Genomic DNA, 52,792 nt, shown 5'->3' with positions numbered 1-52,792 from the left:
GCCGGTCAGGGCAAGAAGCTCATCGTTATCGGGCTGTTTCTGGTGCTCGTGCTCATCCTTGTGGGCGGTGAAGACGATCCGGGTGTAATCGGCGGTCTGGCCGACGCAGACACCCCTGTCGTCGCCGAAGACGAACTAGCAGTCGCACAGACCAACAGCCCGCCACCCCCAGCGCGGCGCGAGGATCCGGCTTTGTCGTCCTGGTATTCGCAATCGGCCGATAGTGGTGCGGCCGTCCCGCAGCCTTTGGTCCCAACGCCTGTAGACGATAGCCATCTGATCAATGATGCCAAACCCATGGTGTCGGTTGGCCCTCCAACTGCTCCTTCGGGGCCGACAATGAACAGCCCTGACACCGCGGTGATCGAATAGGCACGGAACCGTGCAGACGCCCGCCCATTAATTCCGCATGGCGCAGGACGACCCACCCGAGGACCCCGACAAATCGACTGAGTGGGCGGAATTGCGCACCGACCTTGCCGAAGATCGCAACATCATGGCTATGGAGCGGACGTTTGCAGGATGGATGCGGACCGCCTTCGCAGCAATCGGGATCGGGCTGGGATTCAAGGCCGTGTTCGGCGCCTTCGACCCACCGTGGCTCGCCAAGGCAATAGCGACCGTATTCATTCTGGCGGGAGGCTGGCTTGCCATTACCGCACAAAAGCGCGCCTGCCGTACGCTCGAGCGGCTCGACACGCACAAGTTCGAGGCGATCTCCACCCCGAACTTCCGCGTGCTTGCCTATTCGGTTGCTGCCGGATCCATCCTGCTGACCGCAGGGCTATGGATCCTGAACAACGGCACTATAACGGACTAGCTGCCGTCTGAAGGAAGGTCGGGATCGACCTTAGCCGACTTGCCGTATTTATCCTCGTTATCATCATGATTGTCCTCGCCGCGAAAGGCACCCATGTCGATCCGGCCCGAACTTTCCATGTCGCGCATGTGATCGACGGTATCCTGAGTCGAATCGTTCATCAGGCCGCTTTTGTTGTCGCTCTTGCGGCTTTCGGTCGGGGAACCGGTTTCCCGGGTCGTCCCTTGCGCTTCTTCGGCGACTTCCTGCGCCTGGTTGCGGTGATCGTCCTGCTCGTCGTTATGGGTTTCCGGCGCAAGGCCAGCCTGGCGGGCTTCCTGGCTTTCGCCCACGGGCGTGTTTGTCTTGGTAGTATCGGTCATGATCGGAAAGTCTCCTTTGTCCGATCAACCGGTGGGCGGGCCCGCAGGTTCCATAAACACAGAATGCACCGCGCCGCCCTGCCCTTCCGGCCTCGGCCCTAGCGCGTCGGCACGGGCTCCTCGCCCGAATAATCGTAGAAACCGCGCCCGGTCTTGCGGCCGAGCCACCCGGCTTCGACATATTTTACCAGCAGCGGGGCGGGCCGATACTTGGCATCGCGGGTGGTCTTGTAAAGCACCATGATAATGTCGAGGCAGGTATCCAGCCCGACGAAATCGGCCAGCTGCAGCGGCCCCATCGGATGGTTGAGACCGAGGCGACAGCCCTTGTCGATATCCTCGATGTCGGCGGTCGACTGGCCGAGCACGAAAATCGCCTCGTTGATCATCGGCAGCAGGATCCGGTTCACGACGAAGCCGGGTTCGTCCTGCGACAGGACCACTTCCTTGCCCAGGCTTTGCGCAAAGGCAGTCGTGCGGTCGGTCGTCGTCTGGTCGGTGGCGAGGCCCGGAATGACCTCGATCAGCTTCATCACCGGAACCGGGTTGAAGAAATGCAGCCCGATGAAACGCGCCGGATCGGGCGCGTAATTGGCCATGCGGGTGATCGGTATCGAACTGGTGTTCGAGGCCATGATCGCGTCGGGCGAAAGGAATTCCCCGGCCTTCTCGAAGATCGCCTGCTTGATCTCTTCCTTCTCGGTCGCCGCTTCGATGATGAGATCGGCATCCTTCATGCGCGAATAATCGGCGATCGGCGTGATGCGTTTCATCGCCGCTTCGGCATCGGCGATTTCGATCTTGCCCTTGCCGACCAGCTTGCCGAACGCCTTGTCGATCCCGGCATGCGCCTTTTCGGCAACGTCGAGGCTGACATCCGCCAGCAGGACGTCCATGCCGTGCGCAGCCACGGTCTGCGCGATGCCGGAGCCCATCTGGCCCGCACCGATAATAGCGACCGTCTTGTCCATCGAAACTTCCCTTCGCATGTGCAGCAAAACGCGTGCACTAGCGAAGGGGCGCGGCGCTGGCTAGCGCCGGCTTAGCGGTTGCCGCCGGGAATCCACTTCACGTCGCCGCGCCCGTCGTCGTTCGCCACGCGGGCAAGGACGAAAAGATAGTCCGACAGCCGGTTGATATAGGCCAGTGCCTGCGGATTGGTGGGTACGTGCGACGCCATCGCGGTCATCGCGCGTTCTGCATGACGAACCGCGGCGCGGGCCACATGGAGGCGCGCGGCAGCCTCTGTTCCGCCCGGAAGCACGAAGCTGGTCAGCGGTTCGAGCCGGGTGTTCGCGGCGTCGATCGCCTGTTCCAGCCACAAGACCTGTGCCTCCACGACCCGCAGGACCATTTCCGACGGGGAAAAATCGTCTTCGTCTTCGGCAGGCGTGGCGAGATCGGCACCGAGATCGAACAGATCGTTCTGGATCCGGTAGAGCGGCTCGGCATACTCACCGTTCGCCAGCACGACCGCAGCCAGGCCCAGCGCGCTGTTGGCTTCGTCCACCGCGCCAATCGCGGCCATGCGTGCGTCGTGCTTGGGCAAGCGCGATCCGTCGACGAGACCGGTGGTCCCGTCATCGCCGGTGCGGGTGTAGATCTTGTTGAGCTTGACCACGCTTCTGGGTCAGCTGGCGATCGCTAGGATGACCGCCACGACCACGATCGCCAATGCCTGATACTTGATGCGCGCGAACATCATCTTGTTCTGCAGCAACTGCATTTCGGTAGCATCGGTCTGCTCGCCGCTTTCGAGATCGATCTTCGTGCTTTTCAGAAAAGCCACGACGCCGCGCACAAGGCTTGCGACCACGAGAACCATGAGAATGACGAGCAGGATGGTGAGGAAGGTTGTCATAACTGCCTCTATCTAGGAGTTCGCCAGCGTAATGCCAGCGGGGAATTCGCCGGAACGCAGCGCGTCAGCCAGCGCCTGCCCGTTCTCCCCACTTCCACGCCGGTCCGCCAAGGACGGCGATCCGCGCCGCTTGGCGAGCTTCTGTCCGCTTTCATCGATCAGCAGACCGTGGTGATAACAAAGGGGAACCGGCAGGCCGAGCAGCGCTTGCAGAAGGCGATGAATATGCGTTGCGTCGAACAGATCCGCACCCCGCGTCACCAGTGTGACCCCGTCTGCCGCATCGTCCAAGGTCGCGGCCAAGTGATAGCTGGCGGGTGCATCCTTTCGCACGATGACGACGTCCCCACCCTCGCGGGGGTCTGCGATCTGCTGCCCGGCCAGCGCGTCCTCCCAGAAAAGCTGCCCGCTTTCCGCCATCGCCCGGTCGATGTCGAGCCGCAGCGCAGCAGGCTTGAACGGGTCGACCACGCTGCCCTTGCAGGTTCCGGGGTAAACGGCGCCCTGCGATCCCAGACGCGGTTTCAACGCCGCTATGTCGGCTCGCGTACAGGTGCAGGGATAAAGCAAACCACGGTCGAGCAGGTTGCGTGCCGCCGCGTCGTATGTCGTCAGCCGGGTCGACTGCGCGGGCACTTCGTCCCATTCCAGTCCCAGCCACTCGAGATCGCGACGAAATTCGTCAGCCAGTTCAGGGCGCGAACGCGGCCCGTCGATATCTTCGATCCGCAGCAGGAAGCGCCCGCGGGCCTCACGCGCCAGATCATGGGCCACGATAGCCGAGAACGCATGGCCGAGATGGAGCGGCCCGTTAGGGCTGGGGGCAAAGCGAGTGACGGTCATAGTGGCGAAAAAGATGCTATTTCACTGGGCAAGCTTGTGGATAGCATGTGTGTAACAGACTTGACGCTTTTCCTTGCAAGTGCATTTTCACTGTTATCGGGGAGGAACGCACTGGTGTTCAAGGCCGAACTGCTGGAACGGGCCGCAAGGTTCCGAAGTACCGCCGAGGATCCGACTCGCAATCTGCAGTCATGTCCCAGCCTGGTTCTCAATGCCGACTACACGCCGCTGTCTTATTATCCGCTGAGCCTGTGGCCATGGCAGACCGCGATCAAGGCCATCTTCCTCGACCGGGTCGACGTGATCGCTACCTACGAGCGCGAGGTGCATTCCCCCTCGCTCGACATGAAGATCCCCAGCGTGATCGCGCTTAAGCAATATGTGAAGCCGAGCGAGTTTCCCGCCTTCACCCGGTTCAACCTGTTCCTGCGCGACCGGTTCAGCTGCCAGTTCTGCGGAGACATGCACAATCTCACCTTCGATCACGTCGTTCCCCGCCGGCTGGGCGGCAAGACCACGTGGGAAAACATCGCCACCGCCTGCGCGCCCTGCAACATGAAGAAGGGCGGTCGTACGCCCAAGCAGGCCGGCATGCAGCTCTACAGCCAGCCGATCCGGCCGACCCACTGGCAGCTGCAGCAGCACGGCAAGATGTTTCCGCCCAACTACCTTCACGAAACCTGGCGCGATTGGCTCTATTGGGACATCGAACTGGAGGCCTGACCCCGCCAACGAAAAAGGCGGCGCCAATCCGACGACGGCGCCGCCCTTCCTTCAACTGCCGTTTGGCTGAGTGTGAACCTTACTGTACTTCGTCTTCGGCCTTGCCGCCCATTTCGCCCATGTCATCTACCACATTGCGGCCACATTTTACGCCTGGATTAAATTTCGTATTTTTTCCAATAATCTATGTGAGACATTCGTATGATGCCATTGCCCCCGCGACGCTTTCCCGCCGCGGCAAACTCGGCACGGTAGGACGGGCTACTGGCTGCAAGACCCGTCCAGCAGGAAAGCCCGATAAGCGAGAACGATGACAACTCTTATTTGGATAGTCCCCGCAATGATCCTCGTGTTCCTGCTCGCTCTGGTATTCCGCCGGGCGTTGCTCACCGTTCTGCGCGTTCCTCATGGATTTGTGCTGATCGTAGCGGTTGTCGCTGCGACAGGGGTCACCATGGCGATGAACGCTGCGTTGTTGCCGGTCGCGCTGGCCGCCGAGCCAAGCGCTGCGATCATGATCGCCGGCCTGATGGTCGGCTTTCTTCTTACCGCGCGGGAAATTCGGAAGCCGAAGGGAGATTGATCATTGTACGCCGGGCAAACCGGATGCTACGACCAGGCCCGAACGATGAGGTAGATCCACCAGAGAAAGAACACCAAGTCCTCCATCGGCAATTTTGCTTTGGAAGTAGCGGGTACACCCGGCGGCAATCCACCACCGCTTTTCCGGACCATTCTTTCCAGTGTATCTTTCCGATCGCTATATCTGCGCCCCATAGGTTGTTCTGGCCGTAGAGCATCGGCACTTCGTGCAGCCTGAGGGCGGTTCTGTATCGACACCGCGTGCCGATGATGACCCTGTTCGCGCTAGTATTCCGCTTTGCCCATTTGCCGACGCAGAGCAGGATCGGTCTGCCGTATCCCGCAATCGATGTAAGGTTCAAACGGCTGGTAGATCGGCGCACCGCAATTGAGGCATTTCTGGCCCATGCAACGCGACTAAGGCGCGCCCATTAAAAAGGATTTACCGGGTCCGAAAGTCGCCGATCAGGTGACCGCCGCCGCCAATAGTCTTGCCCTAGTGGGACGGTTCCGGGAAAGGCGCGAGCTTGGCGATGTCGGCAGGTTCGTGCTGGATCACCAGGGTCGCTCCGATCTGTGCGGCGATTTCGCGCAATCGGTCCATCGATGCGAGCGTTTCAGCCCGGCTCGTGTTGAAGCTCGGAACGCCTTTGCGGCTCCAGTTTTCGCGGAAGTGGACGGCATCGCCCGACAGCAAGATCGGTCCGCGGCCCTTCAGCCGAACCAGAAGCGACCGGTGCCCCGGCGTGTGACCCGGTGCCTTGAGCATGATCACCGAGCCGTCTCCGAACACATCGTGATCGTAGGTCAGTGTCTTGAGGGTGCCGTTACCCCCGATCCATGGCCCGAGACTTGCGGACAGGTCCTCGCGCTTGTTGATCACGTCCCAATCGGCCCGGTCCACCAGCAAGGTCGCGCCCGAAAAATCGGCGGCCTGCCCGGTGTGATCGTAGTGGTAGTGGCTGATCCCAATGAAAGTGACCTGATCGGGCTCGATGCCCAGTTGCGCAAGTTGCCGGACAATGCTGGCCTTAAGGCTCATCCGGTCGGTGCCGCTTTCCTCCTCCTTGCCCTCCAGCGTTTTCGGCAGGCCGGTATCCCATAGCAGATAACGATCGCCGTTCCTGACGAGGTAACAGCTGTCGGTGAAGGTCATGCTGCGGCCCGGATATGCGAAAGTGTCGGAGTAGTCGTCCAGATTACCGATCTCGATCGTGCCGCAATCCATCCTCCACATTTCCAGCGCCGGTCGATCCGCGGCTTCTGCGCGGTCCGGCACCAGCAGACCGGGCAGCAATGCTGCAAGAGCGATGAGTGCACTTGCGATGAGACCTTTACCGTTCCGCTTCGCCATTTCGATCCTCCCCGTTTGCCAAAGACCCCGCGCCATTCGGGCGCAGCATCCTCCATTTCCGGCATTCGTAATTTTCTAACCTGTTTCTGCGAGAATATGTGCGCAGTGGGGAGGGTACCAGGATGCTGGGACTGTTCAAAAAGAAGATGGCACCGGATGGGCCCGTCGATTTCACGACGGAAATGCAGATCGAAGCGTCGCCGTTTAAGGTTTACAGTCATCTGGATTGGTCGAGCGAGGATCATACCTATCGGGCCCTGGGCGAACATGTCGAGACGATCGACAGCGCCCGTGGCTTCTACAGGATGCATGTCGCCGCGATGCCCGGACACCAGTTCGACTTCGCCGTAACCGAGGCCGAACCCGGCGAGCGTTATGGCTATGTTTCCGAAACCCGTCCGATCATAGGTCGTCTGGTCGACATGCAGTCACGCTACGAACTGGTGGCGCTGAACGATGGGACTTCCTGTCTCGTGAAATCGCATGGAACTGCACGATTTGTCGACGGGCTTACGCAGCACCAGCTCGACGAAGAGATGTCGCGCATGTCTCTTGCCTGCCACAACAGCCTGGCCAAGCTGAAAATACATGCCGAATACGGCATCGAGGCTGTCCGGAACGCGACCATGGCGAGCATCCAACGCGTGCGGATCGAATCGTAATCAGGTGACCGCCGCCCGTTCCTGGAATTCGCCGCGCTGCCATTCGCCGGTTTCCAGCACCTCTGCCAGATGGCGCGCGGCTTCGGCCATGTCCTCGAACCGCAGATAGGCGGGCGCAAAGCCGAAGCGCAGGATGTCGGGGTCGCGGAAGTCGCCGATGACACCGCGGCCAATCAGCGCCTGGCAAATGGCGTAGGCGTCCTGATGGCGGAAGGACAGCTGGCTGCCGCGACGCGCCGGATCGGTCGGGCTGACAAGATCGATCGCCACGTTCCTTTCGGACAGGCACTGGCGGAAGAACTCGGACAGCGCCTGCGACTTGGCATAGAGGCGATCGATGCCGATTTCGGCGATGAGATCGACCCCCACCTCCAGCGCGGCAAGGCCGAGGATCGGGGGCGTGCCGCACAGCAGTTTCTCGATGCCGGGCGCCGCCTCGTAATCGTCGCTGAAGGCGAAGGGCGCGGCGTGCCCCATCCAGCCGGTCAGAGGCTGGCGTGCCGCCTCCAGGTGCTTTTCCGCTACGAAGGCGTAGGCCGGGGCGCCCGGGCCGCCGTTGAAGTATTTGTAGCCGCAGCCGACCGCGAAATCCGCCGCGCACCCGTCGAGATCGACCGGCAGCGCGCCGCCCGAATGCGACAGGTCCCACAGCACCAGCGCGCCGGCATCATGCGCGGCGCGGGTCAGTTCGGCCATGTCGAACGTCTCGCCCGTCTTGTAATGCGTATGGGTGAGCATCAGCAGGGCAATGCTGTCGTCCAGCGCCTCGAACAACTGGCCGCGCTCCGCCAGACGGCGCTCGGCCAGGCCCTGCCGTTCCAGCCCGTCGATCATGTAGAGATCGGTGGGAAAATTGCCGGGTTCGCTCAGCACCACCTTGCGCCCCGGCTGCATGGCCAGCGCGGCGGAGATCAGCTTGAACAGGTTCACGCTGGTGGAGTCGCAGGCAATCACCTCGTGCGGGCGGGCGCCGATCAGCGGTGCGATCTTCGCCCCAACCCGCGCGGGCAGATCGATCCAGCCGGCGGTGTTCCAGCTGCGGATGAGATCGCGGCCCCATTCTTCGCGCACGACCTCTTCCAGCCGTGCGGGCGTCGCTTTCGGCAGGCAGCCGAGCGAGTTGCCGTCAAGATAAATAACCCCATCCGGCAGCATGAACCGGTCGCGAAATTCGCGCAGCGGATCGCCGGCGTCGAGGAACCGGGCGCGTTCCAGCATCATGCCAGTTCTCTCAGGATCGCGCGGCACAGGCCTGCATCGCCGCCCCCCACCTTGAGCGGCAGGGCGACAAGTTCGTAGCGCCCCTCGTCCACGTCATCGAGCACCAGCCCTTCGAGGATGCGCATGTCGTGTTTCAGCACCGCGTGATGCGCGTCCATCGTCTTGCTCTCCTGTGGATCGACGCTGGGCGCATCGGTACCGATCAGCTTGACCCCCTGAAGCGCCAGCCATTCGACTGTCTCGGCTGCGATCGGCAGCCAGTCGCTGCGCCATTCGTCGTGCGGGAAACTGTCCCAGGTGCGGAACAGCACGCGGTCGGCGCTGTCGATATGCGGCAGGTCGGCGATGTCGATCGCGCCGTTCACGCCGCGCGCGTCGACCACCAGGCAGGTACCGATATAGGGATCGATTTCCATGCTGGCGGCATCCAGCGCGCCTTGCGCATAATGCAGCGGTGCATCGGCATGGGTGCCCGAATGCGTGCTCATCGTCATCCGGCCGACATTGACGGGCGAGCCTTCGTCCATCCGCCATGTCCGCTCGAACCCGAACCTTGTATCGCCCGGCCAGACGGGCAGGTCCGGGCGCAGGGTCTGCGAAATGTCCCAGATGCGGCGGGTGCTTTTCCAGCTGCTCATATCGCGGTCCGCACGCTCAGGAGTTCGGGGAAGAAGGCCGCTTTCAGCACGTTGGCGAGATAGGGCACGCCGGGCGTACCGCCGGTGCCCTTCTTGAAGCCGATGATCCGTTCGACCGTCTTGAGATGGCCGAAGCGCCAGCGCTGGAAGTGGTATTCCAGATCGACCAGCTTTTCAGCGAGTTCGTAGAGGTCCCAGTATTCCTTCGGGTCGCGGTAGATCTGCGCCCAGGCGGCCTCGACCGCGGGCGAGTGTTCCCACGGGCTGCCGTGATCGCGCGCGAGGATTTCGTCGGGAATGTCGAACCCGCGCCGCGCCAGCAGCGCGATGACTTCGGCGTAGATCGACTTGCGGTCGAGTTCCTCGCGCAGTTCGCGCGCCACCTCGGGCGTCGCCTCGTGCATGGTGACCATGTCGGGATTGCGGCCGCCGAGCAGGAATTCCATCATCCGGTACTGCGCGCTCTGGAACCCGCTCGACCCGCCGAGATGCGGGCGGATGGTGGAATAATCGTGCGGGGTCATGGTGCTGAGCACGTCCCAGCTCTGGATCAGTTGCCCCTGGGCGCGCGCCACCCGGGCGAGCATCTTGAACGACGGGCGCAGCCGGTCTTCCTGGATGCACATCCGCGCTTCGAAGAGTTCGTGCAGGCACAGCTTGAGCCACAGCTCGCTCGCCTGGTGGACGATGATGAACAGCATCTCGTCATGCGCATCGGACGCAGGGTGCTGCGCCGACAGGATGCGGTCGAGATCGAGATAGCCGGAATAGGTGACGTCGGATGCCATGCGCGCAGCCCTAGCGCGCAATCGCCGCCAGCGAAACTACTGGTCGATCACCATGGTGTGCGGGTGATGCTTGTCGAGATGCTTGCGCACGATGCGCAGGTTCTTCGTGTTCGATCGATAGACCACGTCGAAGGCATCGCCGACGAGCGGAACCGCACCGATAGCGCCGTCGATCGCTATGTTGCCCGCCATGCGCCACAGTTTCCATTTCGGCAGACCGAGGTTTTTGGCTTCCCACACGATATAGGCGCCCATGGCAGCCGCCACGAGATCGCCAATGATCGGCACGAGACCGATGATCGCATCGAGCCCGATGGGAAACTTCGTCCCGGGAATGACGAGGCTGCGTTCGAGGAGATGCTCCATCGCCTCGATCCGTTTGCGGATCGACACGGGGTCGCTGCCGATCGGCAATTCAAACCCCATGGGGCGCGGCGGATCCTGATTGTCCATCAAACCCTAGATGGGAGCGCGGGACAGCGGGAACAAGGGATGCACGTTCCACGGGTTTTCGCTGAACCCCTCCAACCCGGCGCGAACCATCGACCAGCGGATCGGCGCGCCAATCGGAATGTAAAGATTCGCCGCGAGAAGCGTATTTTCCGCCTCCAGCAGATAGGATGCTTCTTCCGCAGGATCGCGCGCATCGAGCGCGAGAGACACGAGGTAATCCGCGTCTTCGCTACATTGCGTTTTGTCGATCGTGCAATTGAACTGGTTGAGGAACCAGCGCGGAGAGGGATAGCGCGCCACCCGGTCGCGCAATGCGAGATCGGCATTGCCCACCGTCTCGCTGCGCGTGGTCGACACGCCGATAGCGGCGAAATCCTCTGCCAGACCATCGAACAGGAGGTCCGAGCCGGGCCCCGGTGGCAGATAGATGCGCACCCTCGGTTCCTGCCCGCTGGCAGCCCGCCATTGAGCCACCCGCTGACGGGCTTCGCTCCGGCGTTCTTCGATCGACTGGATGACCCAGCGTTCCACCGGCAGGCCGCCCGAGCTGGACAGTTCGACCGGAACGATCCGGGTCGAAGGGAACCAGCCGCCGATATTGAACGGCTGCATCAGTCCCTGCCGGTCCAGCGCCATCGCAAGCGCTTCGCGGTTGGCCGTGACACCGAGGAAACCGGCGGGCTTCAGAACATCGAGACCGAACAGGCCGATCGCCGCGTCGAGACGCACATTGCCGCGCGACAGCGGCCCCGTGCTGGCCAGCGGGAGATTAGCCAGCCGCCCACCGAGCACGGCATCGAAATCGCCCTGAGAGAATCCTTCGGTCGCCTGTTCGGCATTGACTGCACGAATGCGCACTTCACCCACCGTATCTTCCCATCCCGGCTGTTCAGGCAAGCCGCGCAACTGCGGCGGCAGCGGTGCCAGCATCACTCCATCATCCCCCACGCCGCGCGCCATCAAGGCGGCGCTCTGATCGCCGATGTCGATCCCAAGTTCAGGCTGAGCCAGCAGACGCAGAAAGTCGGGCATCGGACTGGTTAGGCGGATTTCGACGACCCGCCCGGTCATGGCGCGAATATCCCGCACCTTCGCCAGATCGAGGCCAAGGGAAGTGCCGCGCAATTGGCGCAACCGTTGCTGAAGCGCGTTGCGCACTGCCTGCGCGGTCAGCGGTGTCCCATCGCGCAAGTCGAATTCATTGATCCGGAAAATATAGCTGGCACCGTCATCGGTGACGATCCAGCGTTCGGCCACGCCGGGAACCACCTCGCCGCGGGGATCGATCCGGACCAGGCCCATCGAAATCGCGGCGCGAACATGTTGTCCGGCAGGGTCGAGCCTGACCCCGTCGGCATCCAGTTCGCCAGGGTCTGCAATAAAGGCGACTTCGACCACGCCATCGTCAGTTCCCGAGCCACACGCAGTCAACAGGACGAAGAAAAAAGCGAGAAAGGAAAGGCGCATGGCTGACGGTTAGCAGCGCATGTGCGCGGCGTCAGCAAGCCATTTGTCAGATACTTCGAACCGGGTGGTCGCTGCTGTAAAGGGGAGCCGAAGTCACCGAGCGGGCATAGCGCCGGGGGGCCGCGTCTGCGGCGGTCGGTCCGCGAACTTCCTTCGGATCGATTGTGCAGTCGAAAGCGATCCCTATCCGCGCGCCCTGCACCCAGGCAACGCTGCCCTTCACGCTCCCTACCGCGCGTAGCTCCACTGAAACGCGATCGCCGCGGGACATCTCCAGCCCGCCTGCATCCGCCATCATCCCGCCGGCGGAAAGGTTGCGCACCTTCACCCGCACGGCGTCCGGCTGGCCTTCCAGCGTCAATTCCGCAAATAGAAACAGGCTGTCTCGCGCAACATCGCGTGTATCGAGCGAGGACATGGCGTGCTTGGTACCCTTTGTGTTCGTCTTCGCGAGAGCGGACAGAAACCGGTCCGCCAGGCGAATGACGCTAAGGCCCAGACGTTAAGAATTTGGAAAGCGGGCGGTCAGTCGTCGCGCGAAATCTTCTCTTTTCGCTCGTGCGCTTCCTGCGCTTCCACTGTCATTGTGGCGACCGGGCGGGCTATGAGGCGTTTCAGCCCGATCGGGTCCCCGGAAACTTCGCACCAGCCATATTCCCCCTGATCGATACGGCGCAGAGCGGCGTCGATCTTGGAGATCAGTTTACGCTGGCGATCACGCGTGCGCAGTTCGATTCCCCAATCGGTTTCGGACGACGCGCGGTCGTTGAGATCGGGTTCGCGCATGGGCCCGTCCTGAAGAGACTGAAGCGTCTGGCCGGCAGCGTCGTGGATCGATTTCTTCCAGTCGAGCAGAAGCATGCGGAAGTATTCCTGCTGCCGCTCGTTCATATATTCTTCGCTGTCGTCGGGGACGTAGTCAGCACCGACCGCAGCGCGTGCTCTGGCCAGTTTCTCATTGTCGCTTGCCATAGAGGCCATTGAGGACCCTCTCATCCTGCAAATTCGATCGTGCCGGTCACCACCGTCCCGCGGACCCGAATTTTTTCCGGCACCCCGATGACCCGATGGGCGCGCCTATAGGCAAGCCTCCCGAGGCGCACAAGCGGCAATCCGACGAGCCGTTGATTTGCCCGCCATGGTCCCGGAAGGCGCTGAAATCGTTTGGTCGGCGATAAATCGCGCTACGCGTTAACCCTTTCTTGACCATAATCTTGGCATTCCCGACTCGTCCGGCAGGGGGTGCCGGTCCTTTATGGGGGAATGACCATGCAGCTTTCAGGTATCGAAGGTGGCTACGGCAAGATCATCCAGAGCGAGCAGGCCGATGCACTCATCGCTTCCTGCCTCGGCAGGTACGAACAGGGCAGCCTCGACGCGTTATACGATCTGGGCGTAGCTTTTTCGACCGGTAGCCATGGAACGGTCTGCGACATGATCGAAGCGCATAAATGGTTCAATATCGCTGCCTCGAAGGGGCATGAAGAAGCAAGCTGGTGTCGCGCCGATGTGGCAGACGAAATGACTGCGCGGGAAATCGCCGAAGCGCAGCGACGGGCCCGTGAGTGGCTGGCCGAAGGACAGCGCCACGCCGCCTGACGATCACGCCTGCCTGAAGGGCGTCCGCGTAGCCAGGTAATTGCGATCTGACGCGACGCCGGCGCGCTCGCGTTCGAGAAAATCCTCGATAGCCTCGCGAAATCCGGGATCGGCGATCCAATGTGCGGAGACGGTTTCAACCGGTTCATATCCGCGGGCCAGCTTGTGCCCGCCCTGCGCACCGGCTTCGACCCGAGACAGGCCGAGTTCGATCGCCGCATCGATCGCCTGATAGTAACACAGCTCGAAATGCAGGAAGCGAATGTCGCGCGTGCAGCCCCAATAGCGGCCGTAGAGCGCGTCCCCGCCGATGAAATTCAATGCGCCCGCGACAGGCTCTTCATCCTGAAATGCCAGAACCAAGACTATCTTTTCGCCCATTCGCTGGCCAAACAGGTCGAACGCATCGCGCGTGAGATAGGGTGTTCCCCATTTGCGTGCGCCGGTATCCTGATAAAATTGCCAGAAAGCGTCCCAGTGTTCGGATCGGATATCGTCGCCGCTTAGCCGACGGATTTCGACTTCTGCCTGCGCCGCAGCGCGTTCCTTGCGCAAATCCTTGCGTTTGCGCGAGGCAAGGGTTTCGAGAAACTCGTCGAAACTGGCAAATCCGTGATTGTGCCAGTGAAACTGGATATCGGCCCGCAGCATCCATCCCGCAGCTTCGAACAAGGGCTGCTGCGCAGGTTCGATGAAAGTCGCATGCGCGCCGGAAAAACGGTTCTGGAGGCATAACTGCTCGGCAGCCGCCAGCAGTGGAGCCGCAAAGGTATCGTCCGACAGCAACAGCCGCGGCCCGGTTGCGGGAGTGAACGGCGCAGCGATCTGAAGCTTCGGGTAGTAATTGCCGCCAGCCCGCTCGTACGCATCGGCCCAGTTATGGTCGAAAACATATTCGCCCTGGCTATGGCCCTTGAGATAGGCAGGCATGGCCGCGAGCAGCGGGCCGTCATCTTCGCTGATCACGAGCGGCGCGGGCTGCCAGCCGGTCCCCGCTCCGACACTTCCCGAATCTTCGAGCGCGGTCAGGAATTCGTAGGATACGAAGGGGTTGTCCGTTCCCGCCAGCGCATTCCACTGGTCACAATCGAAGGCGCCGACCGACCCGCCGACCCGTGCGGCGAGGCCGCCATCGCTCATCGTACACCGGGCCCTTCGGCGATTGGAGCATCGGCGTGTATCTGCGCGCGTGCCAGCAGTTCCGCAGAGTCCACCGTCCAGGTGAGAATGGGCATTCCGGCTTTGCGAAGGCCGGAAATCATCGGATTTGGCAGGGCCATGACGTGATAAGCGACGAAATCGGGCCTCGCGAGCCACAGCGCGAAATGGCGCTGCCAGGCCTTTTGGGTCATCCCTTTCTCGTCCTCTCTGATGACAAGGCCGTGAACGGTTTGCGGCGAATTCCTGCGAAACCACCGCGATACCCGCGGATCGAAGCTCATCACCGCATGAGCGCCGCGATAGTTCTTCAGCGCATCGCGAACGGCAATGCAGCTCTCTTCGACATCGTAGCGGCGGCGCGACTTGATTTCGATCAGGAGCGGAACCTTGCCGTCTACGAGGGCAAGAAGGTCGGCCAGCTGCGCCAGCTTGTGTTCGCTATCGAGAAAGGCGATCTGCGCCAGCTCGTCCGCCGAATAGGAAGCCGTTGGCCCGGTTACCCCGGTAAGCCTGTCCAGCTCCCAGTCGTGTACCAGCATGGCGGCATTGTCGCGGCTGCGCTGGATATCGCATTCGATACCCATGCCGCGCTCTACCGCGCCTGCGTATGCAGCGAGCGAGTTTTCCGGAACCCCATTCCCATGCAATCCGCGATGGGCATAGGTCCACTCGCTCAGCCAGCCGACCCGCCCGGGGGCAGGTGGCGGGGCGAAGAAGCGATCAAGCCTTGAGAGCAACGATCGCATCGACCTCGACCGCTGCATCCAGCGGCAGGACAGGAACGCCGACCGCGCTGCGGGCATGCTTGCCAGCATCGCCAAAGACTTCGGCCATCAGGTCGCTGCAACCGTTCACCACCTTTGGCTGGTCCGAGAAGGATGGCACACTGGCGACGAAACCGCCAAGCTTGACCACGCGTTCGACGCGTTCGAGCAGACCTGCCGCCTTAAGCTGGGCAAGAATCATCATACCGCAGGCTCGTGCCGCTTCCTGCCCCTTCTCGAGGCTGACACCGTCGCCGAGCTTGCCGGTTACGAGAGTGCCGTCGACGAACGGAAGCTGCCCCGACACATACGCAGTATTCCCGCTGACGACGAGCGGCTGATAACTGGCCACGGGCGCCGCCGCCTCAGGCAGTTCTATGCCGAGTTCGGCGAGTTTTACTTCGATCGTCATGCATTTTCCCTTTCGATTTCGTTCATCAGCCACGGTAGCGCGTCATCCCAGCTGTCGATCCGCGCATCGGCATGACCGGAGGTATGCGCGCAGTCGATATGGGGGGCGAGCAGCGGTTCGCCGCACAGATGCAGCGTGGCAATGGGTGTGCCCGACGCGGCCAGAGTTTCGCGGGCCGAGCGATGATGTTGCGCCAGATCGTCGATGAAGATGGCCTTCGACGGCTGATATTCCTTCAGGATCGCTTCCAACGCCGGGCCCTTGGGTCCCTGATTGGTGAACACGCGGGCGTCGAGGCCATGTCCGAGCAATTGCTCGGTGCGCATAGCCTGACGCTTGTCCACCAGATTGGTAAGGATCACCACATCGGCGTGATCGCGCAAAGACGCGATCCCCTCGAGAGCACCGGGGATGGGCGTCTGGCGGTGCATTTCGGTATCGAAAAAACCACCCAGCTTCTTCCAGATTTCTTCCGGGGCGAGGATTTCGCCACTGTCCTGCCAGCGCAGGGCTTGGGAAAAATCATTCCCTTCCATGCGGAATTCGACGCCCTGCGTTTCGGCCAGCCAGTCGCGGAACGGCGAGACCATGTAGAGCAGGACTTCATCGCAATCGGAGATGATGAGCGGGCGATTCATGCAGACAGCTTTCCGGCAGCCGCCACGAGCGCTTCGGGCGTGGTGTTGAGCGCATCGGCGGCGAGAACGAGATCGGGTTCGTGATTGGCGAGGAATTCGAGCACTGCTGCCTGAACGCCGCGATCGCCCAGCCCGTTCCGCAACCGATCCGGAGTAAGCCCGGTCAGCGACAGCAGCCGCTCGGCGCGCCGGTCATCTGCCAGCGCCCAGCCGAGCGCTTCGAGCGCGAGCACTTCGGGGGCCCGTTCCTCGCCTCTATCTGTCGATCCGTCGCGAATAATTGTCAGCGCTCCCGCTTTTGCATAAGGCCCTCGCGCATTCGCGAAGGAGCCGCCAAGTGGCAAAGAGAATCCTCGTTGTCGAGGACAACGATCTCAATCGTAAGCTGTTCTGTGACGTGCTGAAGGCAAACGGATACGAAGTCGTGCCCGTGGCCGACGGACAGAACGTGCTGGGCACGGCCAAGCGCTTCCAGCCGCATCTCGTGATCATGGACATCCAGTTACCCAATGTCAGCGGCATCGACCTGATCGCCGAACTCAAGGGGGAAGGAGACCTGGCGAAGGTGCCGGTGCTGGCCGTTACCGCCTATGCCGGCAAGGGCGACGAAGAACGGATTCGCGATGCCGGCGCGGCCGATTATCTCGCCAAACCGGTGTCGATCGGCCCCTTCATGGCCGCGGTACGCGCCCTGCTTCCCGAATAGCTGCGCTTGACAAGCGGCCCAACAAACCGCTTTGCCGGGCGTTTGACACAGGCCCGCATCATGCGAGCCACACCACGATACAGGACTGGACCCCGAAATGGACCGTAGCGCCGTCGACACCAAGATCCGCGAACTGGCCGAGCCCTTCAACAAGAAGGGTGTGACGATCACCGAAGACACCACCTTCGCCAACGACCTCGAATTCGATAGCCTTACGGTCATGGACTTCGTCGCCGAGATCGAAGACGAATTCGACATCATCATTTCGATGAACCAGCAGGCCGAAATCGAGAATTACGGTCAGTTGGTCGATGCCGTCACCAAGCTGCAGGCCGACTGATGAGCGAAGGCATCATCCAGTCGGACCAGCCGCAGGACATCGAAGGAGAAGGCAAGGACCTGTTCTCCAAATTCGATGACATCATCGCTCTGCGCGAAGGATTGCTGTCGAGCGGCCAGGAAGATCCGTTCAACCTGGTGATGGAGAAGGTCCTGTCGCCGACCCGTGCGATCTGCAACGGGCGCGACACGATCCTGCTCGGCACCTACAATTACATGGGCATGACCTTCGATCCCGACGTGGTCGAGGCAGGCCGGCAGGCATTGTCCGATTTCGGAGCTGGGACCACCGGTAGCCGCGTGCTGAACGGCACATATCAGGGCCACAAGGAAGTCGAGCAGGCGCTCATGGACTTCTATGCCATGGACCATGCCATGGTCTTTTCGACCGGATACCAGGCCAATCTCGGGATTATTTCGACGATTGCCGGCAAAGGCGATTACATCGTCCTCGACATCGACAGCCATGCCAGCATCTGGGACGGCTGCGCTCTGGGCAATGCCGAAGTCGTGCCGTTCAAGCACAATGATATCGAAGCGATGGAAAAGCGCCTGAAGCGCATTCCCGAAGGCGCCGGCAAGCTGGTGGTGCTGGAAGGCGTCTATTCGATGCTGGGCGATATCGCTCCGCTGAAGGAAATGGTCTCCGTCGCCAAGAAATACGGCGCCATGGTGCTGGTCGACGAAGCGCATTCGATGGGCTTTATCGGCGAGAACGGTCGCGGCGTGGTGGAACAGGCGGGCGTGATCGACGATGTCGATTTCATTATCGGCACCTTTTCCAAAAGCGTGGGTACGGTCGGCGGCTTCTGCGTCTCCAACCATCCCAAATTCGAAATCATGCGGCTGGTCTGCCGCCCCTATGTGTTCACTGCCAGCCTGCCGCCCAGCGTAGTGGCAACAGCCTGCACGTCCATTCGCAAGCTGATGCAGGGATCGAACAAGCGCGCGCATTTGTGGGAAAATTCCAAGATGCTGCACAAGGGGCTGAAGGACCTCGGCTTTCAGCTCGGCACCGAGGAACCGCAGAGCGCCATCATCGCCGTGATCATGCCCGATCTGGAAAAGGGCGCGGCCATGTGGGAAGCGCTGATCAAGGGCGGTCTCTATGTCAATCTGGCACGGCCCCCGGCAACGCCTGCCAATATGACCCTGCTGCGCTGTTCGCTTTGCGCGGAGCATAGCGAGGAAGAGGTCGGCGAAATCCTGTCGATATTCGAAACCGCGGGCAAGGACGTCGGGATCATCTGATCGTGCGATAGCGTGTCGCACGGCTGTCTTGATGGCGTAACATGGGATCGCGAACGAACGGCGATCCCGTGACCGCCGCCAAGAGAGACTTCATGCGTTCTGCCCTCGCCGCCCTGACCTCCGCTCTGCTACTGTCTGCCTTAGCGCTCGTGCCTCAGGCCGCAGCCGCGCAAGGCGGTGGTCCGGCGAAGACTCACGAGATTTCCTTCGTGGCGCTTGGCGATACCGGGTACATTCCCGCTTACGATACGCCAGACGACGATGATCCGCGTTTCCGCACGCTGGGGGAGTATCTGGGCAATGAAGCGGCCGACTGGCTGGAGCACAATCGCGACCTGTCCGGTTTTCGCGCCACTCCCTGGCAATTCGAACCCGCCATCGGCGGCTTCGTGCCAGCCAGCGGGATGTACCCGGTCGCCATGGCTGCAGCGGAGGTGTGCAAGCGCGAAGATTGCGATTTCGGCGCGCTGATGGGCGATAATATCTATCCCGACGGGGCGACGCTGGGCGCGGACGGGATCTCGGACGAGCGCCGCTTCCGCGAGATGCTGGATCAGCCCTTCGGCACCTTCGGTGAGGGCAAGGCGGGCTTTACGCTTTACGCCATGATGGGCAATCACGACTGGCACATCTCGCGCGAGGCGACCGAGGCGCAGCTCGAATATCTGAAAGCCCATCCAGCCTTCACCATGCCCGACCTGTTTTACCGTGCGGTGCCGCAGGGTATGGAAGGCAAGCTCGAAATCTTCGTCGTCGATACCGAAATGCTGCTTGCCGGTACGCAGGTCCACGAGGACGATCTGGATGCCGAAGGTAACGAGATCCGGAACACGCCGCTGGAGGAATGGCCCGATTACGTCCGTGCGTCGAACGCGCGTGAGCGCGGCATGATCGAATGGCTGAATGCAGCGCTGCAATCCTCCACTGCCAAGTGGAAGATCGTGATGGGCCACCATGCGCTGTGGTCGAGCGGAGGCAGCAAGTATGAAAAGGCCCGCGCTCTGCGCAAGCTGATGCTCGATCCGATCTGCCGTTACGCCGACGCCTATATCGCCGGAGACGACCATCTGATCGAAGCCTATACCGACGATTGTTCGACCGTATCGGGCGCGCCCGCCGAGCCTGTGCCGATGTTCGTTTCCGGCGCGGGATCGAAATACCGGCAGCAGCATGTTCCGTTTGCGGAAAAGCAGATCGCGGCCAATCCGCAGATGACCAACCTGTTCTCACGGGGCTCGACCTGGGGGTTCCTGCATGTCGGGATTGGCGCAGATACTCTCGACGCGACGCTCTATTCGACGCCGGCCGACCAGTCGGGTCGCCCGGTCGAAGAAGCGCGCTTCACCTTTCCCCACCGCAGCAAATAGCACGTTTTGACGGCTCGTTCGGCAGATGAACGGTGGCTGACCGATAATTCAGAGCGAGTTCAATGGCCTATCCCTAGACCTGCTTCCAACGAACAGGAGAACCCGGGATGGGACTTACGAAACGAACAGCATTTGCCCTTGCCGCCACAACCACTCTGCTGGGTGCGTGTAGCACCGGCTATGGCGGCGGATATGGCATGGCGAGCGCCGGATATTACGGCGACTCCTATTACGACGACGGATATTACGGCTGGTACGACAACTTCTATTATCCCGGCACCGGATATTACGTTTACGACCGCCAGCGCCGTGCGCACCGCTGGAACGACCGACAGCGTCAATACTGGCAGGCTCGCCGCGCTGCGATCCGCGACCAGCGCAATATCCGCGCCAACTGGAACAGGTGGGAACGCCGGGCGGAACGTCGCCGCGATGCTCGTCAGCATCAGCGCGCTGAACGACGCCGCGATTATCGCCAGCGCCAGCGCGCCGAAAGACGCCGCGAGGTGCGGCAGGAACGCCGTGCGGCTCAGCGCCGCGAAGTACGCCGCGACCGACGTGAAGACGCCCGCCGCGAAGTCCGCAGGGATCGTCGTCAGGACGCGCGCCGCGATGCCCGCAGGGACCGGCGCCAGGATGCCCGGCGCGACGCTCGCCGCGACCGGCGGCAGGAAGCGCGACGTGAAATTCGCCGCGACCGCCGACAGGATGCGCGCCGCGACCAGCGACGGGACAGGCGGGGCGAACGGCGCCGCACTCGGCCCAATTGATCGACGCCTTCGCTGATCACAGGAACATTTGCTCCTTTCGGGACGTCTCAATCCCGAAAGGAGTTTTTTTAATGGCAATCGTAAAATCAGGCAGCGCGCGTTACGAGGGACTGGGCAAGGACGGTAAAGGCCACGTCAGCACTCAGTCGGGCGCGCTCGACAATCAACCTTATGGCTTTCAGACCCGGTTCGAGGACAAGGCCGGGACCAATCCCGAAGAACTGATCGCAGCGGCACATGCGAGCTGCTTCACCATGGCCCTGAGCTTCAAGCTGGCCGAAGCGGGACATACGGACGGGTCCATTGAAACCGACGCCAAGGTATCGCTCGAGAAAGACGATGGCGGCTTCACCGTGACCAAGTCCGCCCTGTCGACCAAGGCCAAGGTGCCGGGCCTCGACAAGGCCAAGTTCGAGGAACTGGCCGCCGATGCCAAGGCGACCTGCCCGATCTCGAAACTGCTCGACACGGAAATCACGCTGGAAACCAGCTTCGAAGGCTGATCCCGCGCATAGCAGGAATGCTTACACGGCGCTCCGGACCGTCGCTTCGGCGACCGGTTCGGGCGCCGTTTCTTCGCGCGGGATCCGCCCGAAGATCGGCCAGGCTAACTGTTCGCCCAGCGACGTTGCCGGCAGATTCTCCACCCCGTAGCTGGTGGGGTACGTCCGGGTGATCCGGGCGGTGCCGAACAGGACATCCCAGAAGAACAGCAGATTGCCGTAATTGCCCTTGTAGTGGACGGCAGGATCGCTGGCGTGGCGGCCGTGATGGGCATGGTGTGTGGCGGGCGTGGAAATGGTCCGTTCGACCAGCCACATGACGGGCGACAGCCACGCGATGCGGTAAAGTGGCCGGTCCCAGGCGAGGTCCGAATGGGCCCCGGTGATCACCGCCAGCTTGACCACGATATAGCCCGCATAGACCCAGCCCAGACCGAGATAGATCAGCACGCCCGACAGCCAGATGCCGGGCATCATGGCGTAGTAGAACAAATTGTTCCGGTAGACGAGCCGCACGCTCATGTAGCGTGCGTTGTGGTGCGGGCGGTGCAGATTGTAGAGCCACGGGAAGGTGTGCGCCGCGCGGTGCCACCAGTATTGCATCAGATCGTCGAATATCAGGAACAGCGCGATCGCGGCAAAGACGTTCAGCCCGGCCAGCGCCCCTGCATATTGCGGCGCGACGAGCTTTGCGAGGGCGGCGGAAGCGAAGAGAATCGCCGGTTGGGTCAGGCCGAGCAGCGCGATGATGCTGACCGCTTCGACGATACCATCGTCGCGGGTCTGTTCGGGCTTCGCAAACAGGTTCGAGCGCCACAGTTCGAGCAGCGCGAAGCCGAGATAGATGGCCAAGATGGCAAGGGTCGATGCGGACATGGGCTCTCTCCCGAGTTTTTTCGCTTTCTTGTCGAATCCGCTTCTAGCGTTTACCCGGATGCAAGAATGTCCAGATCTTTACATTTGGATGCGACTCGCCGGTCGCTGGTCACGCCGATGCTGTTTTCGGCGCTCGACCGCGGGTTGCAGGCGCATCTCGTGCGCATCTCGCAGCTGCGCGAATTTGCCGACGGGCAGATCATCCAGCAGCGCGGCGATGCCGCCGATGGCTTCTGGCTGATCGACGAAGGCGCGGTGCGCGTGGGGCAGTTCATGCCCGATGGCGAGTTTCGCGCCGTGGCGTTGCTGGGGCCGGGCGATTCCTATGGCGAACTGGCGGTGTTCGCCGACAAGCCGCGGATCGTCGATGCCGTGTCACGCGGGGAGAGCCGGTTGCGGCTGATCGGGGCACGGCCCTTTCTCGATGCGCTGGGCAATTATCCTGCGTCGAGCCGGGCCTTGCTGGGCGCGCTGTCGCAGCAATTGCAGGATACGCTGTCGATCCTGGCGGGGCTGCGCCGCGGGACCAATCCGCAGCGGCTGGCGGGCATGCTCGCCACCATGGCGGGCGAAGCCGCTGGACCGGCCAGCGTCACGATCACGCAGCAGGAACTGGCGGACCTTCTGGGCGTGACCCGCGCCACCGCCAATGCCGCTCTTGGCGATTTGCAGAGACGCCGGTTGATCGAACGCGGTTACGGCACCATCCGCATCCCGGACCGCGATGCGCTGGCGGCCCATGCTATGCGCTAGTCCCCTGCCCCCGGTACAAGTTCGAAGAGGCGTTCCACCGGCTGGCCGAGGGCGGCGGCGAATTTCAGGGCGACGATTACGGATGGCGAGAAGATGCCGTTCTCGACCGTGTTCACGGTTTTGCGGCTGACGCCCATTTCCTCCGCCAGCTGGGCCTGCGTCCAGCCACGCTCTTCGCGGAACTGGCGCACGTGGTTCTCAAGCGTCTCCGGCATTGGTCACCATTTCCGCCACGCCGTAGGAGACGAAGGCGCAGCCCAGCCCCATGCTGACGATGATGTTCGCCGCGCGCTGGGCGTGGAGTGGTTCGAAGGGCGAGACTGCCCAGACCAGGAAGCCGGTGATCATCGCGGCGACGAAGCCAACGGTGTTGCCGCGCTGGCGATTGGCCTTCGTGACCTCGTCATTGGCGAGGGTGCGGGCGCGTTTCGGGAGGAACCAGCCGCCGCCGGTGAGGAGCAGGCCGAGCATGATCAGCGCGAAGGCGAGCCACACGAAAATCTGCACCAGAGAATCGCTGCCCCAGTCCCAGGAGAAGAAAATTCCCTGCTGCATCAGCAGTACCAGCAGCCCCAGGAAGGGGGCCATGATGGCGCGGGTCTGCGCGAAATTTTCGGCGGTTTCATAATCGTCGGCCATGCGGAATTCCTCGATTCGCTTGTAACTTATGGGTTACATGTAACCTGTGGGTTACTTAGCTGTCAAGGCAGGCTCAGCGGGCCGGCTTCACCTCGGTCGCACTGGCGCAGACGCCGCCGTCTTCCTTGCTGCCGCCGAGCTGGGTGAGGACGAGAACGCCGCCGACCACCAGGAGCACGAAGACGGTGGTCACTATGCCGAGATACTTGTCGATCATACGTTTGATCGGGGCGCCGAACACGCGGAACAGTATGCCGACGGTCATGAAGATCAGCGCGCGGGCGAACAGGCTGGAGAGCACGAAGGTGACGAGGTTCATCCCGACGAAGCCGGCGGTGATGGTCAGCAGCTTGAACGGCACGGGCGTGGCGCCCGCGATCAGGATCGCTTCGAAATCATATTCGCGCAAATGGCAGGCCGCGACGGGAAAGGCATCGGTGAGGCCGAGAGCGCCGATGAGCCAGACGCCCACGCTGTCGTAAAGGCCCCAGCCGATCGCATAGCCGAGCAGCGCGCCTGCGACCGAAGCCAGCGTGCAGACGAGCGCGAACTTCACCGCCTTTTTCGGTTCGGCGAGGCACATCAGGCCCAGCAGCGGATGGGGCGGGATCGGGAAGAAGGAGGATTCGACGAAGGCGAACAGCGCCAGCCACCACACCGCATGCGGATGCGAGGCCTTGTCCATCGTCCAGTTGTAGAGCCCGCGCAGCATCGCTTCCCCATCCCGTCCTTGCGAGCGGCGCAGCCGCCCCCTCCACGATGGAGGAGGCCAAGCTCTAAGCGAGCCACCCCCTGTTGGCAATCGTCTGCGTACGAACCTATTTGGTACTTTTGTATTGACATCGTAACGCTGTTTGGGTACATATACAGAACATCGCGATAGTGTGATTCGAACGGGCGGGGCCGGGTCTTGAACCAACCGGGCCACCGCCCTTTGTCGTGCCCGCTATCGCCGCAGACGGAGGGACAGATGAGCAAGGCGATGGACAGTAGGGAAGGCCCGGCGTGGGCGGCCCGTTTCCTCGAGGCGCTGAAGGACGGCAATGGTGTGCGCGCCGCAGCCCGCGAAGCCGGTGTAACGGGGTCCACCCCCTATGACAGGAGGCGCAAGAACCAGGCATTCCGCGAGGCATGGGATGCGATCCAGCCGGTCGACGGGCGGCAGGCAAAAGCGCGCACGGCCCGCCCGATCGCCCCGCGCGATGCACAGCGGATCGAGCAATTCCTGCACGAACTGGCGGAAACATCGAATGTGGCGGCCGCCGCGGCGGTGGCGGGTCTTCCCGTAAACCGCATCTATCGCCTGCGCCGCACCGACCCGGATTTTGCCCGCCAGTGGTACGCCGCGCTGGCGGAAGGATACGACAATCTGGAAATGGAACTGCTGCATCACCTGCGCAGCGGGGACAGCCCCGGCGACGGCACACCCCCGCGCAAATTCGACACCGCCATTGCCCTGCGCTGCCTGACCGCGCACCGCGAGAGCGTGGCACGGGAAAAGGGCCGCCGCACGCTGGCCGACGAGGTCGCCACCATCGCATCGATCAATGCCAAGATCGACGATATGCGCGCCCGCAGCAAGGCAGGCGATGCCGCGGTGCGCAAGGCACGCCGGGATGCGGCGAAGGCCCGCGGCAATGGCTAACCGGCGCAGCCTGTCCCGCGGAGGGTGGCTGCGGCGCCCGGGCGATGAGGCCGATAGCGAACGCGAGGAGCTGGCCCGCCGGCTGAAGCCGCACGAGCTGGCCGCGCTGGGCAGCTATTACTGGGAAGGCTGGGCCCGCGATGCGCAGCTACCGCCGAGCGAGGCCTGGCGTACCTGGCTGATCTGTGCCGGACGCGGTTTCGGCAAGACGCGGGCGGGCGCCGAATGGGTGCGCGACGTGGCCCGGCACGACGGTTCGGCACGCATCGCGCTGGTGGGCGCCAATCTGGCGGAAATCCGCAATGTCATGGTGGAAGGCGACAGCGGCGTGCTGGCGGCATCGCCGGGTGCGCTGGCCCCGGAGTTCGAGCCGAGCCTGCGCCGGCTGACGTGGGAAAACGGCGCGATCGCCTGGCTCTATTCCGCCGGGGAGCCGGAAACGCTGCGCGGGCCGCAGCATAGCCATGCCTGGTGCGATGAAATAGCCAAATGGGATAATTCAAGCGAGCGGGCCATGTCTGCCTGGAACAATCTGCAACTGACGATGCGCCTGGGGGACGGCCCGCGCGTGGTCGCCACCACCACCCCGCGCCAGACCGCGTTGATGCGCCGGATCATGGCGGATGCGAAGGCAGGCAAGGTCGCCGTGGCGCGCGGCGGCACGCTGGACAATCGGGAAGTGCTGCCCGCCGATTACCTCGCCGCGATGGTCGAACAGTTCGAACAGAGCAATTTCGGGCGGCAGGAACTGGAGGGCGAAATGATCGCCGCGGTCGAAGGCGCGCTATGGAGCCGCGCGCTGATCGAACGATACCGGCACGTGGGCGCGGTACCGCAGGCACGGCGCGTCATCGTGGCGGTCGACCCGCCGGCCAGTTCTTCCGGCGACGCCTGCGGGATCGTGGTGGCGATGCTGGGCGTGGACGGCACCGCCTATATAAGGGCCGACTGTTCCGTAACGCATGCGACACCCGAACGCTGGGCCCGCGCCGTGGCCGATGCGGCCCATGCCTGGCAGGCCGACCGCGTGGTGGCCGAAGCCAACCAGGGCGGGCAGATGGTCGCCAGCGTGCTGCGCGCGGCCGATATCGCACTGCCGGTCAAGCTGGTCCACGCCAGCCGCGGAAAGATGGCGCGCGCCGAGCCGATCGCCGCGCTGTATGAAGCGGGACGCGTGCGGCACACGGGCCTGTTCGCCGCGCTGGAAGACGAGATGTGCGGACTGGTGGCAGGCGGCGGTTACGAAGGGCCGGGACGTTCGCCGGACCGGGCCGATGCGCTGGTGTGGGCGCTGAGCGAGCTGATGCTGGTGAAACGCGCCGCGCCGCGGGTGCGGTGGATTTAGGGTGGGTGAGAGCTGCGGGAGTTGGCCGTGCGGATATCACGGCGCCGCTGGATTCCCGCCTTCGCGGGAATGACGAGCTTGGAGATGGGCGGTTGAAATACGCGTTCCGTCATTCCCGCGAAGGCGGGAATCCAGTCAGCGCAGAGGTTCGAAGCCGAAGTCCAATGCAAGATCGCGCCAAGTCGGATTGTCAGCCTCTATCAGACGCAGTTTCCATGCGCGGTTCCATTTCTTGATCCGTTTTTCGCGGACGATGGCATGTTCCATCGTTCCGGCCGGTTCGAACCACACCAAGGTCTTCACGCCGTATTTCGCCGTAAAGCCATCGGTCGTTCCCGCGCGATGCTGAGCGATGCGCTGGACGAGATTGGAGGTTACACCGACATAGAGCGTACCGTTTCGCCCCGATGCCATCATGTAAACCAAGGGAACGAATTCGCTCTGCATGCCAGCCGAGCTACTGGATTCCCGCCTTCGCGGGAATGACGATGTTTGCCCCGCCCTTACCCGCGTCCGCGGAGGGTGCGCAGGAGGGCTTTGAGGCCGGCGCCGAGGCGGCTTTCGTCTCTGGTGCGGTCTTCCTGGCGTTTGAGCTGGCGGGCCATGTGTTCGTGGCGGACCGCGCTTTCGCGCAGGCGGCGGGCGACGTCGGGATCGGTGTGTTCGGCGGCGAGGCGGCGGGCCTGCCGGGCGAGCTGGAGATAGTAGATTGCATCGCGCGGAGCGCCCGCGGCGCGGTCTTCCCCGCATTTGTCGGCGCGCACGAAAGCCAGGCCCGGACCGGGCTGGTGTGTGCCATCGAATCGAGATCGGTGCGCCATAGCCGTACCTTGTGACCCATTGCGGGGCCGCCCTCCATCGCGGACCCGTCACCGTACCAATTCCGCACAATTGTGGGCTGCGCTCGTGCTGCGCGGCCCCTGCATCCGGAGAACTACCATGAGCTTTCTCACCAGCCTCGTCTCCGCCTTCAAGGGCGGGGGCGGCGCCCGCGTGCCTGTGTCGCGCGGGTTCGTTTCGCCCTGGGCGCACTGGGGCGCGACCGCTTTCGATGGCGGGCCGCCGGGACGCAGCCCCTTCGATTATGCCCGCGAAGTCGGCGAGGCCTATCTTGCCAACCCCGTGGCGCAGCGCGCCGTGCGGATCGTGGCGGAAGGGGTCGGCAGCGCGCCGATCGCCTGCGCGGACGAACAGCTGGCGGCGCTGATCCGCTGTTCGTGCGGCGCGCAGCCGCTGCTGGAGGTGCTGGCCGCGCAATTGAGCCTGCATGGCAATGCCTATGTCCAGATCGTGAAGGACGGCAGTGGCGTTCCGGTGGACCTGTTTCCCCTGCGCCCCGAGCGTGTGCAGGTGGTGGCGGGCGAGGACGGGTGGCCGGCGGCCTATCGCTATATCCTGGCCGATCGGACGATCACCCTGCCGCTGGAGGATGAGGACGGGTGGCCCTGTGTCATCCATCTCAAGGGCTTTCACCCCACCGACGATCATTACGGTGCGGGATGCCTGGCCGCCGCCGCGCCCGCCGTGGCGATCCACAATGCGGCGAGCGAATGGAACCGCGCGCTGCTGGCCAATGCGGCGCGGCCGAGCGGGGCGCTGGTGTACGACGGCGGCGATACGGGCGGGCTGACGGGCGAGCAGTTCGACCGGCTGAAGGCCGAGCTGCTGGCCGCCTATCAGGGCCACGGCAACGCGGGTCGACCGATGCTGCTGGAAGGCGGACTGGACTGGAAGGCGATGAGCCTGAGCCCTGCGGACATGGATTTCGCCACGCTGAAGGCGGCGGCGGCGCGCGACATTGCGCTGGCGTTCGGTGTGCCGCCCATGCTGCTCGGCCTGCCGGGCGACAATACCTATGCCAATTACCGCGAGGCCAACCGGGCGCTGTGGCGGCTGACCCTGTTGCCGCTGGCGGGCAAGATCCTGGCCGGTCTGCATAGCGGGCTGACAGACTGGTTCGGCGAGGCGCCGAGTGTCGATCTCGACCGTGTGCCCGCGCTGGCGGAGGATCGCGAGCGGCTGTGGGCGCACGTCAGCGAGGCGAATTTTTTAACCGATCTGGAAAAACGCGAGCTGTTGGGGCTGGCGACAATGGAGAATGGCCGATGACGCGGGAAGACATGCTGGCGCGGCTGATCGCGCAGGCGGGCCACGAAGGGGGCGAGCTGATCACGCTGCGCGCCATCGTGGAGGAAGCGAGCGAACTGGGCGCGAACCGCGTGCTCGACCGGCTGGGCCTGGGCGATCCGTCGGCGCAGGAGGACATCGACGAATTGCGCGAATTGCTGGGCGCCTGGCGCGATGCGAAGGCCAGCGCGTGGAAGGCGGCCGTGGACTGGCTGGTCAAGGGCGTACTGGCGCTGCTGCTGGTCGGCATTGCCGTGCGGCTGGGCGTGGGGGACATGCTGTCGTGACCCCGGAACAGGTCCGGGGTGACATTCCGAAACAGGTCCGGGGTGACAGGGCGGCACCGGTTCTGCGCATTGCCGGTTATGCGGCGTTGTTCGACCGGCCCGACGGCGCGCGCGACACGATCCGGCCCGGGGCCTTCACGCGCACGCTGGCCGAACGCGAAGGGCGCTTTCCTCTGTACTGGCAGCACCGGCCCGAGCGCCGCATCGGCTGGGTCGAGATGGCGGGCGAGGATGGGCGCGGGCTGCGGATCATCGCCAGCATCGACAATCCGGACGGGCGCGCTGCCGTGCTGCTGCGCCGGCGCGCGGTGAGCGGCCTGAGCTTCGGCTACCGTGCGCGCGCCTATCGCCACACCCCGCAAGGCCGCGAGCTGGCCGAGATCGATCTGTTCGAGGTGAGCGTGGTGACGCATCCGCTGCAACACGGGGCGCGCGTGCATTTTTTATCTGCGCCCTCAATCGCCGGGCGCGAGCCGTCCGGCTCGCTTGGCTTCGCGGCATAAGCCGCGGCGGCCAGTCGGCCTTGCCTCGCCGGGGCTCGGAACTTTCTTCATTTTGCCACCTCGCGATTGATCCGGGCCGGAGGAGGTCCGGCAAGCACGGAAGTGCACCTTTCGTGCGCTGCCAAAGGCCACCCGCACGTGCGGCCGCAGCGCGTGCAGCTTGCTGCCCGTCCAGCGAGGACGAGCCCGCGGATGCGGGTTCGAAACATCAAGAATCCACCCTGAGAAAAGGAACATCTGATGGACGTAACTACGCCTGACCAACCCACCGCTACCGCCACGCCCATCGACCCAGCCGAAGCGAGTTTCGACATCGTTGCGCGGCAGGAAAGCACCGAAGCCGCGGTGGCGGATCTGCGATCCGACCTCGACCGGGTGAAGGCGCGGGCGCCATTCTGGCCATCGGCGACGTGCTGATCCCTGCGCATGGCGAACAGATCGCCACCGCCTATGACGACAGTTTCAACCAGACACATACACGACTGCTACGCAGCGCCGAAGGCCTCGGCTACCGCGGACGGATCGTCCATTATGTAGGGATGAGCCATTATTTCCGGTTCAAGCCGCTGGGCGGCGGGCATTACGTGAGCCTTGCCGGTGGTGCTGAACGAACCCTGCGCGGCCTGGCACCGATCCTTTGCCGAACAAGCTAAGATCCGCGATTTCGACGTGATCTGGTCGCTATCCTACGAATTGTTCGACGCGCATTGCTGGAACGACTGGAAGCAGCGGGCGCAGTGCTGGCCCATGACCGGCCCGCCGGCGGCCAGCGATCAGCGCATAGGAACGGGCGACGGCATGGCCAGGCGGTTCCGACTGGTGAATAATTATGGCGAGCAGCAGCGCCGGATCGTCAGCCCGCAACCCGGCAGCATACAAATTGCTGTGGGCGGTGTGGAGACTGCGGCATGGCGATACGAGACGGGCGGCCGGACCGCAACTGGTCCTCGAAGCGGGCGAGATCGACGCGCTCGGCGAATCATACGAGGGCGCGGCCCTGTGGGTCCGGCAGAAGGGCAGCTTTGCAGTTTCGCCTCCACTGCATCTCATTTCTCTATCAACTTTGGCTGAAAGGAAGATGCCATGACCACGCCCGTTTCTTTCGACGCGACCACTCCCCGCCATGCGCTCGCCATGCTGGTTCCCGCCCAGGCGCAGAAAGAATTATCCGTCAACGAGACCTTCGCGCGGATCGATGCGCTACTGCATCCCGCAGTGGAGGGTGAGGCGACAACACCGCCTCAGGACCCCGTTGCGGGCGAATGCTGGATCGTGGCGCAACCAGCCAGCGGCGCATGGCAGGGGCATGAGGGAGAGCTCGCCTGCTGGGATGGCACCCAATGGACGCTCTGTACTGCGATCGAAGGCATGCAGGTGTTCGATCGATCGGAAAGTAGCCGGATGGTTTATGCGGGCGGATGGAACCGGGTCGAGCGGCTGTCGCCTCCCTCGGGAGGGGGAGTTGTCGATGTCGAGGCACGGGCTGCGATCGAGGCAATTATCGACATCTTTGCAACACTATCGATCTTTCCACGAACCTGATGGGAACCCGATCCGGGCATCGCCGTTCGGCACAATACGGAAGGGGTCCAAATTCCCGGAACTCATTCTTACAATAAGGGAAAGCGGCAATATTGTCACAGTTCCCACCTATTGTTTACTTGCCACCTAGGGGCCTGAAAGATAGATATGTTCCACTCGGTGGCTCCAATTTCGCAAAAAGGGGAAATTATAATGCGCAAACTCGTCATAGGAATGGCGATGGCCTCTACGGCCTTTGCATCGCCAGCCCTGGCAAAAGATGACACTTGGTACGTTGAACTCAACGCCGGTGGTATGATTGTCGAAGATATCGACAACCTTTCGGGTTCCAATGAAGTCGGCACGCTTGACACCAAGATCGGTTACGACGTCGGCGGCATCGTCGGTTACGACTTCGGCCCGTTCCGTCTGGAAGCCGAAGCCAGCTTCCGCCGTGCTGAAGAAAAGGGTTACGTTGATAACAATGTATCGCTCGACAACTCGCAGGTTGGTGGCGGTGCTGAAGCTCTGAGCTTCATGATCAACGGCCTGGTAGACTTCGGTCCCGATGACGGCCTGCAGGGCTTCGTCGGCGGTGGTGCCGGTGTTGGCCGCGTCAAGGTTGGCGTGCTGACTGCATTCCCGTCGATCGACATCGTCGACAGCGACACGGGCTTCGCATGGCAGGCACTCGCCGGCGTGCGCGCACCGATCAACGACAACGTCGACATCGGTCTGAAGTATCGCTTCTACAACCAGTTCGGCAACGACCTGGTGGCATTCGACGGCCGCGACGCTCGCGTCGGTTTCCGTTCGCACTCGCTGATGGCAACGCTGGCTTACAACTTCGGCGAACCGGCAGCTCCGCCGCCGCCCCCGCCGCCGCCGCCGCCGCCGCCTCCCCCGCCGCCCCCGCCCCCGCCGCCGCCGGCGCCGGTATGCGAGACGGGTCCGTACATCGTCTTCTTCAACTGGGACAAGTCGGACATCACTCCGGAAGCAGCGACCATCCTCGACAACGCCGTGTCGGCTTACGCAGACTGCGGTACGGCAGCAATCATGCTCGCCGGCTACACCGACCGTTCGGGTTCGGCGACCTACAACATGGGTCTCGCAGAACGTCGTAACGCTTCGGTCCGTGGTTACCTGACCTCGCGCGGTGTGCCTGATGGCCGCATCACCAGCGAAGCGTTCGGTGAAGCCAACCCGCGTGTCCCGACTGCTGACGGTGTCCGCGAACTGCAGAACCGCCGCGTCGAAATCACTTACGGTCCGGGTTCGGGCATGTAAGCGACTGGCATTAGCCAAATTCGAGAAGGGCCCGGAGCAATCCGGGCCCTTTTTCGTTGCATGGTAAGATCCCTGTTCGAACCGAGAGGACTTCCATGAATAAACTGTTCCTGCTGCCGCCCATCACAGCCATCGCCCTTGCCGGTTGCACCACGATGGACGACCTTCCCACTGAACGTGTTGGAGAGACGACGCTGCTGTTCGCCAACGGCACGCCTGCCGGAACCGTTCAACTGTTGAGCAGCGGCCAGACCGTGACGGTCGCCGTCGCTGCCGTGGGCATGTCACCCGGTGAACATGGCTTTCACCTTCACACTACGGGCAAATGCACCGCGCCCGATTTCACGAGTGCAGGCGGCCATCTCAACCCCGGCAATAACACACACGGATCAATGTCCCCCGGCGGTCAGCATCTTGGCGATATGCCCAACCTTACAATTGCAGCGAACGGCACCGGACGCGCAGAAGTGCAACTTGAAGGTAACGCCACTGATGTTCTGGCTGACATCTTCGATGCCGATGGTACTGCCGTTGTCGTCCATGAAGGACCCGATGACTACCGCACCGACCCAGCGGGCGACGCCGGATCACGGATAGCATGCGGCGTTATGAAAAGGGTCTAAACCTCTTCGCCAGCGTCACGTGCACGTTCGACCACGGTGGCTGCAGCCTGAGGCACAAGCTTCAGCGCAGCCACCAGCAGGATGAAACCGAATGGCGCGGCGACAAAGGTGGATAGCACCCCTAGAGAAAGATCGTCTCCATTGGTGGCAGATACATAGCCAGCCATGAAGGGGCCGAGGCCTAGGCCGATTAGCGTCGTCGCAAGGAAGAACGTTGCTGTGGCAAGACCGCGCATGCGCGGAAGCACGAGAGCCTGGCTTGAGGCGGCCGCAGCGCCGAGCGCGGAGGCGCTGAGCAATTGCGCAAGAAAAGCGCCCACGTAGAAGACAGCCACGTCCGAGGTCGTATATGCAACGCACATGGCAGGCAGGGGCATTACGAGCCCGAACAAGATCACCCAAACGCGTCCTTCGGGGCGCCGTTCCAAGTGATAGTCCGCCATGCGTCCACCAAGGATGACCCCGAGAAATCCGGCAACGGCCCCAGGGGCTCCGAGAAACCAGCCCAATTCCGTCTTGTCGGCCCCAAGTGCCCGTTCAGCATAAGGCGCGCCCCAATAGGACGCCGCATAGGCCATGAAGGCGACCGTGCCGTATCCCAGAATTACGCAGAGAAATGCCGGTGAACCCCAGGTCAGGCGATAGGTGGGAAGGTCGCGCGCGCGCAGCCCCATCGTCCAGCTGAATACAGCATAATACCCCACGCCGAGGAACAGCCACTGCTCGAAGACGCCGGTCCAAAGCCACAGGGCCCAAGCCACCGCCGCAAAAAAGGCAGCGCCGCATAAATTGACGACCAGCGCACCGGTCCCGCGTGCCGCCGCCCCGAATACGGTGAATGGCGGGATGACCTGAAAAAGTTCACGTACGAAGCCGCGAAAGGGTTCGGGATCTTCCGGAGTCGGGAGGCCATCAATCGCGCCGCGGACCGGCTCTCGCAAGGTCAGAACCCATAGTGCCAGCACCAGACCGGGAATGCCGACCGCGAGAAACGCGGCCTGCCATCCGACCAGGCCAAGCGGACCGCCGCCCGGATAGGCTGCATTCCAGTTTTCGACGATCAGCCCGCCGATGAGAAGCGAAATGCCTCCGCCGATGTAAAGGCCCGAGGAATATATCGCCAGGGCAGTCGCGCGCAGGCGAGCGGGAAACCAGTCGGAAATCAGCGAATAGGCCGACGGGCTGGCTGTCGCTTCGCCCACCCCGACACCGATACGCGCCACGGTGAGCGTAGTCGCATTTTTCGCAAATCCGGACAGCGCCGTCATGGTGGACCACAGCGCAAGGCCCAGGCTCATCAGGCGGACGCGTTTCCAGCTATCGGCCAGCTTGCCTAGCGGGATTCCGAACAGGGCATAGAATACCGCAAACGCCGTGCCATAAAGAAAGCCGAGATAATCATCCTCGACCCCGAGATCGGCCTTGATATCGTTGGCAAGGATCGAAAGGATCTGCCGGTCGATGAAGTTCAGAACATAGATGAGAACGAGGACGCCCAAGGCATACCAGCTATAGGCAGGTACCTTGTCCGGGCCGCTGCCTGCCGCCTCTCCCTTGATCGGGGCGGCGTCCTTTAGTTCTGTCAAATCCTCACTCCGTCAAAGCCGGTGCATCCCTCGAATAGGTGGTGGTATCGGCTAGTCCCGCTTCGGCAAAGCCTTTTCGGCGCAGCCGGCACGAATCGCACGCGCCGCATGCCTCGCCCTCTGCCGTCGGATCGTAGCACGACCAGCTCCATGAAGGATCGAGACCGAGCCGATCACATTCCCTTGCGATATCCGCTTTCGACATATGTTGGAGCGGCGCATGGATCGTGAAGGGCCGACCCGCGACACCCTGCTTCGTGCCGAGCCGGGCCGTTTCTGCAAAGCTGGCAATGAATTCCGGCCGGCAATCCGGGTAGCCCGAATAATCGAGCGCATTGACGCCGATGAAAATGTCGCGAGAGTTCGACGTTTCGGCGAACGCCGTCGTCAGTGCCAGGAAGACGAGATTGCGCGCCGGCACATAGGTGACGGGTATATCCTCCCCCTCGCCGATACCGCCCTTGGGTACATCGATGTCGTCAGTCAGAGCCGATCCGCCGAACTGCCGCAGATCCAGCGGCAATTCGACGTGACGTTTCACGCCAAGCTTTTCTGCAATCGAGCGCGCCGATTGCAGTTCGCGGATATGCCGCTGACCATAATCGATCGTCAGCGCGTGCACCGCCATCCCGCGTTCGCGCGCGATAGCAGCAGTGACCATGGAATCGAGGCCGCCGGAAAGCAGGACCACGGCGGGGCCGGATGTGTCTGTTTCACTCATAGGGCTCCGCTATGCGCGAAGCAGCAGACCTGCAAGTGGGCCGCTCAGTTACATCTACCCGTCTGGCGTGCTTCGGCCGTGAACTGGAATGGCTTCCCGTCGGCAATTCCCTGGCTATCGATCTGCACCAGGCTGGGCGATTCCTTGCGGATATGAGTGCGGCCATAGCCATTGCCGCGGCACGTATACTGTACTGTCACATTACGATCCGCGTCTTCAACCACGAAGCGGTTGCAATTGCCGCCGCTGTGGCGAAGCCGGATGAATTCGCGCCCCGAGCGAATGCAGACCTTGCGCATGCTGTTATCGTCGCGGAAACGGACTTCCCATCCGCCGCGATCCAGCGTGTCGAGCATGGCAAGCGATGCCTGCGCCAGTGCAGGCGATGCCAACCCCGCAAACGGGACCAGTAAAGCAGCCATCAGGACAGCCCGGGTACGAGCCATATCATTTCACCTTTCGTCAGACGACGCGTGTTGTCTCTGATCTTTCGTACATCAAGATAGCGATGAACCGTTGTATAGCAACGACACGCCGATCAAATTTCGATGCCGAACTGTTTCGAACAGAATGCACAGTCTACGAGGACGATCCCGTTTTCATCGCGCATCTCGGCGCGCTGGTCTTCGGGAAAGCGCTCCAAAACATCCTTGTAATGTTCGACCGAGCACCTGCATCCGCGACCGATCGCGGCCCCGGGCTGAACGAGAACTTGATCTTCTTCGTGGAACAACCGCCAGGCGATCGCTTCAAGCGAAAGTTCGGGATCGAGCAGTTCTTCGTGCCGTAGCGATCCAGCGAGAATCGCGACATGTTCCCACTCGGGATGATCCAGCTTGGCATGAAGCCGCTCGCGCCCTTCTTCGCCCTCGGGGAGATGCTGCACGAGCAGTCCTGCCGCCTTGACCCCGGCGCCATCTGAACGCACGGCGCATCTGATCAGCGTCGGCACCTGTTCTGATTGGTAGAAATAGCGCTCGCACGCTTCCGCAAGACTATCGCCTTCGAGGGGAACGATACCCTGATATCGCCCCTGACCCCCGACGAGATCGAAGGTGATGGCGAGATATCCTTTGCCGAACAGCGCGAAAAGCGACGGGTTGGCACCGAGTTCCGCAAGTTTACCCTCATCGAACTCGACATAGCCGCGCAGTTCGCCGCCTTTGTAATCGCAGACCAGCAGGCTTACGGCGCCCGCTTCGGTCTGGGCTTGCATCGTAACTTGCGACCCGTCATCCTTCACCAACCCGCCGATCAGCACGGCCAGCACAAGCGCTTCGGCGAGAAGATGAGTAACGGGGGCCGGATAGTCATGCGCGGCAAGGATCTCGTCGAGCACATCATCGAGCCGCACCAGACGGCCCCGCGCGTGGCGCGCAGGGATCGTGAAGGCCAACAGACGACCAGTGTAGGTTTCTTCGTTTTTGGAGGAGGTAGCGTTCATGCCCGCCATATGGGGCGGGCTGTGGAAAATGGTAGGGTTCGGAAAATTCGCGTCAGATACGGTCGAAACACCAGAGCAGGACCGACTTTTGCGCGTGAATGCGATTTTCGGCCTCGTCGAAAACAACGGATTGCTCGCCCTCGAATACCTCTTCGCTCACTTCTTCGCCGGCGTGGGCCGGCAGGCAATGCAGGAATTTCGCATCGGGCTTGGCCGCCCCCATGAGGCTTTGCGAAACCTGAAACGGCGCCATCGCCGCCAGCTTGTTGTGAACGTGCTCCTGCCCCATGGAAATCCACGTATCCGTGACCACGATGTCGGCCCCGGATACCGCTTCTCGAGCATCCTGCGTCAATGTTACCGTAACACCGCCGCTGCGCGCCATTTCGACGAATTCGGTTTCCGGCTCATACCCCTGCGGAATGCCGACGCGGACGTTGAACTTCATCAGTCCCGCAGCTTCGAGAATGGAATGAAGCACATTGTTGCCGTCGCCCAGCCAGGCCAATTCCAACCCGGGCAATGCCTTACCATGTTCGACCACGGTCAGGAGATCGGCGACGATCTGGCACGGGTGCGAGCGGTCCGTCAGGCCGTTGATCACCGGAACGGTCGCATGGCGCGCCATTTCCAGAGCCTTTTCGTGATCGTCGGTCCGGATCATGATCGCATCGACCATCCGGCTGAGCACGCGCGCCGTGTCGGCGATGCTTTCACCCCGGCCCAGCTGGCTGGTACCGGAATCGAGGATAAGCGCCGATCCGCCCAGTTGGCGCATGGCGATATCGAAACTCACCCGCGTACGGGTGGAGCTCTTTTCAAAGATCATCCCCAGCACATGGCCGGCAAGCGGCGCGTCGGCATCGGGCCTGCCCTTGGCCCAGCCCAATCGCGCCGCCTTGCGGTCCTGCGCATCGTTGATCATGGCGGCAATCGCGTCCCCGCCTGCATCGGAAAGATCGAGGAAGTGCCGCATTGTCATAACCCTATCAGCCCGCCGGATCGTAACTTGCGGCACCAGCCGAAAGTTTGTCGAAGAATTCGTCGAATTCGGCATCAGCGGCTACCAGCGGCGGAAGAACGCGGAGCGTGTTGTCGCCTGCGGCCACCGTCAGAAGCTGGTGATTGTCGCGCAGGTGCACGAAGAACGGACGGCTCTCGACCTTCATCTTGAGCCCCAGCATCAGCCCTTTGCCGCGAACCAGCTCGAATAGATCGGGATAGTTGCCAATGAACTGCTCGAGGCGCGAACGCAGCCGTTCGCCCTTCTCGGTGACTTCGGCGAGGAATTTATCATTCGCTACAGCGTCCATCACCGCGGTGCCTGCGGCCATGGCGAGCGGATTACCGCCATAGGTCGATCCGTGCGTGCCGAAGCCCATGCCCCGCGCGGCCTTTTCGGTCGCAAGGCAGGCCCCGAGCGGGAACCCGCCGCCGATACCCTTGGCGGTCGCCATGATATCCGGCTCTATCCCGTAATGCTCGTAAGCATACAGCTTACCGGTGCGCGCCACGCCGCACTGAACCTCGTCGAAGATGAGCATCAGATCGTTCTCATCGGCGAGCGCGCGCAGGCCGCGCATGAATTCATCGCTGGCAGGGCGGATACCGCCTTCGCCCTGGATCGGTTCGACAAGGAAGCCGGCCGTTTTGTCGCTCATAAGCGACTTGGCATGTTCGAGATTGTCGAACTCGGCATACTGGAAACCTGCGAGCAAGGGCATGAAACCCTTATGCATCTTTTCCTGATTTGACGCGCTGATTGTCGCCATGGTGCGGCCATGGAAAGCATTCGTGAAAGTGATCAGTTCGGTACGATTGCCATCGCCATCTTCATGTTGGTGGTAGGCACGTGCCGTCTTGATCGCGGCCTCGACCGCTTCGGCGCCGGAATTGGTGAAGAAGACCGTATCGGCAAAGGTCTTGTCGACCAGACGCTGCGCCAGCGCCTCGCCCTGCGGGCTGCCGTAAAGGTTGGAGACGTGCATCAGCGTCTCTGCCTGCTGCTGGATTGCGCCGATCAGGCCCGCATGGCTGTGGCCGAGGAGGTTGACTGCAATGCCGCTGGCGAAATCGAGGTAACGCGTGCCGTCTTCGTCGATCAGATGGCAATGCTCACCCTTGACCGGGCGAACGCCGCAGCGGGGATAGACGGGCATCAGCGGTGAAATCGACATAGGGCCTCCTACTGCGCCTCTTGGCGGGCGCGTTTCAACTTCAAAGACAAATGGCGGTCCCTTGAGGAACCGCCATCTGCGTGTTTGCCAGCGATCTATTGCGTCGCGCCTTGCGGGTCAAACCCCCAAGACGGCCTGCTCTTCTCAGTCCTGTGCGGGGACGAGGTTGACCGCCGAATATTTGCCGCGTCGGTCGACTTCGAGATCGAATTCGAACCGTTCGCCTTCGTTGATGCCGGCAAGACCCGAACGTTCGACTGCGCTGATGTGAACAAACGCATCCGGCTGGCCATCGTCGCGGGTCAGGAAGCCGAAGCCCTTCATCGAATTGAAGAACTTGACCGTGCCCGTTGCCTTTTCGCCAGTCAGTTCGCGCCGGGGTGCCGCCTCGCGTTCACCGCCACGCTCGCCGCGGTCACCGCCGCGCGACTGCACGGGAATGACGTCGCCAACGACCTGAAGATCCTGTGCGGAAACCTTCCCGCCGCGATCCACGAGGTTGAACTCCAGTTCCTGCCCTTCGGCCAGGCCTTCGAGCCCTGCACGTTCGACTGCGCTGATGTGCACGAACACATCTTCGCCGCCGCTATCCTGCTGGATGAAGCCAAAGCCCTTCTGGCCGTTGAAGAATTTCACCGTACCCTTGCCGGTGCCGACGACCTGTGCCGGCATGCGGTTGAAACCGCCGCCACCGCCACCGCCGCCGCCACGATCGCCACCGCCGCCGCGATTGCCGCCACCGAAACCGCCACCGCGATTCCCGCCGCCAAAGCCGCCGCGATCACCGCCGCCGAACCGATCGCCCTGGAACGCCTCGTGCGGAGTGAAATCGCCCGGGGGGCCACCGAAACTATCGAAATTGTCTTCCCCGAAACCGTCGCGTTTGTCCTTTCCGCGGCGGCGTCCTCTGTCGTAACCCATAACTCGAACAATACCTTGTCGTGCAGCCGCAAATCAGAAGCCACCGATACGAGGACTGCATGCCGTATCGACGCGGGCGGGCACGTAACCCTCCCTTTATGGAGCCATCATAGCGCGAAAGATCGTCAGGTGCGAATGATTTACGTGCAACAGTGAGCAAACCCTACAATTGTGACATTTTCGCATAGGAGATATTGCGCAAAACACATCTTGAACGAAGCGAAGGGCGCAGGCAGAGGCGCATCGATGGAATTTTTGACCCTTCTTTCGGACCCGTCTGCATGGCTGGCGCTCCTGACCCTCATCGCGCTCGAGGTCGTGCTGGGCGTCGACAACCTGATCTTCATCGCGATCCTTTCGAACAAGTTGCCCGAACACCAGCAGCAGCGCGCTCGCCGGATCGGGCTGACACTCGCGCTCGTCATGCGGATCGGCCTGCTGATGCTCATCGGCTGGCTCGTCACATTGCAGACGCCGATCTTCGATCTCGGGCTGGTCGGTGCGCCGAACGAATACGGCAAGCCGAGTTTCGAAACCGCCTTTTCCGGGCGCGACCTTATCCTGCTGGTGGGCGGCCTTTTCCTGTTGTGGAAGGCGACCAAGGAAATCCATCACGCGATGGAACCGGAAGACAATTCGGGCGAACTGCTGGACAAGACGCCCGGCGCGGGCGACGCGGCCAAGGCGACGTTCGGCACCGTCATCGCGCAGATCGTCGCTATCGATATCGTATTTTCGGTCGATTCGATCCTCACGGCCGTCGGCATGACGGACCAGATCCCGATCATGGTCACCGCGGTCGTCATCACGGTCGGCATAATGCTGGTGGCAGCCGACCCGCTGGCCAAATTCATCGAAAAGAACCCGACGCTGGTCATGCTCGCCCTTGCATTCCTGGTCATGATCGGGCTCGTGCTGATCGCCGATGGCTTCGGCTTCCATGTGCCCAAGGGTTATATCTATGCCGCCATGGGCTTTTCGGTCGGAGTCGAAATTCTCAACATCGTTCAGCGCAAGCGCCGGGCGGCGAAATCAAATCCTGTCTAGGAACCCCTTCATGAGCGAATTCCGCAAACTGTCCGACAGCTTCTATGCCAGCCCCCAGGTAACGCCGCAGGAAATCTCCGAAGCGGCAGCGATGGGCATCACGCTGGTGGTCAACAATCGTCCCGACGGCGAAGCGCCGGACCAGCCCGAGGGCGCGGCTATCGAGGCGGCAACCCGTGCAGCCGGGATGGATTACCTCGCCATCCCGATCGGTAGCGCCGGCTTCAGCGAACCGCAGGTCGAGCAGTTGCAGGATGCGCTTGCCGCTGCAAGCGGGCCGGTGCTCGGCTTTTGCCGTTCGGGCACACGCTCGACCCTGCTCTGGTCGCTCGCACGCGCACGGACGGGCGAGAACCCGGAAGAAATCAGCGAAGCTGCAGCCTCGGCCGGTTACGACGTCAGCCCGGTTCGCCCGGCCATGGACATGTTCGCCGCCAGCGCCCGCAGCTGATCATTTGCGATAATCGAGCGGCGGGGCGCGATCGCCGAGCAGCGATTCGTAGACGTAATCCTCGCCGCGCGCCGCAATGAATTCCGCCTTGGCGGTCTCGCGCAATTGCGGGTTGGTATAAAGTTCTACCGCAGCGAGCATCATCGCCTTCGCCGCATGCTGGGTGCCTTTGGCACCATAGCTGTGGCCGCTTGCGGCGACTGCCTGCCAGCTATGCGCCGCCGTTCCCGGAACCCAGGTGGCGGTGCGCACGCTGACAGTCGGCACGGCCCGGCTGACATCGCCGACGTCGGTCGATCCGTATCCCGTAAGTACCGCGTAATCTTCGATCTGCGCCGCTTCCGCCAGCTCTGGCGCGTCGTCGCCCAGGCTTTCGCGAATCGTGGCGGCCCAGGCCAATTCATCTGCAGTGTATTTGAGCGGCTCGAGCTGACGCAGCTTGGCGTCCATCATTTTCTGCAGCGATTCGACCGGCAGCGTGGGGTTGTTGCCGTGGATGATCTCCCAGTCCACTTCGGTCCCCGTGCCCATCGCGGCACCCTTGGCCGCCGCCTCCAGGCGAGGCCACAAGGCCCGCACTTCGTCCGCATCGGAATGGCGCACGTAATAGAACACCTCGGCGAAATCGGGGACGACGTTGGGCGCCTTGCCCCCATCGGTAATGACATAATGGATGCGCGTATCCATCGATGTGTGTTCGCGCATCATATTGACCATCATGTTCATCGCCTCGACCCCGTCGAGTGCGCTTCGCCCACGCTCCGGTGCACCGGCGGCATGGGCCGAAACACCGCGGAACCGGAACTTGCCCGACCGGTTGGCGAGGCTCATCCGCGATGCGGCGGAATTGCGGTCCGCCGGATGCCAGTCGATTACGAAATCGGCATCGTCGAACAGGCCGGCCCGCGCCATATAGACCTTGCCCGATCCACCTTCTTCGGCAGGCGTCCCGTATAGGCGTACGCGTCCCGGTGTGCCGGTCGCCTCCAGCCAGTTGCGGATGGCGATTGCCGCACTGAGAGAGCCGGCGCCGAACAGATTGTGCCCGCAGGCATGGCCGGCATGCTTGTCCGCAACCGGATCACGCGTCGGCTCGGCGGACTGGGTGATTCCGGGCAGGGCGTCGAATTCCGCCAGCAGCCCGATGACAGGACCGCCTTCGCCCCATTCCGCGATGAAGGCGGTCGGAATGTCTGCAACGCCCGGCCGGATCGTGAACCCTTCCTTCTGCAGTTCTTCGACCAGCAACCCGCTGGAGCGCGTTTCGAGATAACCCAGTTCCGCAAATTGCCATATCTGCTGGGCCACGCGCTCGGTGCGCTCTGCCTCCGCTTCCACCTGCGCGATGGGGTCGGCGGTTTGCGCACACACGGGCGCTGCGATGAGCGCCGCGCCGGCAGCGAGGATGGCGATCGGTTTCATGTTTTTCTCCCTGTTGCGGCCTGCTTGCCGCAAAGCGCGGCGCGTGCCAACGTCTGCCGCATGGAATTGCCACCGGCCCTGCTCCAGTTCCTGGGATCCCTGGCGGCGATCTTCGCGCTGGCCGGCGTGGCCGTGTGGCTGAAACTGGGCCCCGCCCCCCGCCTCGCCGATGAAACGGAAGCCCGGATTGCTGCCGAAGAGGCCGTCAGCGGTTTCGAACCGGTGGCGATCGGGCTGGATCGCGATGGCCGCGGCGCATTGCTGCGCGACGCTGCCGGGCGCGTACTGCTCCTGCGCCCGCATGGCGTGCATTTCGCGGGCCGGATCCTGTCGGGCGTCGCCAGTGTTCGGCGCGATGGCGACATGCTCGTCATCGACACTGCGGAAAGGCGTTACGGCGCGGCGCGGTTGGCGCTCGATGACGCTTCCGCTTGGGTCGAGGCAATAGAAGCGGTAAAGAGCTGATCGCCATGCCCGATTTCTCGCCTACCGAACTGGCAGTTCCCGGCTTCATCGCTCTCGTGCTGATGGAGATGGTCTGGGCCTGGCGCAAACGCCCCGACGCCTATGAACCAAGGGATACGCTCACCAGCCTTGCCTTCGGTCTCGGCAGTACGGTCGCTGGCCTGCTGTCCGGCGGGGTGTTTCTCGCGCTGTTCATCTGGCTTTGGCAGTTTCGCCTGTTCGATGTGCCGTGGACCTGGTGGGCCTTTGTCCTGTGCTTCGTGCTCGACGACCTGAAATATTACTGGGTACACCGTTTCGGCCACCGCGTCCGCTGGTTCTGGGCGAGCCATGTGAACCACCACTCGAGCCAGCACTACAATCTCTCAACCGCACTGCGGCAGACGTGGACCGGCTTCCTCACGCTGGGCTTCGCCTTCGCGCTCCCGCTGGTCCTTCTCGGCTTTCATCCCGTTATGATAGCCATCTGCGGCGGGTTCAACCTGATCTACCAGTTCTGGATTCACACCGAAGCGATCGATCGCATGCCACGCTGGTTCGAAGCAGTGATGAACACGCCCAGCCATCACCGCGTCCACCATGCGACCAATCCGCGCTATCTCGATCGCAACTATGCCGGCGTCTTCATCGTGTGGGACAAGATGTTCGGCACCTTCGAGCCGGAGGTGAAGGGCGAAAAGATCCGGTACGGCATCGTCAAACAACTCGGCAGCTTCAACCTGTTCTGGGCGGTGTTCCATGAATGGGTGGGCATTGTGCAGGATATGTGGCGAGCGCCGTGGAAGCACAAATTGTCCTATCTCTTGCGCGAACCCGGCTGGACCCATGACGCAAGCCGCGAAACGTCCGACCAGATAAGGGCGCGCTGGCTGGAACGGCAGGGCATGCAGGAAAATTCCGTTTCATCGGAAAACCCGATTGCGGGCGAGGCGGAGCCTGCCTAACCTCTCCGGCGGAGAGGAGTACCCATGGACGAATTCGATGTCATCGTGATTGGCGGCGGCAGCGGCGGGAGCGCCGTTGCAGGGCGGTTGGCGCAAACCGGCAAGAGCGTCTGCCTGCTGGAGGCCGGAGGCCGGAACAACGGCATGCTGGTCAAGACGCCCGGCTTCATGCCCTTCCTGCGCGACGCGCAGAATTACCGGTTCGAAACCGTTCCGCAGAAAGGCCTGAACGGACGGGTCGGCTACCAGCCGCGCGGGCGGGGCCTGGGCGGATCCTCGGCGATCAATGCCATGATCTATATCCGCGGCAATCGCTGGGATTACGACAATTGGGCCGCGCTCGGCTGCCGCGGCTGGGCTTATGACGACGTGCTCCCCTATTTCAAACAGGCCGAACACAATGTGCGCGGCGCTGATGAATTTCACGGCGCCTCGGGCCCCTTGTGGGTGAGCGACCAGAAATGGGCCAATCCGGGCAGCCTTGCCTTTGTCGAGGCAGCGACCGAACTGCAATTGCCCCGCAACGCCGATTTCAACGATGACCGGCAGGAAGGTTTCGGCCTTTATCAGGTCACCCAGAAGGACGGGGAACGCTGGTCGGCCGCGCGAGCCTATGTGGAGCCGTTAAGGGGCTCGCGGAATCTGGACGTCCGCATCGGCGTCAGCGTGCAAAAGCTCGATATCGAGGAAGGTCGTGTCACCGGCGTGACCTATACGGTCGGCGACAGGCAGCGACAGGTGAAGGCCCGCGGCGCCGTGGTGCTGTCGGCTGGCGCCTTCAATTCGCCGCAGATCTTGATGCTTTCCGGGATCGGGCCCGCCGCCCATCTGAAAGATCATGGCATCGACGTGGTGATCGACAAGCCGGCCGTGGGCAGCGACCTGCAGGATCATGTCGACTACGTCTCCAGCTGGCAGACCGAAAGCCGGGACTTCATCGGTGACAGTCTGGCCGGCACCATCCGTATGGCCAAGGCCATTCTCGAACATCGGCGCAAGCGGACGGGTATCATGACCACGCCCTATGCCGAGGCAGGCGGTTTCTGGAAGGTCATGCCCGATGCCCCCGCCCCGGACGTGCAGTGGCACTTCGTCCCTGCAATGCTGGAAGACCATGGCCGAACCAAGGTGAAGGGGCACGGCTTCTCGCTGCACGCCTGTGTGCTGCGTCCCGAAAGTCGCGGGACCGTTCGCCTTGCCGGGCGAGATGCGCAGCACGCTCCGCTGATCGATCCCAATTTCCTCGACGATGATCGCGACATGGCCATTCTGCGCGAAGGTGTGCGGCTGTCCCATCGGATCGTCGCTTCGCCCAGCATGGCGCAGTACGCGCCGCAGGACCGCTACCCCATCGATCTCGACGATGATGCGCAGCTCGACGATCTCATCCGCAATCGTGCCGATACCGTCTATCACCCCGTCGGCACCTGCCGGATGGGGGCGGATGAAGATGCCGTGGTCGATCCGACGCTGAAGGCTCGCGGGGTGGATGGGCTTTATGTGGCCGATGCCAGCGTCATGCCGCGGCTGGTCAGCGGAAACACGAATGCCCCCAGCATCATGATCGGGGAACGCTGCGCCGATTTCGTGATGGCAGCCCTCGCCGCTTAGGACGCCACCGCCCTCCTCTATCGGCAAGCCCGGCGGATACGAAAAAAGGGGCCGGAGACTAATCTCCGGCCCGGTAAAGTCGGTGTTCGCAGGAGGAACACGGTTAGACGGGGGCACCCGAGGAGAGGAGAGAGAGAGTAGGCGCCCCCGCCAAGCTTCGAATTCAGTTGTAGGCACGTTCCCCATGCTCGCCGATGTCCAGGCCGTCGCTTTCGACTTCCGGGGTGACCCGCAGACCGGTGATGACCTTGGTGATGAGCGTCGCGATCACGGTTCCGACCGTTGCCCAAACGATGGCGACGACCACGGCGACGATCTGCGTCGTTACCTGAGCCCCCATCGCATATTCTGCTGCATCGCCGGGTCCGCCAAGCGCGGGCGAATAGACGATACCCGTGCCGATCGCGCCGACGATGCCCGCAATGCCGTGGATCCCGAACACGTCCAGCGCATCGTCGTAACCCAGCTTCGGCTTGAGCTTGGCGACTGCGAAATACGCGATCACCGAAGCCACGATACCAAGCACCAGCGCTCCGAACGGGCCGCTGTTACCGGCCGCCGGAGTGACGGCGACGAGACCTGCAATGATGCCCGATGCAAAGCCCAGGGCCGATCCCTTGTGCCCGGCAAAGCGTTCCATCAGCATCCAGGCCAGGGCACCTGCGGCGGTGGCGACGAAGGTGTTGATCATGGCAAGACCGGCAGTTCCGTCTGCTTCGAGTTCCGAGCCGGCATTGAAACCGAACCAGCCGACCCACAGCAGGCCAGCGCCCACCAGCGTCAGCGTCAGGCTGTGCGGCGGCATCGGCTCCCCGGGATAGCCCTTGCGCTTGCCAAGGAACATGGCGAGCACCAGTGCCGAGACACCGGCATTGATATGGACCACGGTACCGCCGGCGAAGTCGAGCGCGCCCATTTCGAACAACAGGCCGCCGCCCGCCCACGCCATGTGCGCGATCGGGAAATAGACGATCGTCAGCCAGATGGCGGTAAACAGCATGGCGGCAGAGAACTTCAGCCGCTCCACCGTCGCGCCCAGCACCAGCGCAGCGGTAATCGCGGCGAAAGTCATCTGGAAGCTGACGAAGACATATTCGCTGATGACTTCATCGCTGAATGTCGCTGCAGTGCTGTCGGTCGTCACCTGGCTCAGGAACAGATTGCCCCAGCTGAAGAAGGCATTGCCTTCCGGCCCGAAGGCGGTCGAATAGCCCCACATCACCCAGATCAGCATCGCAAGGCACGCTGCCCCGCCGACCTGCGTTATGGTGGAAAGCATGTTCTTGGAGCGGGTGAGACCGCCATAGAACAGCGCGAGCCCAGGCAGGATCATCAGCAGCACCAGGATTGTGGCCGTCATCATCCAGGCATTGTTGCCGGGATTGGGCACGGCAGCGGCAGCTTCGGCAGCCTCCTGGGCGAAAGCCGCTGCCGGCGTAAGCAGCGCGATGCCGGTGGCAACGCTGCGAGAAAGTGTTCGAAACATCATGGGTCCCATCCTGTCCGTCAGAGCGCGGTGTCGCCGGTTTCGCCGGTGCGAATGCGGGTGGCGCTGGCGAGGTCGAAAACGAAGATCTTGCCGTCGCCGATCGCATCGGTGGTGGCAGTCTGCTGGATCGTCTCGACCACTTGCGGGGCGAGGTCGTCGCTCGCGGCGATCTCGAGTTTTACCTTCGGCAGCATATTGGTCGAATATTCGGCGCCGCGGTAAATCTCGGTCTGGCCCTTCTGGCGGCCGAAGCCCTTGACCTCGGTAACGGTCATTCCAGCCACCCCGATGCCCCCCAGGGCCTCGCGGACCTCGTCGAGCTTGAACGGCTTGATGACGGCGATGATGAATTTCACGCGCTCACCCCCTCGTGTGATCTACCGGCCCAAGCACCGGCATGCGCAGACGCAGCAAAGTGCGTGCCAAACACGTTTTCGGTAAGATTTGGACGCTAAGCGCGGGACCGACGCAACATTCGTTGCCCGATAATTAGGCGCGTGCCTATTTTTTGATCAGGGAAAGTACGGCCTTCACGGGCAGATGGTCGGATGCAACCGTCGAAAGCGCCGTGTGATGAACGTCCGAAGAAACGACGTTCCAATGGGTGCTGGCCACGATCCGGTCGAGCGTCGCCACTGGCTGCCTGCTTGGATAGCTGCGCCCCGGCGTGACGATGTGCCAGCCTTGCGCAAATTCACGCATGGCGCCTGTCTGACGGCCCCATTGGTTGAAATCGCCCATGATCACCGTCGGCAAGTTGCGGTCGCAGGCATTGCAGAACCCCAGCAACGAACGGATCTGGTCGCGCCGCCGGAGACCCGACAGGTCGAGATGCGTTCCGATCACCCGCAGGCTGTGCCCCTCGACAACGATTTCTCCGCAGGCCGCGCCCCGCGGCTCGATGGTCGGCAGATCCAGCGCCTCGCCCGATACGATGTCGATCCCGCGGCGGACGAGCAGGGCATTGCCATGCCAGCCGATGCTGCGCGGCCGCCGCGCCACCTCGATCACGCGCCAGCGCGTATCGTCGATATCGGCACGCGGCAGCACGCTGGCGCGCTCGCCGATGCGCCGGTCAGCTTCCTGCAATGCTATGATGTCGGCATCGATCTCGTGCAGGACGGACAGGATGCGTTCGGGGTCGCGCCGGCGGTCGAGCCCGACGCCCTTGTGGATGTTGTAGCTGGCGAAAGTAAGCTGCACCGTATCAGAGGAACTCGCGGATCGTCTTCATGAAACGGTCGAACTGATCGTGATGCAGCCAGTGGCCCGCATTCTCGAATTCGATCACCTCGGCATTGTTGAAATGGTCCAGCCGGCCATCCCCTTCGGGGTTCGAAGCCCAGCTGTCCGCCCCGTAAAGCAGCAATGTCGGCGCCGTGATCGCGGCCCAGGTCTGGTGCTGGAACTCGTCCGCCACATCTTCCACGCCCCATACGTTCAGATGCGGGTCGAACTTCCAGCTATAGGTGCCGTCCTCGTTCTTGTTCACGCCGTGCAGCGTCAGATGGCGCGCCTGGTCTTCGGTGAGGAACTTGTTCTCCTCGATCATCCGGCGAAAGGCCGACTCGATGCTTTCGTATTTGCGCGGGATGCGGCCCGATGCGGCGCGTTTCTTGCCGATCCATTCGGCCATCCGTTCGGGGTATGGCGTTTCGCGCTGCTCGGCCTGCCGCGCCGGGCTCGGGCCGAGCCCTTCGATCGCCACGATCTTGCGCACCATGTCGGGAAAGGTCCCGGCATAACGCAGGGCGACGTTTCCGCCCATCGAATGGCTGACGATCGTCACCGGCCCCCGGTCGAGCTGGTGGATGAACTGGGCAAGGTCATAGACCATGTCGTTGGCCATGTAATTGCCGTCGCTGACCCAGTCGGAATCGCCGTGCCCGCGGTGATCGAAAGCGGTGACGTGCCAGTCCCTGCACAGGTCTTCCGCCACCCAGTCCCAGCTGCGCGCATGATCGCGCCCGCCATGCACCAGCACCAGCGGCGGCGCGTCGCGATTGCCCCAATCGACATAATTGAGTCGCAGGCGCTGCGATATGAAGGTCTGCGATGTCGGTCCGGCGTGTAACGTCATGCCATGGCTTTGCCGCGAAGGCGCCTGCCGTGCAACCTCAACGCTCCTTCGTGGCGGAGAAGGTAAGGTCCGGGTTCTTTTCCTGCTGATAGTTCACGTCCCACGGGCTCTTGGCCATGAAGACGAGGTCCCCGTCGCGATCCTTGGCGAGGTTGGACAGGTTGAACTTCTCGAAGTCGTTCATCGCCTTGTCCTCGCCCCTGATCCAGCGCGCAGTGGCAAAGGGCGATGCTTCCAGCCGGGCTTCCACCTTGTATTCGGCCGACAATCGCGAAATCAGCACGTCGAGCTGCAGCTGGCCGACCACGCCGACGATCCACTGCCCGCCCAGCTCGGGATAGAACACCTGGATCACCCCTTCTTCGGAAAGATCGTCGAGCGCTTTGCGCAACTGTTTGGTCTTGGTCGGATCGACCAGCGCGACACGGCGCAGGATTTCCGGCGCGAAATTGGGCAGGCCGGTAAAGCGGATCGCATTCTTCTCGCTCAGCGTATCGCCCACGCGCAGCGTGCCGTGGTTCGGGATGCCGATGATGTCGCCCGGCTCCGCCGTGTCGGCCACCTCGCGGTCCTGCGCGAAGAACAGGATCGGCGAATGGATCGCCACCGGCTTGCCGAGGCCCGACGGCGTCAGCTTCATGCCGCGTTTGAACGTGCCCGATACCTGCCGCATGAAGGCGATGCGGTCGCGGTGGTTGGGGTCCATATTGGCCTGCACCTTGAAGATGAAGCCGGTCACCTCGTCGCGCTCCGGGCTTATCTGTTCTTCGCCCGCGGGCTGCGGGCGCGGCGGCGGGGCGTATTTCGCGATTGCCTCGATCAGCTCGGTCACGCCGAAATTCTTCAGCGCCGATCCGAAATAGACCGGCGTCAGATCGCCATTGCGATAGGCTTCCAGATCGAATTCGGGATAGCCGATCTGCGCCAGTTCGATGTTCTCGGCAAAGCGTTCGGGGATTTCGGCGTCGCAATCGCGCGTGCCCTTGAACTCCTTGCTCGGCCCCTCGGGCCGCGCGATGCAGCCGGTCTCGAAATCGAGCACGCCTTCGAACTCGCCGCCCATGCCCACTGGATAGGCCTGCGGGCTGACGTCCAGCGCCAGCATGTCGGCGATCTCGTCCAGCAGCTCGAACACCGGCCGCCCTTCACGGTCGACCTTGTTGACGAAGGTGATGATCGGCACGCTGCGTAACCGGCAGACCTCGAACAGCTTCCTCGTCTGCGGCTCGATGCCCTTGGCCGCGTCGATCACCATGATCGCCGAATCGACCGCCGTCAGCGTGCGATAGGTGTCTTCGGAAAAATCCTCGTGCCCCGGCGTGTCGAGCAGGTTGAAGGTGATGCCCTCGCGCTCGAACGTCATGACCGAACTGGTCACCGAAATGCCGCGCTGCTGTTCGATCTTCATCCAGTCGGACCGCGCCCGCCGCGCCTGTCCGCGCGCCTTGACCTCGCCGGCCAGGTGAATGGCGCCGCCGGTCAGCAACAGCTTCTCGGTCAGCGTGGTCTTGCCCGCGTCGGGGTGGGAAATGATGGCGAAGGTACGGCGATTGGAAATCATGTCATGTCTCTGCTGTCGTCATCCCCGCGCAGGCGGGGATCCAGGGTCGGGCAAGCGCGGCGCTTGACGGGGTTCCCGCCTTCGCGGGACCGACGCGTTCGCTAGGGCTCCCTGGCCACCCGGAACCCTGCGAAATCCTGGTTCACCGGCATCAGTTCCAGCCGGTTGATGTTGAGATGCGGGGGCAATTGCGCGATCCACAGGATCGTATCGGCGATGTCCTGCCCGGTCATCGGATTGGCACCGCGATACAGATCGTCGCTCGCTTCCTGGCTGCCGGTGCGCACCAGCGTGAATTCGGTTTCGACCATGCCCGGCTCGATGCTGGTCACCCGCACGCCGGTGCCGTGCAGATCGGCCCGCAGCGCCAGGGTGAAATGGTTCGCGAAGGCCTTCGACCCGGCATAGACGTTGCCGCCCGGATAGATGTAACTGCCCGCAACCGAACCGATGGCGATGATCGCGCCCTTGCGCTCGATCAGCACGGGCAGCAGCTTGCGGGTCAGCACCACCATGGCCGTCACATTGGTGTCGATCATCGTCTGCCAGTCGTCGAGATTGGATTCCTGCGCGGGCGACAGGCCCTGCGCCAGCCCGGCATTGTTGACCAGCAGGTCGATCCCGGCGAAATCCTCGGGCAGAGCGGCGATCGCGGCATCCATGGCCGCTGAGTCGCGCACGTCGAAACAGGCCGGGTGGACCTTGTCCGCGCCCAGATCCGCCACCAGCGCATCGAGCCGTTCCTGCCGCCGCCCGGTCGCGACACAGCGCCAGCCGTTCGCCACCAGCGTGCGGACGGTGGCTTCGCCGATTCCGGCGGTGGCGCCGGTTACGAATGCGGTACGTGTCTGTGTCATCTTCGAACTCCTGTAGCGGCTGCCAGCAGCGCCTCGGCCCGCCACTGCGGATCCCGGAAAGCGCGCGCCTGCCAGTTCGGCAGCAACCGGTCGACCAGCAGCATCAGCGCCAGTCCTTCATCCTGCGACCACTGGCTACCGTCGCGGCGCACTTCCCGCAGCGCCGTTTCCGCATCCAGCGATCCGCCGCGTGGGCTCATATAGTGACGATAGGCGAGCCATTGACCCATGCCTTCCATCGTCAGGAAAATGTCGTCGAACGCGCGATAGAACCGCCGCTTGCCGGTGAAGAAGCGCGCCCGCCGGTCGCGCATCGCCGCCAGCGCGTCGCGCCCGATACGGCGTGCTTCCGCATCGCTGGGCGCAGCAGCGGCGGCGAACAGCAGATCGCGCTCGCGCTCATAGGCCGCGCGATAGGCTGCATCATCACCGAACCGGTTCTGCACCATGTCGTCGTTGAGGTCGTCTTCCGAAACGCCGTTCGCCCGCCCCAGCCGGTCAAGCAGCGGTCCGGCCAGTCCGCCCTGTCGCGTATGCATGATCTCGTGCAGCAGGACCCCGTCCATCAGCCCTTCCACGCCAAGCCCGCTCTGCACATTGGCGGCGCGCCATACGCTGGGCAGGCTCATCACGAAATAATCCGTCGCACTGCCGGTCGCAAAGGATACGGGCCCCAGCGGCAACTCGCGCCCGTCGGGCAGGCTGGGGCGGCCCTCATGCGGCGTGCCGACCATGCGATCGAACCGCCCCGCCGGCATGATGTAAAGGCAGCGGTCGTCCAGCGTCACCACGTCGGGCAGCGGGTCCGGATCGATGCCCAGATCGCGCTGCGCCGACACCTGCCAATTGTCCAGCGCGCCTTTCAGCCACGTCCGGTCGCCCTGCGTCATGACGCAGCCATCCTCTTGCGCCGCCGCGCCGGTGCAGGCCGTGGAAAGCAGCAGGCCAAGCGCGAGGATCGGGCTGCGCGTGCGTGTCACCCCCGCAGCTCCGCGCCCTGCTTCGCAGCAGCAGCCACGATCTTGTCGGAAATCGCCTTGATCTCCGCATCGGTGAAGCTCTTCTCGCCGGGTTTCAGCAGCACTTCTACCGCTACCGACTTTTTGCCTTCCGGCACGCCCTG

The 52,792-nt window shown here is 62.8% G+C and carries 67 protein-coding genes and 1 pseudogene (2 of these 68 running past the window's edge); 28 read left to right on the top strand and 40 right to left on the bottom strand.

The annotated features are described in order from the left end of the window. A protein-coding gene (locus tag ACIGGE_RS05330; RefSeq protein ID WP_397489653.1) for a hypothetical protein crosses the window boundary here: on the top strand, positions 1 to 372 show its 3' portion. The gene continues 18 nt to the left of window position 1, outside the view; the window shows 372 of its 390 coding nt (coding positions 19–390); the start codon falls outside the window, past its left edge; the stop codon is at positions 370 to 372. A 37-nt stretch (positions 373 to 409) separates the two neighbouring features. Then, positions 410 to 820, top strand: coding sequence for a YidH family protein (locus tag ACIGGE_RS05325; protein WP_103022807.1), 411 nt, complete (start codon positions 410 to 412; stop codon positions 818 to 820). On the opposite strand, the gene ACIGGE_RS05320 is transcribed toward ACIGGE_RS05325, so the two are convergent. The 5 genes from ACIGGE_RS05320 to gluQRS all read right to left on the bottom strand — a co-directional run bounded on the left by ACIGGE_RS05320 (position 817) and on the right by gluQRS (position 3,886). After that, on the bottom strand, positions 817 to 1,182 hold the full coding sequence (locus ACIGGE_RS05320) for a hypothetical protein (RefSeq protein WP_301641889.1): 366 nt from the start codon (positions 1,180 to 1,182) through the stop codon (positions 817 to 819). The genes ACIGGE_RS05325 and ACIGGE_RS05320 overlap by 4 nt on opposite strands. Before the next feature lie 98 nt (positions 1,183 to 1,280). Further along, on the bottom strand, positions 1,281 to 2,153 hold the full coding sequence (locus ACIGGE_RS05315) for a 3-hydroxyacyl-CoA dehydrogenase NAD-binding domain-containing protein (protein ID WP_397489652.1): 873 nt from the start codon (positions 2,151 to 2,153) through the stop codon (positions 1,281 to 1,283). 71 nt (positions 2,154 to 2,224) lie between these two features. Next, positions 2,225 to 2,803 (bottom strand): cob(I)yrinic acid a,c-diamide adenosyltransferase, encoded by a 579-nt coding sequence (locus ACIGGE_RS05310; protein WP_221596997.1) that lies wholly within the window; start codon positions 2,801 to 2,803, stop codon positions 2,225 to 2,227. Between the two features lie 9 nt (positions 2,804 to 2,812). After that, positions 2,813 to 3,043 (bottom strand): HIG1 domain-containing protein, encoded by a 231-nt coding sequence (locus ACIGGE_RS05305; RefSeq protein WP_103022804.1) that lies wholly within the window; start codon positions 3,041 to 3,043, stop codon positions 2,813 to 2,815. 12 nt (positions 3,044 to 3,055) lie between these two features. Next, positions 3,056 to 3,886, bottom strand: coding sequence for a tRNA glutamyl-Q(34) synthetase GluQRS (gene gluQRS, locus ACIGGE_RS05300; RefSeq protein WP_397489651.1), 831 nt, complete (start codon positions 3,884 to 3,886; stop codon positions 3,056 to 3,058). Between the two features lie 114 nt (positions 3,887 to 4,000). Between gluQRS and ACIGGE_RS05295 the strand changes: the two genes are divergently transcribed. Both ACIGGE_RS05295 and ACIGGE_RS05290 read left to right on the top strand, forming a co-directional pair. After that, the gene (locus ACIGGE_RS05295; RefSeq protein ID WP_103022802.1) at positions 4,001 to 4,609 is read left to right on the top strand and encodes an HNH endonuclease; all 609 of its coding nucleotides are present in this window, start codon (positions 4,001 to 4,003) and stop codon (positions 4,607 to 4,609) included. A 310-nt stretch (positions 4,610 to 4,919) separates the two neighbouring features. Then, positions 4,920 to 5,192: a hypothetical protein gene (locus ACIGGE_RS05290; RefSeq protein WP_397489650.1), complete on the top strand. Its 273-nt coding sequence runs from the start codon at positions 4,920 to 4,922 to the stop codon at positions 5,190 to 5,192. A gap of 495 nt (positions 5,193 to 5,687) precedes the next feature. On the opposite strand, the gene ACIGGE_RS05285 is transcribed toward ACIGGE_RS05290, so the two are convergent. Then, entirely contained in the window at positions 5,688 to 6,545 is an 858-nt protein-coding gene (locus tag ACIGGE_RS05285; RefSeq protein ID WP_397489648.1) for an N-acyl homoserine lactonase family protein, read from the bottom strand. A gap of 122 nt (positions 6,546 to 6,667) precedes the next feature. Here ACIGGE_RS05285 and ACIGGE_RS05280 point away from each other — a divergent pair, with 122 nt between their 5' ends. Next, entirely contained in the window at positions 6,668 to 7,207 is a 540-nt protein-coding gene (locus ACIGGE_RS05280) for a hypothetical protein (RefSeq protein ID WP_397489647.1), read from the top strand. On the opposite strand, the gene kynU is transcribed toward ACIGGE_RS05280, so the two are convergent. The 7 genes from kynU to dksA form a co-directional block, all read right to left on the bottom strand. Continuing rightward, positions 7,208 to 8,425 (bottom strand): kynureninase, encoded by a 1,218-nt coding sequence (gene kynU, locus ACIGGE_RS05275; protein WP_397489932.1) that lies wholly within the window; start codon positions 8,423 to 8,425, stop codon positions 7,208 to 7,210. Further along, a complete protein-coding gene (kynB, locus tag ACIGGE_RS05270) occupies positions 8,425 to 9,066 on the bottom strand; it encodes an arylformamidase (protein ID WP_103022801.1) in 642 nt (213 codons plus the stop codon). The genes kynU and kynB overlap by 1 nt, the downstream gene beginning before the upstream one ends. Continuing rightward, complete coding sequence (locus ACIGGE_RS05265; RefSeq protein WP_103022800.1) at positions 9,063 to 9,854, bottom strand: tryptophan 2,3-dioxygenase; 792 nt, start codon at positions 9,852 to 9,854, stop codon at positions 9,063 to 9,065. Before ACIGGE_RS05265 ends, kynB begins: the two co-directional genes overlap by 4 nt. A gap of 36 nt (positions 9,855 to 9,890) precedes the next feature. Continuing rightward, the gene (locus ACIGGE_RS05260; protein WP_397489646.1) at positions 9,891 to 10,280 is read right to left on the bottom strand and encodes a DUF4112 domain-containing protein; all 390 of its coding nucleotides are present in this window, start codon (positions 10,278 to 10,280) and stop codon (positions 9,891 to 9,893) included. A gap of 33 nt (positions 10,281 to 10,313) precedes the next feature. Beyond that, complete coding sequence (locus ACIGGE_RS05255; protein WP_397489645.1) at positions 10,314 to 11,774, bottom strand: ABC transporter substrate-binding protein; 1,461 nt, start codon at positions 11,772 to 11,774, stop codon at positions 10,314 to 10,316. Between the two features lie 46 nt (positions 11,775 to 11,820). Continuing rightward, complete coding sequence (locus tag ACIGGE_RS05250) at positions 11,821 to 12,192, bottom strand: PilZ domain-containing protein (RefSeq protein ID WP_375245404.1); 372 nt, start codon at positions 12,190 to 12,192, stop codon at positions 11,821 to 11,823. Positions 12,193 to 12,299: 107 nt separating this feature from the next. Further along, on the bottom strand, positions 12,300 to 12,755 hold the full coding sequence (gene dksA, locus ACIGGE_RS05245; RefSeq protein WP_103022796.1) for an RNA polymerase-binding protein DksA: 456 nt from the start codon (positions 12,753 to 12,755) through the stop codon (positions 12,300 to 12,302). A 288-nt stretch (positions 12,756 to 13,043) separates the two neighbouring features. On the opposite strand from dksA, the gene ACIGGE_RS05240 reads away from it, so the two are divergent. Next, on the top strand, positions 13,044 to 13,373 hold the full coding sequence (locus ACIGGE_RS05240) for a hypothetical protein (RefSeq protein WP_221597436.1): 330 nt from the start codon (positions 13,044 to 13,046) through the stop codon (positions 13,371 to 13,373). Positions 13,374 to 13,376: 3 nt separating this feature from the next. Here the strand turns inward: ACIGGE_RS05240 and ACIGGE_RS05235 are convergent, their stop codons facing one another. The 5 genes from ACIGGE_RS05235 to ACIGGE_RS05215 are packed head-to-tail and all read right to left on the bottom strand — an operon-like array spanning position 13,377 to position 16,581. After that, positions 13,377 to 14,513 (bottom strand): GNAT family N-acetyltransferase, encoded by a 1,137-nt coding sequence (locus tag ACIGGE_RS05235; RefSeq protein WP_397489644.1) that lies wholly within the window; start codon positions 14,511 to 14,513, stop codon positions 13,377 to 13,379. After that, positions 14,510 to 15,280: a glycerophosphodiester phosphodiesterase family protein gene (locus ACIGGE_RS05230; protein ID WP_397489643.1), complete on the bottom strand. Its 771-nt coding sequence runs from the start codon at positions 15,278 to 15,280 to the stop codon at positions 14,510 to 14,512. Before ACIGGE_RS05230 ends, ACIGGE_RS05235 begins: the two co-directional genes overlap by 4 nt. Further along, the gene (locus tag ACIGGE_RS05225) at positions 15,255 to 15,710 is read right to left on the bottom strand and encodes a RidA family protein (protein WP_397489642.1); all 456 of its coding nucleotides are present in this window, start codon (positions 15,708 to 15,710) and stop codon (positions 15,255 to 15,257) included. The genes ACIGGE_RS05230 and ACIGGE_RS05225 overlap by 26 nt, the downstream gene beginning before the upstream one ends. Continuing rightward, positions 15,707 to 16,348: an HAD family hydrolase gene (locus ACIGGE_RS05220; protein ID WP_222826785.1), complete on the bottom strand. Its 642-nt coding sequence runs from the start codon at positions 16,346 to 16,348 to the stop codon at positions 15,707 to 15,709. Before ACIGGE_RS05220 ends, ACIGGE_RS05225 begins: the two co-directional genes overlap by 4 nt. Next, positions 16,345 to 16,581: a DUF3572 family protein gene (locus ACIGGE_RS05215; RefSeq protein ID WP_345725346.1), complete on the bottom strand. Its 237-nt coding sequence runs from the start codon at positions 16,579 to 16,581 to the stop codon at positions 16,345 to 16,347. Before ACIGGE_RS05215 ends, ACIGGE_RS05220 begins: the two co-directional genes overlap by 4 nt. A 104-nt stretch (positions 16,582 to 16,685) precedes the next feature. Between ACIGGE_RS05215 and ACIGGE_RS05210 the strand changes: the two genes are divergently transcribed. From ACIGGE_RS05210 to ACIGGE_RS05185, 6 genes are all read left to right on the top strand, one after another. Then, the gene (locus tag ACIGGE_RS05210; protein WP_103022791.1) at positions 16,686 to 17,054 is read left to right on the top strand and encodes a response regulator; all 369 of its coding nucleotides are present in this window, start codon (positions 16,686 to 16,688) and stop codon (positions 17,052 to 17,054) included. Between the two features lie 97 nt (positions 17,055 to 17,151). Continuing rightward, positions 17,152 to 17,394 carry an acyl carrier protein gene (locus tag ACIGGE_RS05205; protein ID WP_196847394.1) on the top strand — a complete coding sequence of 81 codons (243 nt, stop codon included), beginning with the start codon at positions 17,152 to 17,154 and terminating at the stop codon, positions 17,392 to 17,394. Continuing rightward, entirely contained in the window at positions 17,394 to 18,644 is a 1,251-nt protein-coding gene (gene spt, locus ACIGGE_RS05200; RefSeq protein WP_103022789.1) for a serine palmitoyltransferase, read from the top strand. Before ACIGGE_RS05205 ends, spt begins: the two co-directional genes overlap by 1 nt. 92 nt (positions 18,645 to 18,736) lie before the next feature. Further along, positions 18,737 to 20,011: a metallophosphoesterase gene (locus ACIGGE_RS05195; protein ID WP_397489641.1), complete on the top strand. Its 1,275-nt coding sequence runs from the start codon at positions 18,737 to 18,739 to the stop codon at positions 20,009 to 20,011. A gap of 107 nt (positions 20,012 to 20,118) precedes the next feature. Next, entirely contained in the window at positions 20,119 to 20,781 is a 663-nt protein-coding gene (locus ACIGGE_RS05190) for a hypothetical protein (RefSeq protein WP_397489640.1), read from the top strand. A gap of 71 nt (positions 20,782 to 20,852) precedes the next feature. Next, a complete protein-coding gene (locus tag ACIGGE_RS05185) occupies positions 20,853 to 21,284 on the top strand; it encodes an OsmC family protein (RefSeq protein ID WP_221596977.1) in 432 nt (143 codons plus the stop codon). A 21-nt stretch (positions 21,285 to 21,305) separates the two neighbouring features. Here the strand turns inward: ACIGGE_RS05185 and ACIGGE_RS05180 are convergent, their stop codons facing one another. Beyond that, positions 21,306 to 22,160: a sterol desaturase family protein gene (locus ACIGGE_RS05180; protein ID WP_397489639.1), complete on the bottom strand. Its 855-nt coding sequence runs from the start codon at positions 22,158 to 22,160 to the stop codon at positions 21,306 to 21,308. Positions 22,161 to 22,226: 66 nt separating this feature from the next. Here ACIGGE_RS05180 and ACIGGE_RS05175 point away from each other — a divergent pair, with 66 nt between their 5' ends. Further along, positions 22,227 to 22,913, top strand: a complete 687-nt coding sequence (locus ACIGGE_RS05175; protein WP_397489638.1) for a Crp/Fnr family transcriptional regulator — start codon at positions 22,227 to 22,229, stop codon at positions 22,911 to 22,913. Here the strand turns inward: ACIGGE_RS05175 and ACIGGE_RS05170 are convergent. The 3 genes from ACIGGE_RS05170 to ACIGGE_RS05160 form a co-directional block, all read right to left on the bottom strand. Further along, positions 22,910 to 23,128: a helix-turn-helix transcriptional regulator gene (locus tag ACIGGE_RS05170; RefSeq protein ID WP_397489637.1), complete on the bottom strand. Its 219-nt coding sequence runs from the start codon at positions 23,126 to 23,128 to the stop codon at positions 22,910 to 22,912. The genes ACIGGE_RS05175 and ACIGGE_RS05170 overlap by 4 nt on opposite strands. Continuing rightward, entirely contained in the window at positions 23,112 to 23,552 is a 441-nt protein-coding gene (locus ACIGGE_RS05165; protein WP_397489636.1) for a hypothetical protein, read from the bottom strand. Before ACIGGE_RS05165 ends, ACIGGE_RS05170 begins: the two co-directional genes overlap by 17 nt. Before the next feature lie 73 nt (positions 23,553 to 23,625). Then, entirely contained in the window at positions 23,626 to 24,264 is a 639-nt protein-coding gene (locus ACIGGE_RS05160; RefSeq protein ID WP_301641908.1) for a YqaA family protein, read from the bottom strand. A 258-nt stretch (positions 24,265 to 24,522) separates the two neighbouring features. Here ACIGGE_RS05160 and ACIGGE_RS05155 point away from each other — a divergent pair, with 258 nt between their 5' ends. Next, complete coding sequence (locus ACIGGE_RS05155; protein ID WP_397489635.1) at positions 24,523 to 25,197, top strand: hypothetical protein; 675 nt, start codon at positions 24,523 to 24,525, stop codon at positions 25,195 to 25,197. After that, positions 25,190 to 26,542: a DNA-packaging protein gene (locus ACIGGE_RS05150; RefSeq protein ID WP_397489634.1), complete on the top strand. Its 1,353-nt coding sequence runs from the start codon at positions 25,190 to 25,192 to the stop codon at positions 26,540 to 26,542. Before ACIGGE_RS05155 ends, ACIGGE_RS05150 begins: the two co-directional genes overlap by 8 nt. A gap of 135 nt (positions 26,543 to 26,677) precedes the next feature. Here the strand turns inward: ACIGGE_RS05150 and ACIGGE_RS05145 are convergent, their stop codons facing one another. Both ACIGGE_RS05145 and ACIGGE_RS05140 read right to left on the bottom strand, forming a co-directional pair. Further along, positions 26,678 to 26,989, bottom strand: a complete 312-nt coding sequence (locus ACIGGE_RS05145; protein WP_103022779.1) for a GIY-YIG nuclease family protein — start codon at positions 26,987 to 26,989, stop codon at positions 26,678 to 26,680. Between the two features lie 56 nt (positions 26,990 to 27,045). After that, positions 27,046 to 27,363, bottom strand: a complete 318-nt coding sequence (locus ACIGGE_RS05140; RefSeq protein ID WP_397489633.1) for a hypothetical protein — start codon at positions 27,361 to 27,363, stop codon at positions 27,046 to 27,048. 118 nt (positions 27,364 to 27,481) lie between these two features. Here ACIGGE_RS05140 and ACIGGE_RS05135 point away from each other — a divergent pair, with 118 nt between their 5' ends. From ACIGGE_RS05135 to ACIGGE_RS05100, 8 genes and pseudogenes are all read left to right on the top strand, one after another. Beyond that, a complete protein-coding gene (locus ACIGGE_RS05135) occupies positions 27,482 to 28,651 on the top strand; it encodes a phage portal protein (protein WP_397489632.1) in 1,170 nt (389 codons plus the stop codon). Next, positions 28,648 to 28,956: a DUF6127 family protein gene (locus ACIGGE_RS05130; protein WP_103022777.1), complete on the top strand. Its 309-nt coding sequence runs from the start codon at positions 28,648 to 28,650 to the stop codon at positions 28,954 to 28,956. The genes ACIGGE_RS05135 and ACIGGE_RS05130 overlap by 4 nt, the downstream gene beginning before the upstream one ends. Further along, positions 28,953 to 29,459 (top strand): HK97 family phage prohead protease, encoded by a 507-nt coding sequence (locus ACIGGE_RS05125; RefSeq protein ID WP_397489631.1) that lies wholly within the window; start codon positions 28,953 to 28,955, stop codon positions 29,457 to 29,459. The genes ACIGGE_RS05130 and ACIGGE_RS05125 overlap by 4 nt, the downstream gene beginning before the upstream one ends. 240 nt (positions 29,460 to 29,699) lie before the next feature. After that, positions 29,700 to 29,876 (top strand): hypothetical protein, encoded by a 177-nt coding sequence (locus tag ACIGGE_RS05120; RefSeq protein WP_397489630.1) that lies wholly within the window; start codon positions 29,700 to 29,702, stop codon positions 29,874 to 29,876. Next, positions 29,837 to 30,530 (top strand): annotated as a pseudogene (locus tag ACIGGE_RS05115) (DUF2460 domain-containing protein); the annotation flags it as partial. The gene ACIGGE_RS05120 and the pseudogene ACIGGE_RS05115, both read left to right, overlap by 40 nt. A gap of 12 nt (positions 30,531 to 30,542) precedes the next feature. Then, the gene (locus ACIGGE_RS05110; RefSeq protein WP_397489629.1) at positions 30,543 to 31,001 is read left to right on the top strand and encodes a DUF2793 domain-containing protein; all 459 of its coding nucleotides are present in this window, start codon (positions 30,543 to 30,545) and stop codon (positions 30,999 to 31,001) included. 192 nt (positions 31,002 to 31,193) lie between these two features. Then, positions 31,194 to 32,270 (top strand): OmpA family protein, encoded by a 1,077-nt coding sequence (locus tag ACIGGE_RS05105; RefSeq protein ID WP_103022766.1) that lies wholly within the window; start codon positions 31,194 to 31,196, stop codon positions 32,268 to 32,270. A 95-nt stretch (positions 32,271 to 32,365) separates the two neighbouring features. Next, positions 32,366 to 32,893: a superoxide dismutase family protein gene (locus ACIGGE_RS05100; protein ID WP_397489628.1), complete on the top strand. Its 528-nt coding sequence runs from the start codon at positions 32,366 to 32,368 to the stop codon at positions 32,891 to 32,893. Here ACIGGE_RS05100 and ACIGGE_RS05095 read toward each other — a convergent pair. The 7 genes from ACIGGE_RS05095 to ACIGGE_RS05065 form a co-directional block, all read right to left on the bottom strand. Next, complete coding sequence (locus ACIGGE_RS05095; protein ID WP_397489627.1) at positions 32,890 to 34,479, bottom strand: MFS transporter; 1,590 nt, start codon at positions 34,477 to 34,479, stop codon at positions 32,890 to 32,892. The two genes, ACIGGE_RS05100 and ACIGGE_RS05095, sit on opposite strands and share 4 nt — an antisense overlap. A 4-nt stretch (positions 34,480 to 34,483) precedes the next feature. Continuing rightward, entirely contained in the window at positions 34,484 to 35,200 is a 717-nt protein-coding gene (gene queC, locus ACIGGE_RS05090) for a 7-cyano-7-deazaguanine synthase QueC (RefSeq protein WP_397489626.1), read from the bottom strand. Between the two features lie 44 nt (positions 35,201 to 35,244). After that, entirely contained in the window at positions 35,245 to 35,646 is a 402-nt protein-coding gene (locus ACIGGE_RS05085) for a hypothetical protein (protein ID WP_196847373.1), read from the bottom strand. Positions 35,647 to 35,738: 92 nt separating this feature from the next. Then, complete coding sequence (locus ACIGGE_RS05080; RefSeq protein ID WP_196847372.1) at positions 35,739 to 36,644, bottom strand: Hsp33 family molecular chaperone HslO; 906 nt, start codon at positions 36,642 to 36,644, stop codon at positions 35,739 to 35,741. Between the two features lie 52 nt (positions 36,645 to 36,696). Beyond that, complete coding sequence (argF, locus tag ACIGGE_RS05075; RefSeq protein WP_397489625.1) at positions 36,697 to 37,626, bottom strand: ornithine carbamoyltransferase; 930 nt, start codon at positions 37,624 to 37,626, stop codon at positions 36,697 to 36,699. Positions 37,627 to 37,633: 7 nt separating this feature from the next. Then, on the bottom strand, positions 37,634 to 38,821 hold the full coding sequence (locus tag ACIGGE_RS05070; protein WP_397489624.1) for an aspartate aminotransferase family protein: 1,188 nt from the start codon (positions 38,819 to 38,821) through the stop codon (positions 37,634 to 37,636). A gap of 144 nt (positions 38,822 to 38,965) precedes the next feature. Further along, entirely contained in the window at positions 38,966 to 39,742 is a 777-nt protein-coding gene (locus tag ACIGGE_RS05065; RefSeq protein WP_397489623.1) for a cold-shock protein, read from the bottom strand. 246 nt (positions 39,743 to 39,988) lie between these two features. Between ACIGGE_RS05065 and ACIGGE_RS05060 the strand changes: the two genes are divergently transcribed. Both ACIGGE_RS05060 and ACIGGE_RS05055 read left to right on the top strand, forming a co-directional pair. Continuing rightward, complete coding sequence (locus ACIGGE_RS05060; protein WP_222826812.1) at positions 39,989 to 40,789, top strand: TerC family protein; 801 nt, start codon at positions 39,989 to 39,991, stop codon at positions 40,787 to 40,789. Between the two features lie 10 nt (positions 40,790 to 40,799). Further along, positions 40,800 to 41,240, top strand: coding sequence for a TIGR01244 family sulfur transferase (locus ACIGGE_RS05055; RefSeq protein ID WP_397489622.1), 441 nt, complete (start codon positions 40,800 to 40,802; stop codon positions 41,238 to 41,240). Here the strand turns inward: ACIGGE_RS05055 and ACIGGE_RS05050 are convergent, their stop codons facing one another. Next, on the bottom strand, positions 41,241 to 42,662 hold the full coding sequence (locus tag ACIGGE_RS05050; protein ID WP_397489621.1) for an amidohydrolase: 1,422 nt from the start codon (positions 42,660 to 42,662) through the stop codon (positions 41,241 to 41,243). Positions 42,663 to 42,722: 60 nt separating this feature from the next. On the opposite strand from ACIGGE_RS05050, the gene ACIGGE_RS05045 reads away from it, so the two are divergent. The 3 genes from ACIGGE_RS05045 to ACIGGE_RS05035 are packed head-to-tail and all read left to right on the top strand — an operon-like array spanning position 42,723 to position 45,682. Beyond that, positions 42,723 to 43,127, top strand: a complete 405-nt coding sequence (locus ACIGGE_RS05045; RefSeq protein ID WP_397489620.1) for a hypothetical protein — start codon at positions 42,723 to 42,725, stop codon at positions 43,125 to 43,127. 5 nt (positions 43,128 to 43,132) lie between these two features. Then, on the top strand, positions 43,133 to 44,071 hold the full coding sequence (locus ACIGGE_RS05040) for a sterol desaturase family protein (RefSeq protein WP_397489619.1): 939 nt from the start codon (positions 43,133 to 43,135) through the stop codon (positions 44,069 to 44,071). Between the two features lie 24 nt (positions 44,072 to 44,095). Then, complete coding sequence (locus ACIGGE_RS05035) at positions 44,096 to 45,682, top strand: GMC family oxidoreductase (protein ID WP_397489618.1); 1,587 nt, start codon at positions 44,096 to 44,098, stop codon at positions 45,680 to 45,682. A gap of 163 nt (positions 45,683 to 45,845) precedes the next feature. Here the strand turns inward: ACIGGE_RS05035 and ACIGGE_RS05030 are convergent, their stop codons facing one another. The 8 genes from ACIGGE_RS05030 to pheT all read right to left on the bottom strand — a co-directional run. Further along, positions 45,846 to 47,168, bottom strand: a complete 1,323-nt coding sequence (locus ACIGGE_RS05030) for an ammonium transporter (protein ID WP_397489931.1) — start codon at positions 47,166 to 47,168, stop codon at positions 45,846 to 45,848. Positions 47,169 to 47,188: 20 nt separating this feature from the next. After that, positions 47,189 to 47,527: a P-II family nitrogen regulator gene (locus ACIGGE_RS05025; RefSeq protein ID WP_103022754.1), complete on the bottom strand. Its 339-nt coding sequence runs from the start codon at positions 47,525 to 47,527 to the stop codon at positions 47,189 to 47,191. Positions 47,528 to 47,672: 145 nt separating this feature from the next. Beyond that, positions 47,673 to 48,374 carry an endonuclease/exonuclease/phosphatase family protein gene (locus tag ACIGGE_RS05020; RefSeq protein WP_397489617.1) on the bottom strand — a complete coding sequence of 234 codons (702 nt, stop codon included), beginning with the start codon at positions 48,372 to 48,374 and terminating at the stop codon, positions 47,673 to 47,675. 4 nt (positions 48,375 to 48,378) lie between these two features. Continuing rightward, positions 48,379 to 49,251, bottom strand: coding sequence for an alpha/beta fold hydrolase (locus tag ACIGGE_RS05015; protein WP_397489616.1), 873 nt, complete (start codon positions 49,249 to 49,251; stop codon positions 48,379 to 48,381). Between the two features lie 37 nt (positions 49,252 to 49,288). Beyond that, on the bottom strand, positions 49,289 to 50,812 hold the full coding sequence (locus ACIGGE_RS05010) for a peptide chain release factor 3 (protein ID WP_397489615.1): 1,524 nt from the start codon (positions 50,810 to 50,812) through the stop codon (positions 49,289 to 49,291). Positions 50,813 to 50,913: 101 nt separating this feature from the next. Next, positions 50,914 to 51,669, bottom strand: coding sequence for an SDR family NAD(P)-dependent oxidoreductase (locus tag ACIGGE_RS05005; RefSeq protein WP_397489614.1), 756 nt, complete (start codon positions 51,667 to 51,669; stop codon positions 50,914 to 50,916). After that, positions 51,666 to 52,649, bottom strand: coding sequence for a hypothetical protein (locus ACIGGE_RS05000; protein WP_397489613.1), 984 nt, complete (start codon positions 52,647 to 52,649; stop codon positions 51,666 to 51,668). The genes ACIGGE_RS05005 and ACIGGE_RS05000 overlap by 4 nt, the downstream gene beginning before the upstream one ends. Continuing rightward, positions 52,646 to 52,792 carry the end of a phenylalanine--tRNA ligase subunit beta gene (gene pheT / locus ACIGGE_RS04995; protein WP_397489612.1) on the bottom strand. The gene runs 2,244 nt beyond the window's last position, so 147 of the gene's 2,391 nt are visible here — the last part of the coding sequence; the start codon falls outside the window, past its right edge — the gene reads right to left on this strand; it ends in the stop codon at positions 52,646 to 52,648. Before pheT ends, ACIGGE_RS05000 begins: the two co-directional genes overlap by 4 nt.

Source organism: Qipengyuania sp. NPDC077410, assembly GCF_044543405.1.
Classification (GTDB): Bacteria; Pseudomonadota; Alphaproteobacteria; order Sphingomonadales; family Sphingomonadaceae; genus Qipengyuania; species Qipengyuania pacifica.
Note: the sequence above shows the minus strand (reverse complement) of the source record. Positions and strands in the feature narration are given on the sequence as shown.

Coding starts and splice junctions, on each gene's coding strand:
- ACIGGE_RS05055 (WP_397489622.1), top strand. CDS start 40,800: ATGAGCGAATTCCGCAAACTGTCCGACAGCTTCTATGCCAGCCCCCAG.
- ACIGGE_RS05150 (WP_397489634.1), top strand. CDS start 25,190: ATGGCTAACCGGCGCAGCCTGTCCCGCGGAGGGTGGCTGCGGCGCCCG.
- ACIGGE_RS05240 (WP_221597436.1), top strand. CDS start 13,044: ATGCAGCTTTCAGGTATCGAAGGTGGCTACGGCAAGATCATCCAGAGC.
- ACIGGE_RS05280 (WP_397489647.1), top strand. CDS start 6,668: ATGCTGGGACTGTTCAAAAAGAAGATGGCACCGGATGGGCCCGTCGAT.
- ACIGGE_RS05100 (WP_397489628.1), top strand. CDS start 32,366: ATGAATAAACTGTTCCTGCTGCCGCCCATCACAGCCATCGCCCTTGCC.
- ACIGGE_RS05235 (WP_397489644.1), bottom strand. CDS start 14,513: ATGAGCGATGGCGGCCTCGCCGCACGGGTCGGCGGGTCGGTCGGCGCC.
- ACIGGE_RS05005 (WP_397489614.1), bottom strand. CDS start 51,669: ATGACACAGACACGTACCGCATTCGTAACCGGCGCCACCGCCGGAATC.
- ACIGGE_RS05145 (WP_103022779.1), bottom strand. CDS start 26,989: ATGCAGAGCGAATTCGTTCCCTTGGTTTACATGATGGCATCGGGGCGA.
- ACIGGE_RS05190 (WP_397489640.1), top strand. CDS start 20,119: ATGGGACTTACGAAACGAACAGCATTTGCCCTTGCCGCCACAACCACT.
- ACIGGE_RS05260 (WP_397489646.1), bottom strand. CDS start 10,280: ATGGGGTTTGAATTGCCGATCGGCAGCGACCCCGTGTCGATCCGCAAA.
- queC (WP_397489626.1), bottom strand. CDS start 35,200: ATGAGTGAAACAGACACATCCGGCCCCGCCGTGGTCCTGCTTTCCGGC.
- ACIGGE_RS05320 (WP_301641889.1), bottom strand. CDS start 1,182: ATGACCGATACTACCAAGACAAACACGCCCGTGGGCGAAAGCCAGGAA.
- kynU (WP_397489932.1), bottom strand. CDS start 8,425: ATGCTGGAACGCGCCCGGTTCCTCGACGCCGGCGATCCGCTGCGCGAA.
- ACIGGE_RS05060 (WP_222826812.1), top strand. CDS start 39,989: ATGGAATTTTTGACCCTTCTTTCGGACCCGTCTGCATGGCTGGCGCTC.
- dksA (WP_103022796.1), bottom strand. CDS start 12,755: ATGGCCTCTATGGCAAGCGACAATGAGAAACTGGCCAGAGCACGCGCT.
- ACIGGE_RS05180 (WP_397489639.1), bottom strand. CDS start 22,160: ATGTCCGCATCGACCCTTGCCATCTTGGCCATCTATCTCGGCTTCGCG.
- ACIGGE_RS05030 (WP_397489931.1), bottom strand. CDS start 47,168: ATGTTTCGAACACTTTCTCGCAGCGTTGCCACCGGCATCGCGCTGCTT.
- ACIGGE_RS05205 (WP_196847394.1), top strand. CDS start 17,152: ATGGACCGTAGCGCCGTCGACACCAAGATCCGCGAACTGGCCGAGCCC.
- ACIGGE_RS05255 (WP_397489645.1), bottom strand. CDS start 11,774: ATGCGCCTTTCCTTTCTCGCTTTTTTCTTCGTCCTGTTGACTGCGTGT.
- ACIGGE_RS05230 (WP_397489643.1), bottom strand. CDS start 15,280: ATGCGATCGTTGCTCTCAAGGCTTGATCGCTTCTTCGCCCCGCCACCT.
- spt (WP_103022789.1), top strand. CDS start 17,394: ATGAGCGAAGGCATCATCCAGTCGGACCAGCCGCAGGACATCGAAGGA.
- ACIGGE_RS05285 (WP_397489648.1), bottom strand. CDS start 6,545: ATGGCGAAGCGGAACGGTAAAGGTCTCATCGCAAGTGCACTCATCGCT.
- ACIGGE_RS05120 (WP_397489630.1), top strand. CDS start 29,700: ATGGACGTAACTACGCCTGACCAACCCACCGCTACCGCCACGCCCATC.
- ACIGGE_RS05265 (WP_103022800.1), bottom strand. CDS start 9,854: ATGGCATCCGACGTCACCTATTCCGGCTATCTCGATCTCGACCGCATC.
- ACIGGE_RS05160 (WP_301641908.1), bottom strand. CDS start 24,264: ATGCTGCGCGGGCTCTACAACTGGACGATGGACAAGGCCTCGCATCCG.
- ACIGGE_RS05140 (WP_397489633.1), bottom strand. CDS start 27,363: ATGGCGCACCGATCTCGATTCGATGGCACACACCAGCCCGGTCCGGGC.
- ACIGGE_RS05040 (WP_397489619.1), top strand. CDS start 43,133: ATGCCCGATTTCTCGCCTACCGAACTGGCAGTTCCCGGCTTCATCGCT.
- ACIGGE_RS05155 (WP_397489635.1), top strand. CDS start 24,523: ATGAGCAAGGCGATGGACAGTAGGGAAGGCCCGGCGTGGGCGGCCCGT.
- ACIGGE_RS05185 (WP_221596977.1), top strand. CDS start 20,853: ATGGCAATCGTAAAATCAGGCAGCGCGCGTTACGAGGGACTGGGCAAG.
- ACIGGE_RS05305 (WP_103022804.1), bottom strand. CDS start 3,043: ATGACAACCTTCCTCACCATCCTGCTCGTCATTCTCATGGTTCTCGTG.
- ACIGGE_RS05010 (WP_397489615.1), bottom strand. CDS start 50,812: ATGATTTCCAATCGCCGTACCTTCGCCATCATTTCCCACCCCGACGCG.
- ACIGGE_RS05015 (WP_397489616.1), bottom strand. CDS start 49,251: ATGACGTTACACGCCGGACCGACATCGCAGACCTTCATATCGCAGCGC.
- ACIGGE_RS05050 (WP_397489621.1), bottom strand. CDS start 42,662: ATGAAACCGATCGCCATCCTCGCTGCCGGCGCGGCGCTCATCGCAGCG.
- ACIGGE_RS05170 (WP_397489637.1), bottom strand. CDS start 23,128: ATGCCGGAGACGCTTGAGAACCACGTGCGCCAGTTCCGCGAAGAGCGT.
- kynB (WP_103022801.1), bottom strand. CDS start 9,066: ATGAGCAGCTGGAAAAGCACCCGCCGCATCTGGGACATTTCGCAGACC.
- ACIGGE_RS05035 (WP_397489618.1), top strand. CDS start 44,096: ATGGACGAATTCGATGTCATCGTGATTGGCGGCGGCAGCGGCGGGAGC.
- ACIGGE_RS05080 (WP_196847372.1), bottom strand. CDS start 36,644: ATGAACGCTACCTCCTCCAAAAACGAAGAAACCTACACTGGTCGTCTG.
- ACIGGE_RS05175 (WP_397489638.1), top strand. CDS start 22,227: ATGTCCAGATCTTTACATTTGGATGCGACTCGCCGGTCGCTGGTCACG.
- ACIGGE_RS05290 (WP_397489650.1), top strand. CDS start 4,920: ATGACAACTCTTATTTGGATAGTCCCCGCAATGATCCTCGTGTTCCTG.
- ACIGGE_RS05070 (WP_397489624.1), bottom strand. CDS start 38,821: ATGTCGATTTCACCGCTGATGCCCGTCTATCCCCGCTGCGGCGTTCGC.
- ACIGGE_RS05135 (WP_397489632.1), top strand. CDS start 27,482: ATGAGCTTTCTCACCAGCCTCGTCTCCGCCTTCAAGGGCGGGGGCGGC.
- ACIGGE_RS05085 (WP_196847373.1), bottom strand. CDS start 35,646: ATGGCTCGTACCCGGGCTGTCCTGATGGCTGCTTTACTGGTCCCGTTT.
- gluQRS (WP_397489651.1), bottom strand. CDS start 3,886: ATGACCGTCACTCGCTTTGCCCCCAGCCCTAACGGGCCGCTCCATCTC.
- ACIGGE_RS05105 (WP_103022766.1), top strand. CDS start 31,194: ATGCGCAAACTCGTCATAGGAATGGCGATGGCCTCTACGGCCTTTGCA.
- ACIGGE_RS05325 (WP_103022807.1), top strand. CDS start 410: ATGGCGCAGGACGACCCACCCGAGGACCCCGACAAATCGACTGAGTGG.
- ACIGGE_RS05045 (WP_397489620.1), top strand. CDS start 42,723: ATGGAATTGCCACCGGCCCTGCTCCAGTTCCTGGGATCCCTGGCGGCG.
- ACIGGE_RS05130 (WP_103022777.1), top strand. CDS start 28,648: ATGACGCGGGAAGACATGCTGGCGCGGCTGATCGCGCAGGCGGGCCAC.
- ACIGGE_RS05225 (WP_397489642.1), bottom strand. CDS start 15,710: ATGACGATCGAAGTAAAACTCGCCGAACTCGGCATAGAACTGCCTGAG.
- ACIGGE_RS05165 (WP_397489636.1), bottom strand. CDS start 23,552: ATGGCCGACGATTATGAAACCGCCGAAAATTTCGCGCAGACCCGCGCC.
- ACIGGE_RS05315 (WP_397489652.1), bottom strand. CDS start 2,153: ATGGACAAGACGGTCGCTATTATCGGTGCGGGCCAGATGGGCTCCGGC.
- ACIGGE_RS05195 (WP_397489641.1), top strand. CDS start 18,737: ATGCGTTCTGCCCTCGCCGCCCTGACCTCCGCTCTGCTACTGTCTGCC.
- ACIGGE_RS05220 (WP_222826785.1), bottom strand. CDS start 16,348: ATGAATCGCCCGCTCATCATCTCCGATTGCGATGAAGTCCTGCTCTAC.
- argF (WP_397489625.1), bottom strand. CDS start 37,626: ATGACAATGCGGCACTTCCTCGATCTTTCCGATGCAGGCGGGGACGCG.
- ACIGGE_RS05065 (WP_397489623.1), bottom strand. CDS start 39,742: ATGGGTTACGACAGAGGACGCCGCCGCGGAAAGGACAAACGCGACGGT.
- ACIGGE_RS05250 (WP_375245404.1), bottom strand. CDS start 12,192: ATGTCCTCGCTCGATACACGCGATGTTGCGCGAGACAGCCTGTTTCTA.
- ACIGGE_RS05110 (WP_397489629.1), top strand. CDS start 30,543: ATGACCACGCCCGTTTCTTTCGACGCGACCACTCCCCGCCATGCGCTC.